The organism is Streptomyces sp. NPDC001222, from assembly GCF_042896945.1.
Lineage (GTDB): Bacteria > Actinomycetota > Actinomycetes > Streptomycetales > Streptomycetaceae > Streptomyces > Streptomyces gibsoniae.
On sequence record NZ_JBIAXT010000013.1, the window covers coordinates 1 to 54,509 of the forward strand.

At 72.0% G+C, this 54,509-nt stretch carries 55 protein-coding genes (1 of these 55 running past the window's edge); 28 read left to right on the forward strand and 27 right to left on the reverse strand.

The window, feature by feature from the left end:
- Window positions 1-326: 326 nt before the first annotated feature.
- From ACFY2Z_RS19095 to ACFY2Z_RS19115, 5 genes are read right to left on the reverse strand one after another with little or no spacing between them, the layout of a single operon-like run.
- The gene (locus ACFY2Z_RS19095; protein ID WP_390745282.1) at window positions 327-731 is read right to left on the reverse strand and encodes a hypothetical protein; all 405 of its coding nucleotides are present in this window, start codon (window positions 729-731) and stop codon (window positions 327-329) included.
- Window positions 728-2,104: an FAD-binding oxidoreductase gene (locus tag ACFY2Z_RS19100; RefSeq protein WP_390745283.1), complete on the reverse strand. Its 1,377-nt coding sequence runs from the start codon at window positions 2,102-2,104 to the stop codon at window positions 728-730. The genes ACFY2Z_RS19095 and ACFY2Z_RS19100 overlap by 4 nt, the downstream gene beginning before the upstream one ends.
- A 9-nt stretch (window positions 2,105-2,113) precedes the next feature.
- Complete coding sequence (locus ACFY2Z_RS19105; protein ID WP_390745284.1) at window positions 2,114-3,208, reverse strand: NAD(P)/FAD-dependent oxidoreductase; 1,095 nt, start codon at window positions 3,206-3,208, stop codon at window positions 2,114-2,116.
- A 10-nt stretch (window positions 3,209-3,218) separates the two neighbouring features.
- A complete protein-coding gene (locus ACFY2Z_RS19110; protein WP_390745285.1) occupies window positions 3,219-4,601 on the reverse strand; it encodes a class I tRNA ligase family protein in 1,383 nt (460 codons plus the stop codon).
- Window positions 4,588-4,974 (reverse strand): cupin domain-containing protein, encoded by a 387-nt coding sequence (locus ACFY2Z_RS19115; protein ID WP_390745286.1) that lies wholly within the window; start codon window positions 4,972-4,974, stop codon window positions 4,588-4,590. The genes ACFY2Z_RS19110 and ACFY2Z_RS19115 overlap by 14 nt, the downstream gene beginning before the upstream one ends.
- A 161-nt stretch (window positions 4,975-5,135) precedes the next feature.
- Between ACFY2Z_RS19115 and ACFY2Z_RS19120 the strand changes: the two genes are divergently transcribed.
- Entirely contained in the window at window positions 5,136-5,603 is a 468-nt protein-coding gene (locus ACFY2Z_RS19120; RefSeq protein WP_390745287.1) for a hypothetical protein, read from the forward strand.
- Window positions 5,604-5,701: 98 nt separating this feature from the next.
- The gene (locus tag ACFY2Z_RS19125) at window positions 5,702-5,848 is read left to right on the forward strand and encodes a hypothetical protein (RefSeq protein WP_390745288.1); all 147 of its coding nucleotides are present in this window, start codon (window positions 5,702-5,704) and stop codon (window positions 5,846-5,848) included.
- Between the two features lie 84 nt (window positions 5,849-5,932).
- On the opposite strand, the gene ACFY2Z_RS19130 is transcribed toward ACFY2Z_RS19125, so the two are convergent.
- The 5 genes from ACFY2Z_RS19130 to ACFY2Z_RS19150 form a co-directional block, all read right to left on the reverse strand.
- Window positions 5,933-6,913, reverse strand: a complete 981-nt coding sequence (locus tag ACFY2Z_RS19130) for an LLM class F420-dependent oxidoreductase (RefSeq protein WP_390745289.1) — start codon at window positions 6,911-6,913, stop codon at window positions 5,933-5,935.
- Between the two features lie 44 nt (window positions 6,914-6,957).
- Window positions 6,958-7,641, reverse strand: coding sequence for a TenA family protein (locus ACFY2Z_RS19135; protein WP_390745290.1), 684 nt, complete (start codon window positions 7,639-7,641; stop codon window positions 6,958-6,960).
- The gene (locus ACFY2Z_RS19140) at window positions 7,629-8,051 is read right to left on the reverse strand and encodes an SCP2 sterol-binding domain-containing protein (RefSeq protein WP_390745291.1); all 423 of its coding nucleotides are present in this window, start codon (window positions 8,049-8,051) and stop codon (window positions 7,629-7,631) included. Before ACFY2Z_RS19140 ends, ACFY2Z_RS19135 begins: the two co-directional genes overlap by 13 nt.
- A 70-nt stretch (window positions 8,052-8,121) precedes the next feature.
- Entirely contained in the window at window positions 8,122-9,750 is a 1,629-nt protein-coding gene (locus tag ACFY2Z_RS19145) for an FAD-dependent oxidoreductase (protein WP_390745292.1), read from the reverse strand.
- 67 nt (window positions 9,751-9,817) lie between these two features.
- A complete protein-coding gene (locus ACFY2Z_RS19150; protein WP_390745293.1) occupies window positions 9,818-11,122 on the reverse strand; it encodes a lysine N(6)-hydroxylase/L-ornithine N(5)-oxygenase family protein in 1,305 nt (434 codons plus the stop codon).
- Window positions 11,123-11,444: 322 nt separating this feature from the next.
- Between ACFY2Z_RS19150 and asnB (ACFY2Z_RS19155) the strand changes: the two genes are divergently transcribed.
- The gene (asnB, locus tag ACFY2Z_RS19155; protein ID WP_390745294.1) at window positions 11,445-13,283 is read left to right on the forward strand and encodes an asparagine synthase (glutamine-hydrolyzing); all 1,839 of its coding nucleotides are present in this window, start codon (window positions 11,445-11,447) and stop codon (window positions 13,281-13,283) included.
- A 94-nt stretch (window positions 13,284-13,377) separates the two neighbouring features.
- Here the strand turns inward: asnB (ACFY2Z_RS19155) and ACFY2Z_RS19160 are convergent, their stop codons facing one another.
- A complete protein-coding gene (locus tag ACFY2Z_RS19160) occupies window positions 13,378-14,088 on the reverse strand; it encodes a SchA/CurD-like domain-containing protein (RefSeq protein WP_390745295.1) in 711 nt (236 codons plus the stop codon).
- A gap of 1,516 nt (window positions 14,089-15,604) precedes the next feature.
- Here ACFY2Z_RS19160 and ACFY2Z_RS19165 point away from each other — a divergent pair.
- The 7 genes from ACFY2Z_RS19165 to ACFY2Z_RS19195 all read left to right on the forward strand — a co-directional run bounded on the left by ACFY2Z_RS19165 (window position 15,605) and on the right by ACFY2Z_RS19195 (window position 19,305).
- Entirely contained in the window at window positions 15,605-15,934 is a 330-nt protein-coding gene (locus ACFY2Z_RS19165; RefSeq protein ID WP_390745296.1) for a TcmI family type II polyketide cyclase, read from the forward strand.
- Window positions 15,919-16,404 (forward strand): anthrone oxygenase family protein, encoded by a 486-nt coding sequence (locus tag ACFY2Z_RS19170; RefSeq protein WP_390745297.1) that lies wholly within the window; start codon window positions 15,919-15,921, stop codon window positions 16,402-16,404. The genes ACFY2Z_RS19165 and ACFY2Z_RS19170 overlap by 16 nt, the downstream gene beginning before the upstream one ends.
- 76 nt (window positions 16,405-16,480) lie before the next feature.
- Window positions 16,481-17,518 carry a methyltransferase gene (locus tag ACFY2Z_RS19175; protein WP_390745298.1) on the forward strand — a complete coding sequence of 346 codons (1,038 nt, stop codon included), beginning with the start codon at window positions 16,481-16,483 and terminating at the stop codon, window positions 17,516-17,518.
- 58 nt (window positions 17,519-17,576) lie between these two features.
- A complete protein-coding gene (locus tag ACFY2Z_RS19180) occupies window positions 17,577-18,326 on the forward strand; it encodes an SDR family NAD(P)-dependent oxidoreductase (protein WP_390745299.1) in 750 nt (249 codons plus the stop codon).
- A 3-nt stretch (window positions 18,327-18,329) separates the two neighbouring features.
- Window positions 18,330-18,656, forward strand: coding sequence for an antibiotic biosynthesis monooxygenase family protein (locus ACFY2Z_RS19185; RefSeq protein WP_390745300.1), 327 nt, complete (start codon window positions 18,330-18,332; stop codon window positions 18,654-18,656).
- Window positions 18,653-18,958, forward strand: a complete 306-nt coding sequence (locus tag ACFY2Z_RS19190; protein ID WP_311691502.1) for an antibiotic biosynthesis monooxygenase — start codon at window positions 18,653-18,655, stop codon at window positions 18,956-18,958. Before ACFY2Z_RS19185 ends, ACFY2Z_RS19190 begins: the two co-directional genes overlap by 4 nt.
- Before the next feature lie 77 nt (window positions 18,959-19,035).
- Window positions 19,036-19,305 carry a hypothetical protein gene (locus ACFY2Z_RS19195; protein ID WP_390745301.1) on the forward strand — a complete coding sequence of 90 codons (270 nt, stop codon included), beginning with the start codon at window positions 19,036-19,038 and terminating at the stop codon, window positions 19,303-19,305.
- Between the two features lie 146 nt (window positions 19,306-19,451).
- Here ACFY2Z_RS19195 and ACFY2Z_RS19200 read toward each other — a convergent pair whose 3' ends face one another.
- From ACFY2Z_RS19200 to ACFY2Z_RS19220, 5 genes are all read right to left on the reverse strand, one after another.
- Window positions 19,452-20,249, reverse strand: coding sequence for a BTAD domain-containing putative transcriptional regulator (locus tag ACFY2Z_RS19200; RefSeq protein ID WP_390745302.1), 798 nt, complete (start codon window positions 20,247-20,249; stop codon window positions 19,452-19,454).
- Between the two features lie 238 nt (window positions 20,250-20,487).
- Entirely contained in the window at window positions 20,488-21,831 is a 1,344-nt protein-coding gene (locus ACFY2Z_RS19205) for an acyltransferase domain-containing protein (RefSeq protein ID WP_390745303.1), read from the reverse strand.
- 135 nt (window positions 21,832-21,966) lie between these two features.
- Window positions 21,967-22,404 carry a cobalamin B12-binding domain-containing protein gene (locus ACFY2Z_RS19210; RefSeq protein ID WP_390745304.1) on the reverse strand — a complete coding sequence of 146 codons (438 nt, stop codon included), beginning with the start codon at window positions 22,402-22,404 and terminating at the stop codon, window positions 21,967-21,969.
- Window positions 22,405-22,509: 105 nt separating this feature from the next.
- Window positions 22,510-24,114 carry a methylmalonyl-CoA mutase gene (locus tag ACFY2Z_RS19215; RefSeq protein ID WP_390745305.1) on the reverse strand — a complete coding sequence of 535 codons (1,605 nt, stop codon included), beginning with the start codon at window positions 24,112-24,114 and terminating at the stop codon, window positions 22,510-22,512.
- Entirely contained in the window at window positions 24,111-25,112 is a 1,002-nt protein-coding gene (locus ACFY2Z_RS19220; RefSeq protein WP_390745306.1) for a beta-ketoacyl-ACP synthase III, read from the reverse strand. Before ACFY2Z_RS19220 ends, ACFY2Z_RS19215 begins: the two co-directional genes overlap by 4 nt.
- A 295-nt stretch (window positions 25,113-25,407) precedes the next feature.
- Here ACFY2Z_RS19220 and ACFY2Z_RS19225 point away from each other — a divergent pair, with 295 nt between their 5' ends.
- The 4 genes from ACFY2Z_RS19225 to ACFY2Z_RS19240 are packed head-to-tail and all read left to right on the forward strand — an operon-like array spanning window position 25,408 to window position 29,748.
- On the forward strand, window positions 25,408-25,878 hold the full coding sequence (locus ACFY2Z_RS19225; protein ID WP_390745307.1) for an anthrone oxygenase family protein: 471 nt from the start codon (window positions 25,408-25,410) through the stop codon (window positions 25,876-25,878).
- Between the two features lie 18 nt (window positions 25,879-25,896).
- Window positions 25,897-27,615, forward strand: coding sequence for a 2-isopropylmalate synthase (gene leuA / locus ACFY2Z_RS19230; protein ID WP_390745308.1), 1,719 nt, complete (start codon window positions 25,897-25,899; stop codon window positions 27,613-27,615).
- 40 nt (window positions 27,616-27,655) lie between these two features.
- Window positions 27,656-28,753, forward strand: coding sequence for a pyruvate dehydrogenase (acetyl-transferring) E1 component subunit alpha (gene pdhA, locus ACFY2Z_RS19235; RefSeq protein WP_390745309.1), 1,098 nt, complete (start codon window positions 27,656-27,658; stop codon window positions 28,751-28,753).
- A gap of 17 nt (window positions 28,754-28,770) precedes the next feature.
- On the forward strand, window positions 28,771-29,748 hold the full coding sequence (locus ACFY2Z_RS19240) for an alpha-ketoacid dehydrogenase subunit beta (RefSeq protein ID WP_390745310.1): 978 nt from the start codon (window positions 28,771-28,773) through the stop codon (window positions 29,746-29,748).
- Window positions 29,749-29,828: 80 nt separating this feature from the next.
- Here ACFY2Z_RS19240 and ACFY2Z_RS19245 read toward each other — a convergent pair whose 3' ends face one another.
- The 3 genes from ACFY2Z_RS19245 to asnB (ACFY2Z_RS19255) all read right to left on the reverse strand — a co-directional run bounded on the left by ACFY2Z_RS19245 (window position 29,829) and on the right by asnB (ACFY2Z_RS19255) (window position 34,066).
- Entirely contained in the window at window positions 29,829-30,638 is an 810-nt protein-coding gene (locus tag ACFY2Z_RS19245; RefSeq protein ID WP_390745311.1) for a hemerythrin domain-containing protein, read from the reverse strand.
- 156 nt (window positions 30,639-30,794) lie between these two features.
- Window positions 30,795-32,195: a type III glutamate--ammonia ligase gene (glnT, locus tag ACFY2Z_RS19250; protein ID WP_390745312.1), complete on the reverse strand. Its 1,401-nt coding sequence runs from the start codon at window positions 32,193-32,195 to the stop codon at window positions 30,795-30,797.
- The gene (gene asnB, locus ACFY2Z_RS19255) at window positions 32,195-34,066 is read right to left on the reverse strand and encodes an asparagine synthase (glutamine-hydrolyzing) (RefSeq protein ID WP_390745313.1); all 1,872 of its coding nucleotides are present in this window, start codon (window positions 34,064-34,066) and stop codon (window positions 32,195-32,197) included. The genes glnT and asnB (ACFY2Z_RS19255) overlap by 1 nt, the downstream gene beginning before the upstream one ends.
- Window positions 34,067-34,304: 238 nt before the next feature.
- Here asnB (ACFY2Z_RS19255) and ACFY2Z_RS19260 point away from each other — a divergent pair, with 238 nt between their 5' ends.
- The gene (locus ACFY2Z_RS19260) at window positions 34,305-34,661 is read left to right on the forward strand and encodes a DUF779 domain-containing protein (RefSeq protein WP_390745459.1); all 357 of its coding nucleotides are present in this window, start codon (window positions 34,305-34,307) and stop codon (window positions 34,659-34,661) included.
- Between the two features lie 76 nt (window positions 34,662-34,737).
- Window positions 34,738-35,967, forward strand: a complete 1,230-nt coding sequence (locus tag ACFY2Z_RS19265; protein WP_390745314.1) for a phosphodiester glycosidase family protein — start codon at window positions 34,738-34,740, stop codon at window positions 35,965-35,967.
- A gap of 44 nt (window positions 35,968-36,011) precedes the next feature.
- Here the strand turns inward: ACFY2Z_RS19265 and ACFY2Z_RS19270 are convergent, their stop codons facing one another.
- The 5 genes from ACFY2Z_RS19270 to ACFY2Z_RS19290 all read right to left on the reverse strand — a co-directional run bounded on the left by ACFY2Z_RS19270 (window position 36,012) and on the right by ACFY2Z_RS19290 (window position 40,331).
- A complete protein-coding gene (locus ACFY2Z_RS19270) occupies window positions 36,012-36,206 on the reverse strand; it encodes a hypothetical protein (protein ID WP_390745315.1) in 195 nt (64 codons plus the stop codon).
- Window positions 36,207-36,405: 199 nt separating this feature from the next.
- Window positions 36,406-37,515, reverse strand: a complete 1,110-nt coding sequence (locus ACFY2Z_RS19275; protein ID WP_390745316.1) for an acyl-CoA dehydrogenase family protein — start codon at window positions 37,513-37,515, stop codon at window positions 36,406-36,408.
- On the reverse strand, window positions 37,512-38,696 hold the full coding sequence (locus ACFY2Z_RS19280) for an acyl-CoA dehydrogenase family protein (protein WP_390745317.1): 1,185 nt from the start codon (window positions 38,694-38,696) through the stop codon (window positions 37,512-37,514). Before ACFY2Z_RS19280 ends, ACFY2Z_RS19275 begins: the two co-directional genes overlap by 4 nt.
- Window positions 38,693-39,664, reverse strand: coding sequence for an NADPH:quinone oxidoreductase family protein (locus ACFY2Z_RS19285; protein WP_390745318.1), 972 nt, complete (start codon window positions 39,662-39,664; stop codon window positions 38,693-38,695). Before ACFY2Z_RS19285 ends, ACFY2Z_RS19280 begins: the two co-directional genes overlap by 4 nt.
- Window positions 39,665-39,758: 94 nt before the next feature.
- Window positions 39,759-40,331 (reverse strand): helix-turn-helix domain-containing protein, encoded by a 573-nt coding sequence (locus tag ACFY2Z_RS19290; RefSeq protein WP_390745319.1) that lies wholly within the window; start codon window positions 40,329-40,331, stop codon window positions 39,759-39,761.
- A 78-nt stretch (window positions 40,332-40,409) separates the two neighbouring features.
- Here ACFY2Z_RS19290 and ACFY2Z_RS19295 point away from each other — a divergent pair, with 78 nt between their 5' ends.
- The 5 genes from ACFY2Z_RS19295 to ACFY2Z_RS19315 all read left to right on the forward strand — a co-directional run bounded on the left by ACFY2Z_RS19295 (window position 40,410) and on the right by ACFY2Z_RS19315 (window position 45,124).
- Entirely contained in the window at window positions 40,410-41,369 is a 960-nt protein-coding gene (locus tag ACFY2Z_RS19295) for an NAD(P)/FAD-dependent oxidoreductase (RefSeq protein ID WP_390745320.1), read from the forward strand.
- Window positions 41,370-41,398: 29 nt separating this feature from the next.
- Window positions 41,399-42,937, forward strand: coding sequence for an ATP-dependent DNA ligase (locus ACFY2Z_RS19300; RefSeq protein WP_390745321.1), 1,539 nt, complete (start codon window positions 41,399-41,401; stop codon window positions 42,935-42,937).
- Complete coding sequence (locus ACFY2Z_RS19305; protein WP_390745322.1) at window positions 42,934-43,404, forward strand: NUDIX domain-containing protein; 471 nt, start codon at window positions 42,934-42,936, stop codon at window positions 43,402-43,404. Before ACFY2Z_RS19300 ends, ACFY2Z_RS19305 begins: the two co-directional genes overlap by 4 nt.
- Before the next feature lie 72 nt (window positions 43,405-43,476).
- Window positions 43,477-44,862, forward strand: a complete 1,386-nt coding sequence (locus tag ACFY2Z_RS19310) for an NADP-dependent succinic semialdehyde dehydrogenase (RefSeq protein ID WP_390745323.1) — start codon at window positions 43,477-43,479, stop codon at window positions 44,860-44,862.
- 25 nt (window positions 44,863-44,887) lie between these two features.
- Window positions 44,888-45,124, forward strand: a complete 237-nt coding sequence (locus tag ACFY2Z_RS19315; protein ID WP_311691456.1) for a DUF6213 family protein — start codon at window positions 44,888-44,890, stop codon at window positions 45,122-45,124.
- Between the two features lie 269 nt (window positions 45,125-45,393).
- Here ACFY2Z_RS19315 and ACFY2Z_RS19320 read toward each other — a convergent pair whose 3' ends face one another.
- Window positions 45,394-46,062 (reverse strand): transcriptional regulator, encoded by a 669-nt coding sequence (locus tag ACFY2Z_RS19320; protein ID WP_390745324.1) that lies wholly within the window; start codon window positions 46,060-46,062, stop codon window positions 45,394-45,396.
- A gap of 133 nt (window positions 46,063-46,195) precedes the next feature.
- Here ACFY2Z_RS19320 and ACFY2Z_RS19325 point away from each other — a divergent pair, with 133 nt between their 5' ends.
- On the forward strand, window positions 46,196-47,326 hold the full coding sequence (locus ACFY2Z_RS19325; RefSeq protein WP_390745325.1) for a type III polyketide synthase: 1,131 nt from the start codon (window positions 46,196-46,198) through the stop codon (window positions 47,324-47,326).
- 14 nt (window positions 47,327-47,340) lie between these two features.
- Window positions 47,341-47,862, forward strand: a complete 522-nt coding sequence (locus ACFY2Z_RS19330; RefSeq protein ID WP_390745460.1) for a cupin domain-containing protein — start codon at window positions 47,341-47,343, stop codon at window positions 47,860-47,862.
- A 52-nt stretch (window positions 47,863-47,914) separates the two neighbouring features.
- Here the strand turns inward: ACFY2Z_RS19330 and ACFY2Z_RS19335 are convergent, their stop codons facing one another.
- Window positions 47,915-49,144, reverse strand: coding sequence for an acyl-CoA dehydrogenase family protein (locus ACFY2Z_RS19335; protein WP_355908073.1), 1,230 nt, complete (start codon window positions 49,142-49,144; stop codon window positions 47,915-47,917).
- A 189-nt stretch (window positions 49,145-49,333) separates the two neighbouring features.
- Here ACFY2Z_RS19335 and ACFY2Z_RS19340 point away from each other — a divergent pair, with 189 nt between their 5' ends.
- The gene (locus tag ACFY2Z_RS19340) at window positions 49,334-49,978 is read left to right on the forward strand and encodes a TetR family transcriptional regulator (protein ID WP_311691450.1); all 645 of its coding nucleotides are present in this window, start codon (window positions 49,334-49,336) and stop codon (window positions 49,976-49,978) included.
- A 55-nt stretch (window positions 49,979-50,033) separates the two neighbouring features.
- On the opposite strand, the gene def is transcribed toward ACFY2Z_RS19340, so the two are convergent.
- Window positions 50,034-50,570 (reverse strand): peptide deformylase, encoded by a 537-nt coding sequence (gene def / locus ACFY2Z_RS19345; RefSeq protein ID WP_390745326.1) that lies wholly within the window; start codon window positions 50,568-50,570, stop codon window positions 50,034-50,036.
- Between the two features lie 142 nt (window positions 50,571-50,712).
- Here def and ACFY2Z_RS19350 point away from each other — a divergent pair, with 142 nt between their 5' ends.
- The 4 genes from ACFY2Z_RS19350 to ACFY2Z_RS19365 all read left to right on the forward strand — a co-directional run.
- Window positions 50,713-51,951: a MurT ligase domain-containing protein gene (locus ACFY2Z_RS19350; RefSeq protein WP_390745327.1), complete on the forward strand. Its 1,239-nt coding sequence runs from the start codon at window positions 50,713-50,715 to the stop codon at window positions 51,949-51,951.
- 19 nt (window positions 51,952-51,970) lie between these two features.
- A complete protein-coding gene (locus tag ACFY2Z_RS19355; protein WP_311691444.1) occupies window positions 51,971-52,699 on the forward strand; it encodes a glutamine amidotransferase in 729 nt (242 codons plus the stop codon).
- Between the two features lie 234 nt (window positions 52,700-52,933).
- Window positions 52,934-53,959: a 6-phosphofructokinase gene (locus tag ACFY2Z_RS19360; protein ID WP_390745328.1), complete on the forward strand. Its 1,026-nt coding sequence runs from the start codon at window positions 52,934-52,936 to the stop codon at window positions 53,957-53,959.
- Between the two features lie 139 nt (window positions 53,960-54,098).
- Window positions 54,099-54,509, forward strand: the 5' end (the start) of a protein-coding gene (locus tag ACFY2Z_RS19365) for a cytochrome c oxidase assembly protein (protein WP_390745329.1). It continues 540 nt past the right edge of the window; 411 of the gene's 951 nt are visible here — the first part of the coding sequence; the start codon lies at window positions 54,099-54,101; its stop codon lies beyond the right edge, outside the window.

Here is a 54,509-nt window from a genome sequence, read left to right on the forward strand (position 1 = left end):
CCCCGGCCCATTCCCCCATCACCACGAAAACGAGTCTGGCCCCGCCGCTCCCACGACGGGGCCAGAACCCCAAGATCTTCATGAGCCTTCTAGGGTCTGTCGTCAGACTCCCGCCTGCCCCGCGACGTCATGCACGCTCTCCCACGCTCGCTTCGCTCGCGCGGGCGGTGCCCCCACCGCCGCGCCGGGCGAAACCCCCCGTACATCCAGTACGAGGGCTTCCGCCCGGCACTCGCCCAAGCTCTTCGAGCAGGGGGTACCACAGAGCACGCACCTGACGCCGCAGGGCCGCCCTCCGGGCGACGACGCGAGTTTGACGACAGGCCCTAGGGGGACAGGGCCGTCTCCGCCATGGCGGAGCCCTGCGCTGCGGTCACTTCCTCGATGTACGAGACGCCCGACGAACCCGCCGCATCGAGGCGCCGCCACTCCTCCCGCAGCCGGATCCGGCCGTCCGGGAGGTACTCGGGTGTGCTGGTGCACTCCCCCGCCACCACCGTGCCGCCGTCCAGCGCCTGGCAGTACGCCAGATGGAGCGTGCCGTCCGGGTCGCAGGTGCCGACGAGCCGGCCGATGAGCACCTTCCCGCCGCGGAACTCGGCCCACACGATCGGCCCCGCCTGGTGGTAGTGCCCCACCGGCACCTCGTGGTCGGGGCCCGCGGTCTCGGCCGCGCTGGAGACGAAGAACCGGTTGTTGTAGTCCGGGGCTCCCCCGGCCGGCGCGGTCATCGGGCGGGCTCGATGTTGTAGTTGGACCGGAAGAAATTGTCCGGGTCCAGCCGCCGCTTCAGCTCCGTCAGCCGCCGGTGGCCCTCGACGCCGAACGTCCGCACCGCCCGGTCCCCGGCCCCGCCCGCCCCGCCGTCCGTCACGTAGTTGATGTAGCCGTCGCCCGACACCGCCCACGGCTCGGCCGCCGCCGACACCGACTTCGCCCAGGCGATCTGCTCCTCGTCGGCCCAGTCCGGCTCCCAGATCGCCATGCCGGTCACATTGAAGCGGGCGGTGCGGAACGGGACCGCCGAGGGCCGCTCGGGCTCCCGGCGCACGGCACCGTGGAACGCCTCCAGATAGACGGTGTCATTGAAGTCGCCGCGCCACTTGCCCGCCTTGAACCGCTGGACGAGCGTCTCCACCAGCTCGTCCGGCAGCTCGTCGGTGCAGCGCGCGCTCCAGTAGTGGCGCAGCCCGTACCGCAGCCGGCCCAGGATCTGCTGCATCGCGATGTACGGCCGTTCCTGGATCTGCCAGTCCAGCACCTCGGGGCCGCGCAGTCGCTTCTCCAGCGAGGCGATGTACTCGGGGTCCGTGCCGCAGTAGCTGACGCTCATCACCGCGGCCGGGATCTGCGCCGGTCCGTACCGCTCCAGCAGCAGGATGCACACCAGTTCGTCGGGCGCCTCGGTCATCAGCTCCCGGAACAGCCGCACCGCGGCGGTCATCTCGTGCTGCGGGTAGGCGACGGTGCCGCCGTGCACCCGCTCCAGGGGGTGCAGTCGGAAGGTGAACTCGTCGACGACACCGAAGTTGTGCCCGGCGCCGCGCAGCGCCCAGTCCAGTTCGGGGTCGGACTCGGTGTCCACGGTCAGCCGCCTGCCCTCGGCCGTCGTCAGGGCGTACGACAGCACGTTGTCGCAGGACAGGCCGTACTTGCCCATCAGATGCCCGATCCCGCCGCCGAGGGTCAGCCCGCCCACGCCGGTGGTGTCGAACGTGCCCCCGGTGACCGCGAGGCCGTGCCGGGCGGCCGTGGCGTCGAACTGCGCCCAGGTGGCGCCGCCCTGGACCCTCGCGGTCCGGGTGCCGAGGTCGAGCTCGACCCGGTCCAGCAGCCTGAGGTCGATCACCAGACCGTCCTCCACCCCGCCGGAACCGGCGATGTTGTGGCCGGCGCCGCGCACCGCCACGGGCAGCCCCGTGTCGCGTGCGGCACGCACCACGTCCTGGAGCTCACCGGAGGTGCGGGGCAGCACGATCAGCGCGGGACGGCGGTCGTACATGCCGTTGAAGAGCAGACGCGTGGCGTCGTATCGGGGATGGTCCGGGTTGATCACCCGGTCCGGGCAGATGCCGGCCAGGGTACGGCGCGCGGCGCGGGCCATGGCGACTCCTCACTGGGGTTGGCGTCCTGACGGGGCGGGCGGGCAGTCGTGAAGCGGGCCGTCGAGCAGCGCTACGGCCGCCCGCCTGGCCGCGGCGAGCGCGGACTTGGCGGCGCCGCCGCTGCCGCCGGTGAAGGTGAACAGCGACGGCAGGGCGGTGGGCCGCAGCCCCAGCAGCCCCGAGGCGGAGTAGGCGTCGGCGGCCACGACGCCGCGCCGGTGGGCGACCAGCCCGAGGCCCGGGAGCCGCGTCGCGGCGTGCCCCTCGGCCCGGGCGCGCTGTGCGGGCGAGTCGCGCAGCCGCTCCGCCTCCTCGTCCCAGCTGTCGCTCGGCACGCCGAGCAGCATGCCGTCGGCGCCCTCCGGCCGCCCGTACAGGCCGCTCGTCTCGTCGACGAAGCCCGGCGGCCGACGGCCCGCGACGGTGTACAGGTCGTACTGGATGAGCTTGACACGCAGCTCGTCGGCGGGCAGCGCGCTGCGGTGCAGCAGGGCGCCGGTGCGCCAGCCCGTCGCCAGGACCACCCTGTCGAAGCGGCGCTCGGCGTCGGGGCAGTCGACCGCCACTCCTCCGTCGGGGGACGGCACGACACGGTGGACCAGCCCGGTGACGAGGGTGCCGCCGCGGTCGAGCACATCGCGGCCGACCGCCTCCCGCAGCCGGGCCGGGCGGATGTGACCTGCGGACCGCTCGACGACCGCGTAGGCGTACTCCGGGACGACGATGCCGTGGTCACGGTCCAGGGCCGCAGCGTCGGCGAGTTCCGCGGAGCCCGGCACATACTTGTCGATCAGGGCCAGTTGCTCGACCGGCTGCGGGACCTCCCGCCCGTCATGCGCGTACACCGAGGCCCCCTCGCGGTACTCCGCCCACCGGGCGAGCCGGGGGTCGGAGCGCAGCTCGGCCAGACTCTCGCAGGCGAGCAGGCAGGCGGCGGGGTCGGGTTCGTAGCCGCGCACCAGGCCACCGGAGGCCGCGGTGGCCTCGCCGGGCAGCTCACCGGGCGCGGCCAGCAGCTCCACCTCGCTCTTCGGGTCGGCCCGCAGCAGATGCCAGGCCAGCAGGGTGCCCGCGATGCCCGTACCGACGACACAGATCCGCATCGGCTCTCCCTCAGCGCCCGGGGCCGCCGCAGCGGCCGGTGAGAAGACCCAGCAGCTGCTGCGCCCGTGCGTGCCCGGTGTCCAGCGCCGCGGGCAGCAGACAGCGGGCGGCGAGAGCCGGGTCGAAGGACTCCCAGCACAGGGCCTGTTCGGCCCGGTCCAGCTCGGCGCGTACGAGCGCGAGGTCCTGGCGGGGACCGCCGGTACCGGCCCCGGTCGCGCCCAGCGGCCAGCGTCGTACGTTCGCCTCGAAGGCGTCGGCGGTGAAGTTGCTGGCATGCGGGGCCGGGCGGTCCCAGGACAGGAAGAGCCGGACGGCGCGCGGATCCCGCTCGGCGAGCGTCTCGTGCGCCCAGACGGCGTGGCCGCGGCTGGTGGAGAACTTCCGCCCGTCCAGCCGGTAGAACTCGTTGACCACGAGCCCGGTGAGCGCCTTGTCGCGGGGCACGCCGACAGCCGAGGCCAGCGCCGGGAACAGCACCGCGTAGTAGAAGGCGTTGTCGAGGCCCAGGAAGGACCACAGGGCGCCGAGTCCGGCGAAGGCCCGGGCGTGGTCCGCCAGGCTCACGGCATGCGGATCGAGGTGACGGCCGATCACATACAGGTAGGCCAGTCCCATTTCGAACCAGACGTCGAGCCGTTCGGTGCCGTCGGAAGTCTCGATGCCCCAGTCCGTGGGGTAGCTGACCGGCACGTCCGGCAGTCCCTGCTCCAGCAGCCGGGCCAGCAGGGCGCGCACCCGGGGCGGGATGTGCGCCCGGGACCAGATCTCGGTCAGCGCCTCCCGGTACGGGGCCAGCGCGAACACGGGCCCGTGGTGGCGCACCCGGCGCGGGACGCTCCCGCAGCCGGCGCAACGCAGGTCGGCGAGTCCGGCGGCGGTCGTGAAGCACCCGCAGCCCTCGCAGGTGCCGCCGCCCATCGCCGCGCCGCAGGACGGGCAGCCGCCGGTCGCATAGGCGTGGTGCAGGGTGCGCCGGCAGGCGTCGCACACCGCCATGGTCCAGGCGCCGTCCCGGACGAGACCGCTCTCGCGCAACTCCTCCAAGAACCGCAGGACCGCTGCCCGGTACCCGGCGTCGGCGCGCGGCGCGGTGAACACGTCGTGGCCTATGCCGGCCAGGGAGAACGCCTTCCGGATCAACTCCCGGTATTCGTCGACCACTTCGTCGGGCTTGCGGCCCAGCTGCTCGGCCTTGGTGACGACGTAGTTCTGGTGGTCGTCGGTCCCGCACACGGCCAGCACCCGTTCGCCCCGGGCGCGGGCCGCCCGGGTGGCGATGTCGGCGGCGAGGTAGGGCCCGGAGAGATGGCCGAGGTGCAGCGGGCCGTTCGGAGTGGGCGGCGGGCTCAGCACGGCGACCGGTCCCCGCGCGTCGTCAGCGGGCCTCACGGGCCACCTCGGCATCCCCGGCGGTCGCGGCTTCCGGGTCCTCGGGAAGCCAGTAGATGCTCAGCAGCGTCACCGGCTCGGTGTCGGACAGATTGTGGATGACGTGCCGCTCCTCGGGGTCGAGCAGGACGGCCGTGCCCACCGGGGTGGGCTCCGGCTCCCCGCCCTCGACGGCGAAGGCCGCCCGTCCGCCGACGACGACGGCGAGTTCGACCTCCGGGTGGTGGTCCGGGGCGCTGCTGCCGCCGGGCGGTACGACGCACCACATCGCGCCGAAGGGCAGCGCCTCGCTGCCCGCGTACTGGCTCCACCGTCCGATCCGTATCGCGTACTCGTCGGTGAGAACCGCGGATTCGCTGCTCAGCCTGCGCACTTCGCACCATCCCTTTGTCGGTGGACGCGCTCTTTGTCGGTGGACGCGCTCATCGTGGCCCAGCGCGCTGGTGTGCATCTCGAAGGCGGCTCATGGTCGGCGCGGCCGGACTTGTGGCCGTCACCAGCGGGTCCTGAGAAGCGCCGCCTACCCTGCGGGCCATGGCTGTGGGAGAAGTTCCGCTGGTGTACGCGCCCCGCCGCACGGTGGCCTACGCGCCCGACCGTGTACGGGGCTGGACGGTCAAGCGATACGGGATCTCGGCCACCCGGCCGGCCCCGCCCGAGGAGGTGGTTCAGGCGGCGCGCGCCGCGGTGGAGCGGACGCTGCCCGAGGCGTACGGCGACGCGCTCGCGTACGGCTACAGCGTGCTGCACGAGGATCCCGACGGCTGCTATGCGGTCGTCGGCTGGTGGAGCCGCAACAAGGTCATCCTGCACACCCGGACCTGGCTGTCGACCTGGGACGACCCGGCCGACTGGCAGCCGGCGCCCCACGGCGCCACCGCGTGCATCTGGGAGATGGTCGCGATGGCGCACGAGCGGGACGCCTGGGTACGGCATGTGGTGCAGCCGGGGACACCGGACCTGGACGGCTATCTGGCCTCGACGATCAGCGGCGAGTTCTGACGGCTTCCGGCAGTTCCCGTCAGTTCCCGGCAGCTTCATGTGACTTCCGAAGACTTTCGACGACTTTCGACGACGCAGATACCGAGGGAGGCTCTGCCGTGACACTCGCTCTGCTGCTCCTGCTGCTGGGAGTACTGCGCTACCTGGGTGTGGGCCGGGAGAGGATGGACCGGTGGGGCGCGGCGCTCCGCCGCCGGATCGGCCGGCGCCGTCCCGACGCCGAGGGCGAGATGCCCGGGTCCTGACACCGAGGGTGGTTCCCGAGTCCTGACACGACCGGGGCCGGAGCGTGCGGCGCACGCTCCGGCCCCGGTTCCCGTCGGGTGCCGCTACCGCCCCGCCGGGACGATCTTCGCGATCTCGGGCACCACCTCGGCCCACAGGTCGAGCGCGCCCTCCTCCGCCGGGTTCGGCGGTTCCACGATCGCGTGGTCGACCCCCAGCTCCGCGAGCTGGTGGAACCGTTCGATCGCACCCTTGACGGTGTACGAGCCGTCGGCGCCGTCGTTGGTCAGCGCGCCCGTACCCAGCGTGGTCTTCTCGATCTCGCCGTACGGCCGGCCCACCTCCTCGCACCGCTCGCGCAGCACCGCGAACTGCTTGCGGATCACCTCGGTCGGCTTGATGTGCGCGTTGCGGCGCATCGGGTGCTGCGGCGGCAGCTTGGCCAGCTTCTCGCGGATCATGTCCGGGTCGGGAAGCTCGTAGACGTTGCAGGCGTCGGCGTACCGCGCCACCAGCCCGAAGGTCTTCTTCGGGCCCTGCCCGCCGATCAGGATCGGCGGGTGCGGGCGCTGCGGGGAGTTCGGCTCGTTCAGGGGCCGCTCCAGACGGTAGTGCCGGCCCTCGTAAGGCTCGGTGGTGCCCGCCCACATGCGCTTCGCGATCAGAACGGCCTCCTCCAGGCGTTCGAAACGCTCCGCCTTCGGCACGACGGGGATGCCGAGGCCGCGCTGCTCCTCCTCGAACCAGGCGGCCCCGATGCCGAAGTACATCCGGCCGCCGGACAGCGCGTCGAGGGTGCTGACGGTCTTCACGAGCACCCCGGGGTGCCGGTTGACGACGCCCGTCACCAGGGTGCCGAGGCGGATGCGGGAGGTCTGCCCGGCGACGAAGCCGAGGGTCGCGTACGCCTCCGGGCAGGCGCCCTGGGGCCCGCGGTTGAGCGGGGTCTGGAAGAAGTGGTCCATCACCCAGAAGCTGTCGAACCCGACCTCCTCGGCGGTGCGGGCGATCCGCCCGAGCACCGGTCCGAGGTTCTCCGGGGAGCCGGGCCAGCTGAAGTTGGTGAGATTGAGTCCTAGGCGCATGCGCCCCTCCGATCTGCGAGTAGGGCGGCCCGGGAGCCGGACGGTCAGACGGGCCAGTCGAGTCGGTGCAGTGCCGCGTCGAGGAAGGACCACTCGTAGCGCGCGGCGGTGAGGAAGGTCCCTGTCAGACGGTCCCGGTCGTCCGCCGAGATCCGCTCGCCCACCTCGTCGACGACGGTCAGGAACTCCTCCAGCACATCGCGGTAGTCGTCGCCGGGGTGCAGGGCCTTGACCCAGTCCGCGTAGCGGGCGGTGGGGTCGTACCGTTCCTTCAGGTCGTCGGCGATGCTCAGATAGAACCAGGAGCAGGGCAGCAGGGCCCCGATCGCCTCGGCGAGCGAGCTCGCGGCGGCCGACGAGAAGAACGAGGTGTAGGCGTGGGTGACCGGGTCGGCCGGTGCCGTGCGCCAGGAGTCGTCCCCGGCACCGAGCTGGGCCGCCATGATGTCGTAGCCCATCGCCATGGCCTGGCGGGCCTCCAGGGTGCCCACCGCCATCCGGGCCAGCACCATCGCATGCGCGTTGTCATGGGCGAGGGCGGCGGTGCGGGCGAGGGCGCGGCCGTAGGCCGGCAGCAGGAAGTCGGCGTCCTGGCGCGCGAAGTGGAGCAGCGCGGCCCCGTCCAGCGTGCCGTCCCGGAGCCCGGCGAAGAACGGGTGGTCCTTGACCTTCTCCAGCAACGGGGCGGCTGCGGACTCGAGTTCGGTGCGCAGCATCAGTCGAACCACTCGCCCTGCTTCATACCGAAGAACGCGTTGCCGCGCAGCTTCAGCTTGCCGGTGATGAACGCCTTCTGGCCGCTGAGCTTCCCGGTGGCCAGGTACAGCATGTCGACCAGCTTGATGCCGATGACGACGTCGGCGCCCTCCCGGACCCCGTGCCCGACGGCGCAGGTGTCGTTCTCGACGTGCAGGTAGTACTCCTTGGTCCCCTCGGCGGTGGCCACCTCGTACTGGAAGGTGCCCTTCTCGCCGCCCGCCTTGGCGGGGTTGAAGGTGGAGGCCAGCTTCTCGTAGACGGTGTCGAGGGCCGCGGCGACGCCGCCGGGCCGCTCGGCGAGCAGCTTCTCCAGGTCGTCCTTGGGGGTGGTGTCGACGAACGTGACGAGTGCCGCGAACCGTGTGGCCAGGTCGGACATGGCGAATCTCCTTGGGAGTCGGGGGGAGGGGTGACGGGTGTGCCGGGTGTGCTCTTCGGTGGGGCGCCGGCTATCGGTTGACGGCCAGCACCCGGGACAGTGCGTCGGTGAGCCGGTCGTCCGCGTCGGTGGCGTCCGTGCCGCGCCAGGCGACGAATCCGTCGGGGCGCACCAGTACGGCGCCGTCCTCCTTGACGCCGTGCCGGCCGGCCCAGTGACCGACGGGGTCCTGGACGTCCGTGCCCACCCGGTACAGATCGAGGTCGACGCCGAGGGTCTCGCGGGCCCGGGCCGCCGCGGCTTCCCAGGCCTCGCCCGCCGCTCCGGCGACCAGGGTGAAGCGCGGGCCGTACAGATCGAGGGTGGAGACGGTCTCGCCGGCGCGCTCCAGCGCCAGATGCGGGGCCCGGGTGCCGGGCAGTGCGGTGAGCAGATGCGGCGGGTAGGCGGGGCGGTCGTCGTCGTCCTCGGGGAGGACGGCTGCCGAGCGGTACCGGTAGCCGAGGATCACCGACCACCAGTCGTGGACCTGGACGCCGCCGATGTCGGCCGCCTTGTTGCCGGTGCGGCCCACCATCTGCGCCATGGCCTGTTCCATGGTGAACTCCGAGACCGGCCGGCGCTCGGCGTCGTAGGAGGCGAGGAGGTCCTCGCCCGCGTCGCCGCGCAGCACGGCGGCCAGCTTCCAGGCGAGGTTGTGGGCGTCCTGGATGCCGGTGCTGCCGCCGAACGCGCCGGTCGGGGGCACGATCCGGGCGGCGTCGCCGGCCAGGAAGACCCGCCCCTCGGCGAAGCGCTCGGCACAGTGCGCGCCGATGACGAAGGGCAGCACCGTGGTTCCGTCGCTGGGCAGTTGGGGGATGAGCCGGCCGGTCAGGTCCGGAAGACCCACGGCCTGGCGGAACAGTTCCAGACAGCGCTCCTCGGGGTAGTCCTCGACGGTCTCCCCCCGGTCGGGGTGGTAGGGCACGCCGAAGCACCAGCGCCTGACGCCGTCGTGCGGGAAGACGACCGAGCCCTTTTCGGGCTTGTCGAGGTAGGCGAAGCCGAAGCGCCGGCCGCCCAGGACCGCGTCGATGTCGGCCTCGACGACCATGGACAGGGTGTGCAGCAGGATGCCCGGGCCTTCGACGGGGATGCCGAGCGCGTGCCGCATCGGGCTGCGCTGGCCGTCGGCGGCGATCGCGTACGCGGCGCGTACGGTACGGCGCTCGCCGGTGCCGCGGTCGTGCAGCACGGCCGTGACGCCGTCGGCGTCCTGGATCAGCTCCTCGCACTCGGTGTTGAAGCGGATCACGGCGCCCAGTTCGGCGGCCCGGCCGTGCAGCGCGACTTCCAGCCGGTCCTGGTCGATGGGGCACCACTCGCAGGGGCTCGCGCCCTCCGCCTCGCCGGTCGCCAGGTCCACGAAGTCGTGGTCGTGGCTGGCGAGGGACTCGGCGACGAGCATCCGGGAGGAGTCCTCGTCGGATGCGACGATGCCCTCGCCGCGCTGGGCGAACAGAGCCTTTTCCAGGCCGACTTGGCGGAACAGCTCGACGGATCGGGCGTTGATCCCGCGGGCCCGGGGGTGGATCAGGGTCTCGGCGTGCCGTTCCACGAGCAGGGGCCGCACCCCGTGCCAGGCCAGGAACACCGCGGCCGACAGGCCGACCATGCCCCCGCCGACGACGAGGACCTGAGTCCGTTCGTCCTGCATCTGCTGTTCCTCCAAGGGGTGTTGAGGGCTCGGGAGGGTCGTGCGTGGGCGTCGGGGCGTGCGGCCTTCACGCCCAGAGCGTCTGCACCTGCTCGTCGCGGATGGGGAACGCCTCGCGTTCCAGCAGGGAGTTGAGGATGGCCGCGCTGCGCACCGACAGCAGGCTGAGGTTCGGGTCGGCCACTCCATGGCTGGACTGGGCGCGGTTCTGCACGAAGACCTTGTGGCGGTCGGCGTGCTTCCAGCGCAGCGAGTAGTCGGCCTCGACGTACGGCTCCTCGCCGGGCTCCAGGTCGAGGACGTCCGGTGCGAGGGGCAGCGGTGCGGGGCGGCGCCCGGTGGCGAGGACGACATGGCGGGCGGTGTGCCGCTCGTGCCCGCCGGCCGCCCGGCGGCAGCGCAGCACGACCAGGTCGTCCTGGTGCCCGGCCTCCACGACGTCCCGCCCGGGCAGCATCATCACCGGGGACCGGCCCTCGCTCAGCCAGGTCTCGTAGTTGGCCTGGTAGAGCTCCTGCAGGGTGGACATCGACACACCGTCGCTGGTGAGGATCTGCTCGGCGACGTACCGCTCGCGGACCTGGCCGGGGAGGGCCTGGAAGTGGCGCAGATAGGCCGGCCGGAAGAAGTCGTTGGCGGGCGGCGAGTCGTCGAGCGGCGCGAACCAGGGGCGGCGGCCGATCCAGCGGATCTCCCGCAGTCCGTAGCTGAGCAGCGCGAGGACCGCCTCGGCACCGGTCTGGCCCCCGCCGACGACGACGGCGGGCTCGTACGGGGCGCAGCGGCAGGTCTCGAAGTGCTCGCCGATCTCCTCCGCGAGCAGCACCCCGGGGATGGGACGGTCCCGGAAGCAGTCGGGGACATGGGGCCGGGTGCCGGTGCCGACGACGAGGTGGTCGCTCGTGGCGACCGGGCCGTCGGCGTCGTACAGCACGAATCCCTCGCCCGCCCCGGCGAACCGGACGTCCCTGATGTCCACGCCGTAGCGGATGTTCGTCAACTGCTCGGCGGCCCAGGACAGATAGCGGTCGTACTCCAGCCGCGGGATGGCGTCGAACTGCGCGTTCAGGAAGGCGTAGACGCGGCCGGTGGTGACCAGGTAGTTCAGGAAGGACAGACGGTTGCGGGGGTCGACCAGGGTGGTCAGGTCCTTGATCCACGAGGTCTGGAGACGGACCCCCGGGTGCATCAGACCGGGGTGCCAGGCATGGGCCGGGCGCCGGTCGAAGAGCACCACGTCGTCCGGCAGGACGTCCTCGGCCAGGGCCGCGAGGCTCAGGTTGGCCGGGCCGGCGCCGATCGCGGCGACCCGGTGGTGCGGGATGCCGTGCGGTGCGGGGCGGTTCGGCGCGTGAGCGGAAGTCGACACCATGGACGGACACCTCTCCGTACGGACCGATGTGCCCACAGCGTGGCCGGGGCCGGTGGTGCAGGAATCGAGAACGTCTGAGAGCCGGGCGAGTGCGCGGCCCGCGGCCCGTCGCCCGCGGGGGACGTCGTGAACCGGAACCCGCCGCACGCGTGCCGGCCGCAGCCCCACGCCCCACGTCTCGTTCAGACGTGCTCGACCCGCCTCCCAGGGGCCGAATCCACACTGTGCGGGTATCGCCCGCCTCGGGTCGCAGGACCGGCCGTCCGCCGGGCCCTCCCCGGGGCGGGCATCCCACCAGGCCTCTCGCGACAAGGAGTTCCGCATGAGCGGTATCGCCGGCTGGATCGGCTTCGGCTCCGGCCCCGGACACACCCGGTCGGTGCTGGACGCGATGGCCGACACCACGAGCCGGGACGTCCCCGCCGAGCTCCACACCTGGCGCGGGACGCGCGCGGCGTCCGCCGCCGCGCCCGGCGGCACGGCCGAACAGCGGGCGGCCGCGGCCGTCGAGGGCGACGGCCCGGACGTGGCCGTCGTCTTCGACGGGGTTCTCCACGACATCGCCCCGCTGCGTGCCACGCTCGCCTCGCACGGCCACCGCCCGCGCCACGGCACCGACGCGGAGGCCGCGCTGCACGCCTATCTGGTCTGGGGCGACGACTGTGCCGCGCACCTCGACGGCGCGTTCGCGTTCGCCGTGTTCGACTTCCGGCGCGACCGCCTGCTGCTGGTCCGCGACCGGCTCGGCGTACGCCCGCTGCACTACGCCCGGCTGAACGGCACGGTGTACTTCGCCTCGGAGCCCAAGGCGCTCCTCGCGGGCTCCCTGCTGGAGCCGGTCCTCGACGCCGACGGGCTGCGCGAGCTGTTCTCCCAGGCCAAGACGCCGGGCGCGAGCGTCTTCCGGGGCATCGCCGAGGTGCGGCCGGGCCATCTGCTCGACGCGACCGGAGGAGGGGTCGTCGAGCGGCCGTACTGGGCGCTCCGGGCCCGCCCTCACACCGACGACCCGGAGACCACGGTCGCCACGGTCCGCTCCCTGCTCGCCGACAACGTCGGCCGGGCCGTCTCGGGCGACATCCTCCCGGTCTCGCTGCTCTCCGGCGGACTGGACTCCGGTGCGATCACCGCACTCGCCGCCCGTGCCCTGGGGGACCGGGGCCGGCTGCGCACCGCGACCGCGACGTTCATCGGCTATGCGGAGAACTTCCGCCCGGACAACGTTCGCACCACCCCGGACGCCCCGTACGCGGCCGAGGTCGCCCGCCATATCGGCTCCGACCACACCGATGTCGTGCTCGGCACGGCGGACCTGCTCGATCCGCGGCTGCGCAGGGCGGTGCTGCTGGCCCAGGACCGGCCGACCCCGTTCGCCGAGATGGACGTGGCCGGGCTGCTCATCTTCCGCGCGGCCCGGGAGCACTCCCCCGTCGCGCTCTCGGGCGAGGGCGCCGACGAGATCTTCGGCGGCTTCACCGGGATGAGCGAGCCGGAGGCGGCGGGCCCCGAGCAGTTCCCGTGGGTGGCGTACGAGCGCTCCCACGAGGCGTCCCGGCACGGGCTCGGCCTCGGCCTCTTCGACCGGGGACTGCTGGGGAAACTGGACCTGCCCGCCTACGGGGCCGACCGCTACCGCCAGGCCGTGGCCGAAGTGCCCCGGCTGGACGGCGAGAACGACCGCGACCGGCGGCTGCGGGAGGTCTGCCATCTGTACCTCGTACGGTGGCTGCCCCGGCTCCTGGACCGCGACGACCGGCTCGGCCGGGCCGCCGGTCTTCAGGTGCGGATGCCGTTCTGCGATCACCGGCTGGCGGAGTATCTCTTCAACGTGCCGTGGGAGCTGAAGACCTGCGACGGGCGGGAGAAGAGCCTGCTGCGGTCCGCGGTGGGCGAGTTGCTGCCCAGGTCGGTGGTGGAGCGCCGGAAGAGCCCGTTCCCGGTGAACCAGGACCCCGCGTACACCCATGTGCTGCGGCGCGAGCTGACCCGGGTGCTGGACGATCCGGGCTCGCCCGTGGCGCCGCTGCTGGACCCGGTGGCCGCCCGGGCGGCGGCGGCCGAGGCGCGCGGCGGGGCGCACTGGCTGACCCGCACGAACATCGAGATGGCCCTGCAACTGCACCTGTGGCTCACCGAGTACGGGGTCAGGCTCGCTCTGTGACACCGTGAGGCCCCCCGGCCGCGCACAGCACAGCCCACCGCCCGTCGCCGTGGTTCCCTGCGACGGGCGGTCGGGACGCTCGGGCCGCGGGTCCTTATGAGACGTCCGCGGAGAGCATCTGCAGGCGCCGCATGGTTGCGGCGCCGAACTCCTCGGGCCCCGTCGCGTCCCGCCGGTCGGCGAGGTACGGCAGCAGGCCCTCCTGGGTCTGTGCGGCGATGCCGCTCTTGGTCAACTGCTCCACCACGGGGCCGAGTTCGCCCTCGTACTGCACCGCCCACACCAGGTAGTCGTCCTTGACGAAGGCGGCCGACGCGAGCAGCGGACCGGCGGTTCCGTCGAAGAGCGTGCCCTGGGCCTTCTCGAAGACCTCACCGAGCGCGTCGTCCCGGCCGGGGGTGACGCGGTAGGTCCACGCGGCCAGCTGCGCCGAGCGCTCGGCCCGGGCCTCCTGGAAGACGCACTGCATCAGGGCGTTCTGGAAGTACTCCCGGAACCCCTCCACGGTCTGTGTGTCGCGCGGCTCCTGGAGATACGGCGAGAGCCGGCGCTCCGCCTCCTTCACGCCCTCCTGGGCACCCATGTGCGGACCGATCTGCCGCAGGTCGCCCTCGAACTGCACCACCCGGGTCATGAACTCGCCCCGGATGAACAGCCCGGTGGAGACGTTGCGGCCGGCCGCCCGGCCCTGTTCGTCGCGGTACTCGGCGGAGTCGGCCCGCTTGAAGTTCCGCTCGGAGAAGATGTCGGCGATCTCCTCCTCGTGGCCCGTCCGGACCTTGTAGCTGATCGCGATGAAAGCCATGACGCTCCCTGTCCGCCGGTGGGCTTGTCTGTGACGGATCGTGCAGCCGCCCGGTCCACGCCCGATCGGAAACGTCTGAAGCCGAGCCACTCCGCTCCGGAACACCGGGGCCCCGCGGGGCCTTGCCGAGCGGCGAGGGCACCTTGCCGGCTGGGGAGACCGAAGGACGACGAGACGGTCGGGGACGCAGGCGGGTGGCTGGGAGACGGCTTGGACGGTTGAGGACCGGCTGCGCCGGTGGGAAGACGTGAATGCGGCAGCTGAGTCGCCATTGCCATGGCAGTTACGGCAAAAGCGATCCGCGGGCGGCGAAGACGGCGAGTGCACGGCCGAAGGCGCTCGGGAGCCGCCAGGGACTGCCGGCCCCGGCCGCGAGGCCGGAGGACGGCGGGACGGTTACGGGATGCGCCATGGACGGTATGCGGATGGCTTAGACGGCCATTGGTTGCCGATGGCGGTTCGACGACGGCAATCCCGATCGACGCGTGGCCAAGACAGCCGCGCCACGGCGAAGGCGGGGGCGAGACAGCGGGACTCGGCCCGGGGACGCGAAGCGGTCAGACGGCTGGGGGCCAGACGGCTGGGAGATGGGCCAGACGGCTGGGCGATGCGTCAGACGGCTGGGGCATGGGCCAGACGGCTGAGGCATGGGCCAGACGGCTCGGGGTTGTGTCAGACGGTTGAGGGATGGCCAGGACGATCGAGCGACGCCTTTGCCGGGTGGCGCACGGCAAAGACGCCTTATGGCCGGCCAAAGCGATCGACGAACCGCCACGACGGCCGGGGAACGGCCCACGCGGCCGGAAGGGATGGGACGTCCGCGAGGGCAGCCGAGGGCAGTCGAGAGGCGGCGACAGGGACAGCCGTTGCGTCTGGTCGGACGGCTGGGAGACGACGTGGACGGTTACGGGATGACTCACCCCGCCTGAAGGACGGTATCGACGATCGAGGGGTGTCGACGACGGCCGCAGGACGGCCTAGGGGCGGTCGGACAGCCGGGCTGAGGTCGTCGGCCACTCGCCGCCCCGACGCGGCAGCGGCCTGGCGTCCGGGGCAACCAGAACGGTCGAGGGATGGCCCGGACGGTCGGAGGACGGCTTGGGCGGTGGGATGACGGCTTGGGCGGCGTGCTGTCGGCATTGACGCCGAACGACGGCAAAGCCGATCGGCTGACGGCGAAGACGGCTGGGGCGCAGCATGGGCGCAGCCCGGCCGTGCGCACACCCAGAGGCGGTCCGGGGGGCGGTCAGGAGCCTGTGGGTCGGGCGCGGGGGCGCCATCAACACACCGCCTGGCACCCGAGCCACACCCCCCACCCCCCCAGGCCCCCACCCCCACAGCCGTCAAGCCCTGCGAGTCGCTTCAGACGGTCTTGAGAACCCTTGGACTTCGCGTTGTCACGATGGCGCCCGACCACAGCCGGGGCCTCGCGCCTTGACCGCGCGGCCCGCCGGCCACGGCGCTCCGGGGGACCGGTCGCCGACCGACGCCGCGGGCCTGGAGAGGGAGACCGCCCATGGAACACATCGACCGGACGCTCATCGTCGCCCGTATGGACCCGGCCGACGCCCCCGCGGTGGCGAAGATATTCGCCGAGTCGGACGCGTCGGATCTGCCGCGCCTCATCGGCGCCAGGCGGCGCACCCTGTTCCGTTTCCACGATCTGTACTTCCACCTCGTGGAGTCGGACCAGGACATCCAGCCGGACCTCTACAAGGCCCGCAGCCACCCGCTCTACCAGGACATCCACGAGAAGCTGGCGCAGTACATGCACCCCTACGACCCGGCCTGGGCGGAGCCCAAGGACGCGATGGCGCAGCCGTTCTACACGTGGCGGCGGGACTGATCGTGGGCGTCGTACGCGTGCTGCTCCCCTTCGCCCTGATGGGCAACGGCCTCGCGGCGGGCGGGATGATGATCGCGGTCCTGGGCGGGGCACCACTGCTGCTGTCCCTGCCGACGGAACGGTACGTGCCCACGCACCAGTTCATGGTGACCCGGTTCGACCCGTTCATGCCCGCGTGCATGCTCACCGCGCTGCTGTGCGACGTGGCGCTGGCCTTCGCGGCGCCCACGGCGCGCGCGAGCACCCTGTTCACTCTCTCCGCGCTGCTGCTGGTCGGCGCGATCGTCGTCTCGCTGACCAAGAACGTGCCGATCAACCGCTGGATCGCCACGGTGGACCCCGGCCGGCTGCCCGCGAACTGGGAGCAGCTCGACCCGCGGGTGCGGTGGAGCAACTGGAACCGGGTGCGGACCGCGCTGGTCGTGTGCTCCCTCGCGGTGCTCGTCGCCGTCACCGGCACCCTCCTCTGACATCCCTCCCGAAGGACCTCCCGGGGTCCGTCAACGGCCTCTCAGAAAGGGCTGATCGCCCATGAGCGTGGCACCCATGACCGGTGGCCCTCCCGATCCGGAGTCGCTTCCCGCCCCGGTACGGCTCGTCCTGCTGACCAACGGGCGGCGGGTCTCCGAGGTGCTGTACGTACTGGCGGAACTGCGGATCGCCGACCATCTCGCCGACGGGCCGCTGGAGGTGGAGCGGCTCGCCGAGAAGACCGGCTCCCATGCCGACTCCCTGTACCGGGTGCTGCGCTGTGCCGCGGCGTTCGGGGTGGTCGCCGAGGAGCCCGGCAGGCGCTTCGCCGAGACGGACCTCACGGTGGGCCTGCGCAGCGACATCCCGTTCAGCGTGCGCGACCTGGTCCTGTACAACAGCTCCGAGTCGGTGCGCCTGCCGTACGGCGAGATCCTGCACACGGTCCGCACCGGGGAACCGTCGTTCGAGCATGTCTTCGGGCAGGGCTTCTTCGCGTACCTCGGGGGCCATCCGGAGGCGGGCGGTCTGTTCGACCGGGCGATGACCCAGATGAGCCGCTCGACCACGCATCTGTTCCTGTCGCAGTACGACTTCACGCGCTTCGCCAGCATCGCGGACATCGGGGGCGGTCGCGGGTACTTCCTCGGTGCCGTTCTGCAGAACGTGCCGGGGGCCCGCGGTCTGCTGTTCGACCAGCCCTCCGTGGTCGCCGGGGCGCCCGAGCACCTCGCCGAGGCGGGCGTCGCCGACCGGGTCGAGGTGGTGCCCGGTGACTTCTTCGGGCCGCTGCCCGCCGGCTGCGACGCCTATCTGCTCAAGCAGGTCCTGCACGACTGGGGTGCCGAGGACGCCGTACGCATCCTGCGAGGCGTCCGTACCGCGATCGGGGACCGGCCCGAGGCACGGCTGATCGTCCTCGACCATGTGCTGGCCCCGCCGAGCCAGTGGGACCAGGGCAAGTTCCTCGATCTCGACATGATGCTCCGCTTCGGCGGGCGTGAGCGGACCCTGCCCGAGTGGCGGGAGCTGCTCACCGCCGCCGGCTTCGACCTGGTCAACGAGCCCGTCCAGGGCCGGTGGACGGTCCTGGAGTGCCGTCCCGTCCCGTGACCGGGCGCCGTACGGCGTCCGACGACCCCGCACCGACCATCACGAGAAAGGCATCACCATGGACGTCGATCTGACCGGAAAGAGGGTGCTCGTCACCGGCGGCACCCGCGGGATCGGCCGCGGCATCGTCCTGGCGTTCGCGCGGGCCGGCGCCAAGGTCGTCACCTGCTACCGCAGCGACGGGGAGGCGGTCGAGGCCCTGGTCAAGGAACTCGCCGCCATCGGCGGCGACCACCACGTCCTCAAGGCGGACGTCAGCGACCCGGAGGCCGTGGCGCGGCTCGTCGACGAGACGGAGGCGCGGCTCGGCGCGCTGGACGTGCTGGTCAACAACGCCGGGGTGATCAGTCATGTGCCGTTCGCGGAGCTTCCGCTGGAGGAGTGGCGGCGGGTGATCGACACCAATCTGACCGCGCCCTTCCTGGTGATCCAGAAGGCGCTGCCGCTGCTGAAGGAGGGTTCCTCGATCATCACCGTCGGCTCTCGCGCCGCCGTCGTCGGCATCCCGCTGCGCGCCCACTACACGGCGGCGAAGGCCGGGCTGATCGGGCTGACCCGCTCGCTGATGAAGGAGCTGGGCCCGAAGGGCATCCGGGTCAATCTGGTCGCCCCCGGTGTCATCGAGACCGAGGAGTTCGAGAAGGCGTCCCCGGAGGAGCTGGAACGCGTCCAGACCCGTTACCGGGGCCTGACCGGCATGGGCCGGCTGGGCCGCCCCGACGAGATCGCCGGTGCCGTGCTGTTCCTGGCGAGCGATCTGTCGGCGTACGTCACCGGCGAGACGCTGCACGTCGACGGGGGGATCTGAGCCATGGCGACCGGAAGCTTCCGGGTCCTGCTGCGGGCCGAGATCAAGCCCGGTATGGCGGAGGACTTCGAGCGCACCTGGCTGGAGGTGGGGACCGGGGTCACCGGGCACCCCGCCAACCTGGGCCAGTGGCTGATGCGGAGCGACGAGGACGAGCACGTCTACTACATCCTCAGCGAGTGGGTGGACGAGCCGAGCTTCCGCGAGTTCGAGCAGAGCGACCAGCACCTGGAGCACCGCACCAGGCTGCACCCGTACCGCTTAGGCGGTGCCATGTGGACCATGACGGTGGTGCACGCGCTGGACAAGCCGCGGGCGGTGACCGGGTGAGCGACCGGATCCGCATCCTGCTGTTCTGCCGGGCACCCGCGGAGGGACCGGAGGTCATCGAGCGGGCGTACCACGAGATCAGCAAGACCCTCGCGGACACCCCGGGGCTGCTCGGCAACGAGTTGCTGCACTCGCTGATCGAGGACGACGCGTTCGCGGTGATGAGCGAGTGGGAGAGCTTCGAGGCCTTCCACGCCTGGGACGAGGGCCCCGAACACAAGGGCCAGACGGCTGGACTGCGGCCCTATCAGGACCGTACCCGCCGTCCCTGGGACATGTACGCGGTCCGCGCGACCTACTGAGAACTCCCCGCTCCCGGGGCGGAGGTGATGATCCGTCACCCCGCCCCGGCTTCCGCACGTCCATCGGAGGACCTGCCATGCTGCCGATTCCCGGCCCTCGCCGGCTGGTGCGCGCCCTGCGGAGCGTGGGGCGGGCCGCCGTCGACGGGCTGATCATGCTCGGGGCGTACCACGGCGCGGTGCCGCCCGCCCATCTCGCGGCTCTGATCAGCAAGGCTTCCCGCGCACGACGCGGCCACCGGGCCCCGCTGCGGCCGGCGCCCGCACCCCTGTCGGCGCCGCCGCCGGACACCCTGCTCACCGAGGCCGAACGCCGGGCCTGGGAGCTGCTGGTGGAACGGTTCTGACGGGGGTGCAGGCACGCCAGAAGGCCCGCGCCTGGGGCGGCTGCGGGCCTTCGCGTCTGCAGGGGTGTCCCGTGCGAGGCACGGGCGGCGTGGGGACGTTGCCGTGCTGCGGCGGATCGTGAGTGAGCGAGTGAGCGATCTGCGGTTCAGCGTACGGAGGGGTAGACGCGGTCTATCCCGTACCAGCTCGTCGGCTCGCAGTTGAGTATGTCCCTCTGGACCTGCTGTATCTCGTGGTTGGGCTCGAGGCCGAGCTCCTCCTGAAGGACGTGACGGTAGCGGTGGAAGGTCTCCAGGGCCTCGCCCCGCCGGGACGACAGGTGCAGAGCGATCATTAATCGGCTCTGGAACCACTCGTGGAGGGGATGGGTGACCGTGAGCGACTTCAGCTCGGAGACGAGTTCCCGGTGCCGGCCGATCCGCAGGTCGGCGTCGATCCGCAGCTCCAGGGCGTTCATCCGCTCCTCCTCCAGGTACGCCGCGTGCCCTTCGAGCACGGGGCCGCTGCGGACGCCTCCGAATACCGGCCCCTGCCACAGGGACAGTGCCCGGTGGAGAAGATCGGAGGCCCTTTCCGGACGATGTTCCTCCAGGGCGCGTCGGCCTTGACCCAGCAGGGTGCGGAAGCGTACTAGGTCGACTTTTTCGGGGTCGACGTTCAGCACATATCCGGAAGGGTCGGTTCGGGTTCGAATCATTCCTTCCCGATCACGACCGTCGGCCCCCAGGGATTTGCGCAACTGATAGACATACGTCTGAAGGGTCGCCATCGCGGTGGGCGGCGGGTTGTGCTGCCAGAGCTCCTCGGCCAGCGTCTCCGTGAGGACCAGCTTGTTGGCGCGCAGCAGCAGAGTCGCCAGCACTCTGCGCAGTTTGGGTGCACTGGGAGTGCAGTCGACGTCCCCTTCTCTGGCCATCAACGTGCCCAGCACCGCGAACTCCATGTTTCCCCCATCCGGATTGGATGATCCATTCCCGACACTGAGCCGCACTCAACTTCCGCGGGACGTGCCGTGTTCACAGCAGCGGTAACGGGATTCATGAACGTTGAACCACATTTCCTGACGAAAAAGCAGACACAGAAGAGCGCTACCGTCCGGTAACCACGGAGATTCGACTCCGCAGGCTATCCATACGGAAAACAACCGCTCAAGAGGGCCTGAGTAAAGGGAGGAAGTACTTTCAAACCGGCAGTCGGAATTTTGCCATGGCATTAACCGCCCGCCAGTCGAGGGAGTGGCCCTCCGTCCACAGCCGGGCCGCGACCCAGAGGGCCTCCTCGCGATCCGCGCTCCCGGTGGCGTCTCCTCTCGCGGGCAGCAGGGCGACCGCGTCGCTGTCGCCCCGCGCGACCGCGGGATGGCGCAGGGCCAGGGTGGTCAGGGCCCGGCCGGGACCGGCCTCGACCAGCAGGACCTCGTCGTCGGAGAGCAGGGTGTCGAGGGCCGGACCGAAGAACACCGGGTCGGACATCTGGCGCGCCCAGAACCGCGGCCGGGTCGCCTCCTCCTCGCTCACCCGGGCCCCGGTGGCCGACGAGTAGAGCGGTACCACGGGCGGCGTCAACCGCACGTCCGAGAAGGCCGGTTCGAACAGCTCGGCCGCGACGAGGGCGTGCGGGGTGTGGAAGGGCTGGGGGATGCGGGCGCGCCGGGCGAGGAAGCCGTCCGTGCGCAGCCTCCGCTCCACCTCCGCCAGTTGGCCCTCGGGTGCGCCCAGCACCGTCTGCCGGGGCCCGTTGACGACCGCCACGCTCACCTCGCCCACCGCGTAGGGGGCGAGTTCCTCGACGGATGCGGCGACGGCGAGCAGTCCGCCGGCCGGAACCGGCGCATAGGTGTGGGACCGCGCGGCCATCAGCCGCGCCCCGTCGTCCGCCCCGAGCACACCCGAGACGGTGGCCGCCGCCAGCTCACCGATGCTGTGCCCGAGCAGGGCCGTCGGCCTCGGGCCCCAGCTCTCCAGCATCCGGGCCAGCGCCAGGCCGACCGCGTACAGCAGCGGCTGGCCCAGCTCGCCGGAGTCGATGGAGACACTCGGGTCCTCGGCGAGCCACTCCTCGGTCAGCGGCTTGCCCCCGGCGGCCTCGTAGCCGGCGAAGAACTCGTCCATGGCCGCGGTGAACGCGGGGTCCCGGCGGTACAACCCGGCCCCCATCCGGGGCTGCTGGGAGCCGTGTCCCGGGAAGAGCAGGGCGACCGGGCGCGGCCCGGCGCCCCTGCGGGTGCGGGCTTGTGAACGGGCCGAGCGCAGCAGGGCGACCGCGCGCTCGGCGTCCCGCGCCACCACCGCGCCGCGCACGGTGTGGTGCGAGGTGCGGGCTCCGCCGAAGCGGCGGACCGTGGCGTCGGCGGTGTCGCCGAACTTCTCGGGCGCCGTCTTCTGCAGCCAGGCGGCGAGCTCCTCCCGAAGGACCGTTTCTCCCTTCTCGTCCGGCGCCGACCAGATGAACAGCCGTGGCTCGGCGGCGCCCGAGGACTCCGCCGCGCCACCGCCACGCTCCGCCCGACCCCCGAGGTGCTTCATGTGGCCCGTGCCTCCCGTCGGTGTACGTCTCGCTCCCGGTGCCCGGATGGATGCGGATGCGGACGCGGATCCGGTCCGGACCGGCCAGGCAGCTCGATCGAAACACCGTTGTCTGGAAGCGTTCTAAAGGCCATCTCAGGCCATCGCGATACCTTCGGTAACGGCGGGAGCCTCCTGGGCCGCGCGTCGCGCGACCCCGTCCCTGATCGTCCGCGCGATGGTGACCAGCTCACTTCCCGGTCCGAAGATCTCGTGCACCCCGGCCGCGCGCAACACCTCCGCATCGGCGGACGGTACAATTCCGCCAAGGACGACCAGCACGTCGTGCAGTCCGGAGGAACGCAGTCCGGCCAGAATGGGCGGCACGGTCGCCAGATGGTTGCCCGAGAGGCTCGACAGCCCGAGCACGTGGGCGTCCTCGGTCAGTACGGTGCGTACGATCTGCTCGGCCGTCTGGTTGCCGACGTAGACGACCTCCATGCCCTGCTGCACCAGATAGCGGCTGACGACCATGGTCCCCCGGTAGTGGGAGTCGAGGCCGGGCTTGGCCATCACGACGCGAATGCGGTCCACTTGGCTCTCCTCATATCGCTGCGGAACGCCGGTGCGAAGACAACGGCGGTTCGGGACGGGGGTGTTCGAAGACTGCGATCGGCGGACGGCCGCCGCCCGGTACGGTCAGATGAGCGGCTGCCGCCAGCCGCCGTGGAGGACGCGGAAGACCTCCGAGCACTCCCCGAGCGTCGCCCCGGCCCGCACGGCGTCCAGCAGGGGCGGCATGGTGTTGCGGTCCGAGGCGGCCGCGGCGCGGAGCTCGTCCAGCGCCGCCCTGACCCGCGCCCCGTCCCGGCCGGCGCGCAGCCGGCGCAGCTTGTCCTGCTGCGGCTCCAGGGTCGCTGGTACCCGGAACGGGTCGATGTGCAGCGGCTCGTCGGAGCGGAAGCGGTTGACGCCGACCACGGTGCGGGTGCCGTCGTCGATCGCGAGCTGGCGGTCGTAGGCGTTGGCGAGCAGGTGCTTGTGCACCCAGCCCTGTTCCACGGCGGCCACCAGACCGCCCAACGCGTCGATCCGCGCGAGCAGTTCGCACACCCGTTCCTCGACCGCGTCCGTGAGGCTCTCCACGTAGTGGCTGCCCGCGAGCGGGTCCGCCGTGCGGTCGACCCCGGTCTCGTGGCGCAGGATGTGCTGAGTGTGCAGGGCGGTCAGCGCCGCGCTCTCCGAGGGAATGGACAGGGCCTCGTCGTAGGCGCTGACGTGCAGCGACTGGGCGCCGCCGAGCACGGCCGCGAGCGCGTGGTACGCGGCCCGGGTCACGTTGTTCAGGGGCTGCTGCGCGGTGAGCGCGGAGCCTGCGGTCTGCACGTGGTAGCGCAGCATCCGGCTGCGGGGCTCCCGGGCGCCGAGGCGTTCGGCGAACACCCTGGCGTAGACGCGCCGCGCCGCACGGTACTTGGCGATCTCCTCGAAGAAGTCGTTGTCCGCGCTGAAGAACGCGGTCAGCCGGCTCGCGAAGGAGTCCACGGGATGGCCTCGCCGGACCATCTCCTCCGCGGTGGCGACCGCGTGCGCCACGACCAGCGCGGCCTCCTGCACGGCGTCGGCGCCGGCCTCGCGGTAGTTGTAGCCGGTGTAGCTGATCGCGTTCCAGCGGGGCACATGCTCCAGGCAGTACTCGACGACGTCGGTGGACAGCCGGAAGGCGAAGGCGGGCTCCAGCACGCTCGGCGCGGTCAGGACCACCGTCTCCATCATGAAGTCGTTCTGCAGGGTGCCGGCGAGGGACTCCGGCCGGTAGCCGCGGCGTTCGGCGGCCACCAGGTACATGGCCAGGGCCACACCGGCGGCGACCGGGTGGGAGACCACGATCGACACGCTCACCTGGTCCAGCGGGATCCCGGCGTAGAGCGCGAGCATGTCCTCCACGCTGTCGACGGCGACCCCGCCCTGGCCCGCGTCCGCCCGGGCCAGGGGCGCGTCGCTGTCGTAGCCGCGGTTGGTGGGGAAGTCGAAGACGGTGTTGACGGCCGTGGCCCCGTGTTCCAGGAGCAGCCGCAGCCGCCGGTTGGTGTCCTCCGGTGTGCCGAACCCGGCCAGCTGGCGCACGGCCCACGGCCGCTCGCGGTACATCAGCGGGCGTACCCCGCGGGTGAACGGCGGCTCGCCCGGTGGCTCGGGGGTACGCACCGGATGACGCTCGGGGGTGTACACGGCATCCACGGGGATCCCCGCGTCGGTGGTGGCACCGGCCACGGCATCCGGGTGTTGCGGGCGTCCGCTCATGGCAGCCGCACCACCTGGGCCGCGTAGGTGAGGCCCGCTCCGAAGCCGATGAGCAGCGCGAGGTCCCCGCTCGCGGCCTGACCGCCGGTGAGCATGTGCTCCATGGCGAGCGGAATGGACGCCGAACTGGTGTTGCCGGTGGTGACGATGTCGTCCGCCACCACGACATGGGCGGGCAGCGCCAGTTCCTTGGCGAGGACCTCGGTGATGCGCATGTTGGCCTGGTGCGGGATGAAGGCGGCGAGGTCGTCGGCCGTCACCCCGGCCGCGCTCATCGCCTCGCGGGCGGTGTTCACCATCTCGTCGACCGCCCAGCGGAAGACGCGCCGTCCGTCCATCCTCATCACCGGCGGCGGGCCCGCGACGTCATGCCGGTAGTCGCCCCAGGAACGGGTCATGACCACGGCCTCCAGCTGGTCGCCGTCCGCTCCCCAGACCACTGGCCCGATCCCGGGCTCCTCGGACGGTCCGATGACCGCGGCTCCGGCCCCGTCGGCGAGCAGAAAGGCGATCTGCCGGTCCGTCGGGTCCACCAGGTCCGTCAGCCGCTCGGCCCCGACCACGAGGACATGGTCGGCCTCCCCGCCGCGGATCATCGCCGAGGCGGTGCCGACCGCGTAACAGAACCCGGCGCAGGCCGCGTTCAGGTCGAACGCGCCCGCCCGGCGCGCACCCACCCGGTGGGCGACGTCCACCGCGACGGAGGGCAGCGAGACCAGATTGGTCGTGGTGGCCACGATGACGCAGCCGATGTCCAGCGGATCGAGTCCCGCCGCGGCGATGGCCTTCTCGGCCGCCGCTGCGCCCATCACGGCGTGGGTCTCCTCGCGCGTGGCGAAGTGGCGGCGCCGTATCCCCGACCTGGTCTCGATCCACTCCTCGCTGGAGTCGATGGACCGGCAGATCTCACCGTTGTCCACGACCCGCTGCGGTCGGTAGCCCCCGACCCCGATGATGCGGCCGAAGCGTGGCTCCTGGCGGCAACTGGCTCGCAACACGCTCTTTCCTCTCCCTCGGGTACGTCGGCCCCGCCCGGCGCGGACCCGGCCCGGGCCTGCCGCGGTCCGGGCCGCCCGCGGACGGCGACCGTGCGGCGATGGTCTCCAAAGCGGCTCTACGGGACATCGAGCACGACTGAAGGAAGCGCAGGTACGGCCCCCGGACGCGGAGGTGGCCGGACGGCGGGCCGGCCTGGCGTTCAGGCGGGTCCTAGAGGCCCACCAGCGGGCGTTGCCAGGGTGGCTGGCGCTTGCCGCACCCAGGAGGCGAAAGACGCGTAGGAGGCGAAAGACGTTGAGCACCTTCTTCACCCATGGACTGAGCGTGCTGGTGCTGCTGGGAAGCGGCATCGTCTCCGGGGTCTTCTTCGCCGTGGCCGTCAGCGTCATCCCGATGGCCATGGACCTGCCCGTCGACCGCTATGTGGAGGTGCACAAACTGCTCGGCCGCAACTACGACCCGATGATGCCGATCATCGTGATCACCTCGATCCTCGGGGACTGGGTGCTGGCCGTGCTGGTGGACCGGGCCTGGATCCAGGTGCTGTTCGCGCTGTCCGGGGTGCTGCTGCTCGGGGTCTCCGTGATCTCCCGGGCGTGCAACGTCCCCATCAACCGCCAGGTCGCCCTCGTCGACGCCGGAACCATCCCGGCGGGCTGGCAGGACCCCCGGCCGCTGTGGCGCGGCTGGCACCACCTGCGGACGGTGCTGGCGCTCCTGGGGCTGGCCCTGAACGCGATCGCGGTGGCCTGGGTGGCCGTGTGACCTCGAAGGAGCACTGACATGACCGACCGACAGCGGCCCGGTCCCCTGCCGGCCCACCGCTACCGGCCGCCCACGACGGTGGAGCTGCCGGACCGCAGCTGGCCGTCGCGCACGGCCCGCACCGCACCGCGCTGGCTCTCCACGGACCTGCGCGACGGCAACCAGGCACTGATCGACCCGATGGGCCTGACCCGCAAGCGCCGGATGTTCGACCTGCTGGTGGCGATGGGCTACAAGGAGATCGAGGTCGGCTTCCCGGCCGCGAGTCGCGCCGACTTCGACTTCGTGCGCTCCCTCGTGAAGGACGCGGCCATCCCCGAGGACGTGACCGTCTCCGTCCTCACCCAGGCCCGCGAGGAGCTGATCGCCCGCACGCTGGAGTCGGTGGCCGGGGCGCACCGGGCGACCGTGCACCTGTACAACGCGACCTCCCCGTTGTTCCGGCAGGTCGTCTTCGGCACCGACCGGGCCGGCTGCACCGGGATCGCCGTGGAGGGCACCCGGCAGGTGATGGCGTACGCGGACAAGGTCCTCGGCCCCGAGACCGAGTTGGGCTTCGAGTACTCGCCGGAGCTGTTCACCGACACCGAACCCGACTTCGCGCTGGAGATCTGCGAGGCGGTGATGGACGTCTGGCAGCCGGGCCCCGGCCGGGAGATCATCCTCAATCTGCCCGCGACCGTCGAGCGCGCCACCCCGAACCTCTACGCCGACCAGGTCGAGTGGATGAGCCGTCATCTCTCCCGGCGCGCGTGGGTATGCCTGTCGGTGCACCCGCACAACGACCGGGGCACCGCGGTCGCCGCGGCTGAGCTGGCGGTGCTGGCCGGCGCGGACCGGGTGGAGGGCTGTCTGTTCGGACAGGGCGAACGCACCGGGAACGTGGACCTGGTGACCCTGGGGCTGAACCTCTTCAGCCATGGGATCGACCCGCGGATCGACTTCTCCCGGATCGACGAGATCCGCCGGGTCGCCGAGGAGTGCACCCAGCTGCCGGTGCCGCCGCGCCATCCGTACGCGGGCGACCTCGTCTACACGTCGTTCTCCGGCTCGCACCAGGACGCCATCGCCAAGGGGTTCGCGGCGATGGAGCGCACGGCCGCGACGACCGGCACACCGGTGGAGCGACTGGCGTGGGCGGTGCCCTATCTGCCGATCGACCCGCGTGACGTGGGCCGCAGCTACGAGGCGGTCATCCGGGTCAACAGCCAGTCCGGCAAGGGCGGGGTGGCGCATGTGCTGCGCACCGAGCACCGCCTCAGGCTGCCGCGGCGGATGCAGATCGAGTTCTCCCGGGTGATCCAGTCGCACACCGACACGGCGGGTGGCGAGGTCACCCCGGCCGAGATCTGGGCGGCCTTCACCGCCGAGTATCTGCCGGGGCGCGATCCGGGCGCCTCGGGGCTGGAACTGCTCGCCCACCATCTGCTCACCGAACCGGACGGAGGGGTGACGCTCACCGTCCGGGTACGTCTCGCCGGTGCCGTACGGGAGTTGACGGGCACGGGCACCGGTCCCGTCGACGCCTGCGCCCGGGCTCTGGCCGGGGCCGGGCTGCCGCTGCGGGTCCTGGACTACGCCGAGCACGCGCTGGCGCCCGGCGGTGACGCGCGTGCCGCCGCGTATGTGGAGTGCGCGGCGGACGGGCGCACGGCGTGGGGGGTGGGGATCGACGCCGACCTGGTGCGTGCCTCGCTCGCCGCCATGGTCAGCGCGGCCCGCCGCATCCACCGGTGAGCGCCCCGACCGGACCCGCTCCCAGCCGAAAGGACGGAACATGATCACAACGGGCTTGCCCGGACCGGCGGACGAGCCGCCTCCGGTACAGCTCCTGGACCCCGAGGGCCGCAGGGACGAGGACCCCCGGTGGCCCCTCGAACTGTCCGCCGAGGAGGAGCGGTCGCTGTACCGGGACATGGTGCTTCTGCGGCGGTTCGACGCGGAGGCGACCACTCTGCAACGACAGGGCGAACTCGGCCTGTGGGCCTCCCTGCTCGGCCAGGAGGCGGCCCAGATCGGCGCGGGCCGGGCCCTGGACCTGCGGGACTTCGTCTTCTCCAGTTACCGGGAGCACGGCATCGCCTGGTGCCGGGGGGTGGACCCGGTGGGGATGCTCGGCTTCTGGCGGGGCACCGCCCACGGCTGCTGGGACCCGTACCGGGCGGGCATGGCCAACTACCAGGTGGTGGTGGGCGGACACGCCCCGCACGGCGTCGGCTACGCGATGGGCATGCAGCGGGACGGGGCGGACGGCGCGGTCCTGGTGTGCTTCGGCGACGGCGCGACCAGTCAGGGCGACGTGAACGAGGCCTTCACCTTCGCCTCGGTCTACGGCGCCCCCGTGGTCTTCTACTGCCAGAACAACCAGTGGGCGATCTCCGAACCCCTGGAGCGGCAGACCCGGGTGCCCCTGTACCGGCGGGCCCTTGGCTTCGGCTTCCCCGGGATCCGGGTCGACGGCAACGACGTCCTGGCCTGTCTGGCGGTGGCCCGGGGCGCGCTGGAGCACGCCCGCTCCGGGGCGGGACCGGTGCTGGTCGAGGCGGTCACCTACCGGATGGCCCCGCACACCACGTCCGACGACGCGACACGCTATCGCTCGGGCGAGGAGGTGGAGGACTGGGCGGCCCAGGACCCCCTGGTCCGGCTGCGGGCGTATCTGGAGACCACCGGGCGGGCCGACGCCGGTTTCTTCAAGGAGATCGACGAGGAGGCAGGGGCACTGGCGGTTCGGGTGCGCGGCGGCTGCCGGGCGATGCCGGACCCGCCCGCGACGGCTATCTTCGACCATGTCTACGCCGGCCCGCACGCGCTCCTCGACGCCCAGCGCGAGGAGTTCACCGCCTTCCAGGCCCAGTTCGAGGACGCATCCTGACCGAGCGGAGGACCGGCATGACAGCGACGACCCTGGCCCAGGCGCTCAACCTGGGGCTGCGCAAGGCACTCGAGGGCGACCGGAAGGTCCTCGTGATGGGTGAGGACGTGGGACGGCTCGGCGGTGTCTTCCGGATCACCGACGGGCTGCACAAGGACTTCGGGGAGGACCGCGTCGTCGACACCCCGCTCGCCGAGTCGGGCATCGTCGGCACCGCGGTGGGTCTGGCCTTCCGGGGGTACCGGCCGGTCTGCGAGATCCAGTTCGACGGGTTCGCCTACCCCGCGTTCGACCAGATCGTCTCCCAGCTCGCCAAGATCCGCACCCGGACGCGCGGACGGGTCTCGATGCCGGTCGTCGTGCGGATCCCCTACGGCGGGGGCATCGGCGCGGTGGAGCACCACAGCGAGTCCCCCGAGGCGTACTTCGCGCACACCGCGGGCCTGAGGGTGGTCTCACCGGCGAGTCCGGCCGACGCGTACTGGATGATCCAGCAGTCCGTCGCCTGCGACGACCCGGTGATCTTCCTGGAGCCCAAGCGCCGCTACTGGGACCGGGAGGAGTTCGACCCCGGGGCCGGCGCCCCCCTGCCGCTGCACACGGCACGGGTGGCCCGGCCGGGCCGTGACGTCACCCTCGTCGGCTACGGCCCCACCGTGCGCGTCTGTCTGGACGCGGCGACGGCCGCCGCCCAGGAGGGGCGCAGTGCGGAGGTGATCGATCTGCGCTCGCTCTCCCCGCTGGACACGGACACGGTCGCCGCGTCGGTGGCACGGACAGGCCGGCTGGTCGTGGTGCACGAGGCGCCGGGCTTCCTCGGCCCGGGCGCGGAGCTCGCCGCGTCGATCGGCGAGCGCTGCTTCTACGCCCTCCAGGCACCGACGCTCCGGGTGACGGGGTACGACACCCCGTACCCGCCGTCGCGTCTGGAGGAGGCCTACCTTCCGGAGCTGGAACGGGTGGTGGACGCGGTCCACCGCTCCCTGGCGTACTGAGCCACGGGCGCCGCCGTCATCCACGACGCGGGCCGGACCGTCCTCCCGTGACGGCCCGGCCCGCGTTCTCGTGCCCAGGGTCAGGGTGCCTCGGGTGCCAGGTCGGCGGGGACGTCGCGCCAGACCTCGGCGACGAGCCGGTGGTAGTCGGTGCGCCAGCCGACGAGGGCTGCGCCCATCTGCTGCTGGAACTTCGGGGGAAGCGCGGCGAGCACCGCCTCGGTCACGGCCCGGTCCAGGCCCTCGTCCGTCCAGGCCGAGACCAGCCAGGTCGGCGGCCGGTACGCGCCGCCGTCACCGTCCTGCGCGCCGCCCGGGCCCTGGGGCCCACCGCCCGGGCCCTGGGGTCCGCCGCCCGGGCCCTGGGGTCCGCCGCCGGGGCCGCCGCTCTGGCCGCGGCCCCCGCCGCCCTGGCCGCCGGCGATCTCCTCGGGCCGGACCCGGTCCACCAGGACCGGCACGATGTGCTTCTCCTCCAGCGCGAGATGCCGCTCGAGATGCGTGTGCAGACGCTCGGTCGCGGCCCGGGCCGCCTCGATCGCATCGGCCTCCGGCAGCCGCTCCATCTGCCGGGTGATCTCCTCGAGTTCGCGGTCGAGGTCCGCGTGGTCCTTCTCCAACTCGACCATGACCGGCGCGAGTTCCCCGGCGCGCGAGGTGACCAGCGGGAAGAGGCTGTCGTCCTCGTTCTCGCTGTGGTCGGCGAGCGCCCAGTGGTAGAGCTTCCAGTGTCCGGCAAGCCGCTGCGCCTGCTCGGCGTCGTGCGGGTTCAGGGCGGCCAGGGCGTGGGGGAAGCGGACGGCGTCGCGCCGTAACGCGTGGTGGATCATGAGGAAGGAGGTCGCCGCGGTGATCTTCCCCTCGGCGTCCAGCTGGAATCCTTCGGACATGCGTGACTCCTTGCGGTGGTCGGGGCCGTTCAGGGGCCGGCGCGGGCAGGCGGCCGGCTTCACGCGTCGTGGCCCCGGCCCCGCGCGGGAGGCGCGGGACCGGGGCGCACGGGACGGTTCGGATGACGGGAAGGCGTACGGACGACCGGTGTGCCGTCAGAACGCGGTGAGGTACTGCTCGATCTCCCAGTCCCCGACCCGCCGGTGGTACGTGTCGAACTCGCTCTGCTTCAACTGGGCGTAGTAGTCGACGAATTCGCCGCCCGACACCTTACCGAAGGCCTCCCTGAGAACAGGGTCGGCGCTGACGGCGGCAGCCGCGTCGGCCAGGGTCGCGGGGAGCGCGGAGTGCGCGGGAGCGCCGCCCCGGCCTCCGTCGCGCTCCAGGTTCGCCTCGTTGGGCGCCCCCGGGTCCATCCCATGGTCGATACCGTCGAGACCGGCCGCGAGCAGCGCGGTCATGGCCAGATAGGGGTTGGCGGAGGAGTCGACGCACCGCGCCTCCACCCGGCCCGGCGCGGGCACCCGGAGCATCTGGGTGCGGTTGTTCCCGCCGTACGTCGCCCAGGTCGGCGCCCAGCTGGAGCCGGAGGCGGTCGCGTCCCGCGCCGCGAGCCGCTTGTAGGAGTTGACCGTGGGGCAGCCGAAGCCGACGACCCCGGGCGCGTGCGCGAGCACCCCGCCGATGAACGAGTACCCGAGGTCGGACATCCCGAGGCCCCGGGCGTCGTTGGCACCGCGGAAGAGCTCGGTGCCGGAGGCGCGGTCCCACAGGCTCATGTGCAGATGCAGTCCGCTGCCGGTGAGACGGCCGAAGGGCTTCGGCATGAAGGTCGCGAGCAGTCCCGCCTCGCGGGCCAGCATCTGCACCAGATAGCGGAAGAGGATCACACGGTCGGCGGTGACGAGCGCGTCCGCGTACGCGAAGTCGTGCTCGAACTGCCCGTTCGCGTCCTCGTGGTCGTTGGAGTAGTTGCCCCAGCCGAGCGCGGTCAGGGCCCGGCTGACGGCCGCGACATGGTCGAGGGAGCGGCCGAGTCCGCGGGCGTCGTAGCACGGCAGTTCCGCGGTGTCCTCGTCGTCGGCGACCGCGATGCCCCCGTCGGGGGTGCGCCGGACGAGGAAGTACTCCGGTTCGGCGCCGACCTTGAACTGCATGCCCCGGTCCGCGAGCGCGGCGAGCCGGCGCCGCAGGATCACCCGTGGGGCGTACGGCCAGGGGGCGCCGCCGACGTGCGGGTCGCACATGACCGCGGCCAGGCCGGTGCGCCAGGGCAGCACGGTGTACGTGGACACGTCCGGTACGGCCACCAGGTCGGGGTCGGCCGGGGACTGGCCGATGGCGCCGACGGCGTGGCCCGCGAAGCCGAGGCCCTCCTCGAGCAGCTCGGGGACGGCCGCGGCGGGGACGAGTTTGCAGCAGGGCTTGCCGTCGATGTTGACGAACATGGCGAGGACGAACTCGATGTCGTCGCGGACGACGGCGTGGAGGAAGTCCTCGGCGCTCTCGGGCGGTTCGGGCAGCCGGGGCACGAGGGGGTGTCCGTATCCGAACATCAGAGGTTCACCTGCACCCGGTAGTGCGCCAGCCACATGTTGAGGCTGAGGAGCATCTCGATGTCCAGCCGGCAGATCCACGCCCAGACCCCGGGGCGGCCCGCGACCTGCTGGGGGTCGGCGGCGACGGCGCGCGCGGCCGGGAGGTTGACGAACGGCCGCACGGGGGCGTTCGGGTCGGCGAGCACATCGCGCAGCTGACGGCAGAGTTCGGTGAGGTAGCCGAGGTCCTGGGTGACCGGGTAGGGGCTCTTCTGCCGGTCGAGGACGGACGCCGGGACCAGGTCCTCGGCGATCGAGCGCAGCAGGCTCTTCTCACGGCCGTCGTGGTTCTTCATCGCCCAGGGGGTGTTGAAGACGTAGTCGACGAACTCGTGGTCGCAGTACGGCACCCGCATCTCCAGGGCCGGGCCCATGCCGAGCCGGTCGCTGCGGTCCAGGAGCACGCCCAGCCAGCGCGTCAGATGCAGATGGATGACCTCCCGCATCCGCCGCTCATGGGCGCCCTCGCCGGGCAGCACGGGGACGTCCGCGAGGGCCTCGCGATAGCGCTGGGCCACATAGCCGCGCAGGTCGAGCTTCTGCAGCAGGCCCGGATCGAGCAGCCCGAGGCCGAGGCCGGGGTGGGTGGGCTCGAAGACGTGCATGATGGCCATCCACGGGAATGTCTCGGCCGAGACGACCTGCTCGTTGTGCACCCACGAGAAGCCGCCGAACACCTCGTCCGCCGTCTCGCCGGACAGGACCATGGTGGCCTTCTCGCGCACGGCCTTCGACAGCAGATAGGCGGAGGCGTCCATGTCGCCGAACATCGTCGGCATGTCCTGGGTGACGATGGTGGCGAGCCGGACCTCGGGGGCGGCGAGTTCGGCGGCGGGCAGCGCGATCTCCTCGTGCAGGGCGCCGACATGCCGGGCCATCTCGGCCGCGTACGGGGCGTCCGAGGTGCCGCGCATCTCGTCGGCGCGGAAGCCGTCCGCACCGGTCAGGGTGAGGGAGAAGGTCCGCAGCCGCGGCTCGTCGTGCGCGGCGACCCAGCGGGCGGCGAGCGCGGTCAGCACGCTGGAGTCGAGTCCGCCGGAGAGCAGGATGCCGCGCGGTACGTCGGCGACGAGTTGCCGGGCGACGACGGCCTCCAGCCGCTCGCGGATCTGCGCGACGGTGGTGGGCAGGTCGTCGGTGTGTGGGCGGGCGGTCAGCTCCCAGTAGCGGTGCTCGCTGACTCCCCTGCGGCTGAAGCGGAGCACGCTGCCGGGCAGCACCTCGCGGATGTCGGCGTAGATCGAGGTGCCCGGGGACTTGGTCTGGGCGAGCAGCTCGCGCAGCCCGTCGCCGTCCACCACGGTGGCGATGTCGGGGTGGGCGAGCAGCGCCTTGGCCTCGGAACCGAAGACGATGCCGGTGGGCGTCAGCTTGTACAGCAGCGGCTTGATGCCCATCTGGTCGCGGATCAGCACGAGTTCCTCGCTCCGGGCGTCCCAGACGCCGAAGGCGAACATGCCGTTGAAGTGCTCCCCGCACCTCTCGCCCCACTCCAGGTACCCGCGGATCACCACCTCGGTGTCACAGCGGGTACGGAACCGGTGGCCGCGTGCCTCCAGTTCGGTGCGCAGCTCACGGAAGTTGTAGATCTCCCCGTTGTAGGTGACGGCGGCGAGCAGCCGTCCGTCCTCCTCCACGACCATGGGCTGGCCGCCGCCGGGGATGTCGATGACCGCGTTGCGGGTGTGCCCGAAGCCCGCGTGGGCGCTCACCCAGACGCCGTCCCCGTCGGGCCCTCGGCAGGCCAGGGTGTCCGTCATGGCTCGTACGACCGGCCGCTCGGCGGAAATATCGCGCTCGAAGTCGGCCCATCCGGCGATTCCGCACATGCCTTCTGGCTCCTTCCGACGGCGCCCGCCCCAGTGGCGGGCGTGACCATCACCGCAACCCGCCCCATGGTGGTGGCGACCGTTCGAGGCGATCTGGTGTCCCGGTAGGCGTCGCGGCAGGGGCGCGTCACGGCCCCGGTGGGCGCGCTCCCCCGAGCTCGCCACCTCGTACGCGACGGGCGTCTCCATGTGCGCAACGTCGTTGCAACGTGCCCTGCGCTGGACTGTGCGGGTGACCATGGACATGATCCCGCGCGTGGAGCTGACCCCCGCGGCCGCCGAACTGGTGCGCCGGCTGCGGGAGACCCACGGCCCGCTGATGTTCCACCAGTCCGGCGGGTGCTGCGACGGCAGCGCCCCGATGTGCTACCCCGAGGGCGAGTTCCGCACCGGCGACTCGGACGTCCTGCTCGCGGAGCTGGAGGTCGCCGGGTTCGACGAGCCGGTCGGTTTCTGGATGTCGAGGAAGCAGTACGAGGTGTGGAGCCACACCCGGCTGATCGTCGACGTCGTGGCCGGCCGGGGCAGCGGCTTCTCCCTGGAGGCACCCGAAGGAGTGCGTTTTCTCATCCGTTCTCGCGTCGTAGACGCCTGATACACCCCACGGGACACCGCCGTCTGCTGCACTTCCCCTGAGTCCTGCGCACGTTGACGAGACATCAGGGGGAACAATGAGGCCTCGCGACAGACGGCTCAGAACGGTACTGACAACTCTCTTGGCATGGAGCGCACTGGCCGGTGCGGCCCTCGTGGGGGCGGCGCCGGCCACTGGTGTGCAGAGCGCCCGGACGGTCGCTCCCGGCGTCCGGTACAGCCAGTTCGACATCCCCGCGGCCCACGGGACGGCCCACGCACATCTGATCACCGTCGACCTGCGGGATCCCCATGTGCGGGTCGATCTGCTCTATCCGGGCGCCGTCGCCGCCCGGGCCACCGTCTCGCGGCTCGCCGGCCCGCACGGGGCGGTCGCGGGGATCAACGGCGACTTCTTCGACATCACCGAGACCCAGCACCCGGGGGTGGAGGCGACCGGCGCCAGCGACGGCCCGGCGATCGCGGGCGGGCACGAGCTCAAGGCCGCCGTCCCGAACGGGCAGCGCTTCGGGCCCGCCCTGCCGCCGGGTGCCGACACCCAGGACGTGCTCGGGGTGGGCACCGACCGCAGAGCCCGGCTGGACCGGCTGTCCCTGAGCGGCTCGGTGCGCACGCCCTACGGACGGCTGGCCCTGCGCGGGCTGAATCAGTACGCGCTGCCGGTGGGATCCATCGGGGCGTACACCTCGGACTGGGGCACGGCCTCACGGATGCGGGCGGTCTGCGGCACCGACACCGACCGGGCCGCACCGTGCAGCACCGACACCTACGAGGTGACGGTCAGAAAGGGCCGGGTCGTCGCGACCGCCGCCCGGCCCGGTGGCGGTCCCGTCGCCGCCGGCACCACCGTGCTGGTCGGCCGCGAGGCGGGCGCCCGGCACTTGCGCACCCTGTACAGGGGCGAGGCGATCCAGGTGCGGCAGCGGCTGGTGGCGGCCTCGTCCGGCATCCCGTACCGCTTCGCCGTCGGCGGTTTCCCCCTCCTGCGGGGCGGTGTGCCCTCGGCCGGCCTCGACGACAGGACGTCCGCCGTGCGGACGGCGGTGGGCATCGAGGACGGCGGCCGGCGCCTGCTGCTTCTCGCACTGGACGGCGCGGCCGCCTACCGCCACGGTCTCACCCTCGCCGAACTCGCCGCCACGCTACGGCGGCTGGGCGCCACCGACGGCTTCAACCTGGACGGCGGCGGCTCCACGACGCTGGTCACCCGGCTGGAGGGCGAGAGCGCGGTGACCGTGCGCAACCACCCCAGCGGAGGCGTCGAGCGCGCGGTGGCCAACGGAATCGGGGTCTTCTCCGCCTCCTGACGTCCGGCTCGGAACAGTCGCCCCTGACGGTCGCTCTCCGACGGTCAGGGGCGCAGACCGCTGACGATCTGCGCCGTCGCCGCGAGGCCCTGGTGAAGCGTCGGAGCCATGCTGGAACTCGCCAGGAAGAAGCCGAGCAGTATGCAGATCAGCGCATGGGAGATCTTCAGCGCGCCGTTGCGGATGTAGATCACCGCAATGATCAGGAGCAACAGCACCACAGAGATGGAAACGGCCATCGTCACCCTCCTTCGCCACGCCCATGACGCGGCTTTCGGCCGCAAGTGTGGCGTAGCGAAGGGTTGGTCCGGGCGGCTGACGTGTCCCCCGAACGTGTGGTTCTCCCATGGCTTTTGGGAATCGGGGGTTCATCTTCGCCGGGCGGCGGGCGCACGACCGGCCCGCCGCCACGGGGCGACGGGCCCGTTGCGCGGCCGGCTACAACGCGGGCCGCAGGTCAACCAGTTCGGCCAGTGCCGCACGGTGGCGTCCGGCACTCCCGTAGGCGGTCACATCCGCCTTCGCCCGCTTGAGATACAGATGGACCGGGTGCTCCCAGGTCATTCCGATCCCGCCGTGCAACTGGACGGCCTCCTCGGCGGCGTGCACGGCGACGGGGGCCGCGTAGGCCGCGGCGACGGCGACCGCGACGTCGGCGTCCGCGCTGTCCGTGGCGAGCGCGTCGGCGGCGTTGCGCGCGGCGGCCCGCACACCCACGACCTCCAGCCACAGCTGTGCGAGCCGGTGCTTGAGCGCCTGGAACCCGCCGACGGGCCGGTTGAACTGCTTGCGCTCCTTGAGATAGCGCACGGTCTCGGTCAGGCACCAGTCGGCGAGGCCGAGTTGTTCGGAGGCGAGCAGTCCGGCCCCGGCGCGCAGGGCGCGTCGCACGGCCGTCCCGGCGTCCTCCGTGAGCCGGCGTCCCGGCGCCCCGTCGAAGGTGACGGCCGCGAGCGGCCGGGTGAGGTCGAAGGACACATGCGGGGTGACGGTCACGTCGGCCGCGTCCACCGCGTAGAGGGCACCGTCCCCGGCGGGGACGAGCAGCACATCGGCGACGGCCGCGTCCGCGACGGCGGTCACCTCCCCGTGCAGCAGCCCGCCGTCCGGCCGTACGGCGACGGGGGCGCCCGTGGGACCGGCGGAGAGCCCGACCGCGAGCGCGCCCACCTTGCGGCCGGACGCGAGCTCCGCCAGCAGACCGGCGGCCTCGTCGCCGTCGCAGGCGAGCAGGGCCTCGGTCGCCACGACGGCGCTCGTCAGATACGGCACCGGGGCGACCGCGCGCCCCAACTCCTCGAGGACGACCGCCGTCTCGCGGTGCGAGGCGCCCTGTCCGCCCAGGGACTCCGGCACCAGCAGCCCCGCGAGACCCATGCCCTCCGTGAGCGCCTTCCACAGAGCGCGGTCGTGGGGGGTGTCCGACTCGGCGCGGGCGAGGACGCCCGCGGGGTCGCAGTGGTCGGTCAGGAGGTCCCGGACGGCGGCGCGCAGCGCCTCTTCCTCCTCCGAGTACAGCAGATCGGGCTGCGTCGGCTGCGAGTTCATCGGGACAGGTCCTTCCACGCGACGTCCTTGTCGGTGCGCGGCTCGGCGGGCAGGCCCAGGACACGCTCGGCGACGATGTTCAGCAGGACCTCGCTGGTCCCGCCCTCGATGCTGTTGCCCTTGGCGCGCAGATAGCGATAACCCGCGTCACGGCCGGTGAAGTCGACGAGTTCGGGCCGGCGCAGTGTCCAGTCGTCGTAGAACAGGCCCTCCTCGCCGCGGAGTTCCACCTCCAGACCGCTGATCTCCTGGTTGAGGCGGGCGAAGGCGAGCTTCATGCCGGAGCCCTCGGGGCCGGGCTGGCCCGCGGCGAGCTGCTGGCGCAGCCGTTCGCCGGTGAGCCGGACGACCTCGGCCTCGACCCACAGCGTCAGCAGCCGCTGATGCAGGTCGGGGGTGCGCAGTTCGGGCCGCTCGCGCCAGGTCCGCACGACCGGGTTGATCATGCCGCCCTCACGCGGGATCCGCATGCCGCCGATGGAGACGCGCTCGTTCATCAGGGTGGTCTGTGCGACACGCCAGCCGTCGCCGATCTCGCCGAGGCGGCGGTCGTCGGGGATGCGGACGTCGGTGAGGAACACCTCGTTGAACTCGGCCTCACCGGTGATCTGCCGCAGCGGCCGGACCTCGACGCCGGGGTCGGTCATGTCGCAGATGAAGTAGGTGATGCCCTGGTGCTTGGGCAGGTCCGGGTCCGTGCGGGCGATGAGGATGGCCCAGCGGGCGAGATGGGCGCCGGAGGTCCACACCTTCTGCCCGTTGACGATCCAGTCCCCCGACTCGCCGCGAACGGCACGCGTGCCGAGCGCCGCGAGGTCGGAGCCCGCGCCGGGCTCGCTGAACAGCTGGCACCACACCTCCTCGCCCGTCCACAGGGGCCGGAGGTAGCGGCGCTGCTGTTCCTCGGTGCCGTAGCGCAGGATCGTCGGCGCGGCCATGCCGAGGCCGATGCCGTTGCGCCGCGGGTCGTTGTCGGGCGCGCCCGCGGCCTGGAGTTCGGCGTCGACGACCGGCTGGAGCGAACGCGAGGCGCCGAGGCCGCCGAGGCCCTCCGGGTAGTGCACCCAGGCGAGTCCGGCGTCGAACTGAGCCCGCAGGAAGTCGAGTCGGTCGGTGCCGGCGGGCGGGTGGGCGGCCAGCAACGAGCGGGTGCGCTCGCGCAGTTCGGCTGCGTCGGTCATACGGCGGCTCCGTTCTCCGGTACGACGGCGATCCGGCCGGTGGTGACGCCGTCGGCGACGCGCTGCACGGCGTCCGCGGCCTCGCCCAGCGGCACCCGCTCGCTCACCAGCGGCTTGATCGCACCCTGTGCGGCCAGCTCGGTGAGCTGCTCGTGGCAGTGCTGGATCAGCTTCGGGTTCTTGGTGTTGTACAGGCCCCAGTGCAGCCCGACGATGGAGTAGTTCTTGACGAGGGCGTGGTTGAGCGCGGGGCTCGGGATCTGGCCGCTGGCGAAGCCCACGACGACGATGCGTCCCTCGAAGGCGACGACCTTCGCGGACTGCGCGTAGGCCTGACCGCCCACCGGGTCGTAGATCACATCGGCGCCCCGGCCGCCGGTGGCCTCCTTCACGGCGGCGATGACGTCCTCGGCGCGGCGGTCGATCACGGCGTCGCAGCCCAGTTCGCGGGCCACGGCGGCCTTGTCGGCGCCGCCGACGACGCCGATGACGGTGGCGCCGGCGGCCTTGCCCAACTGCACGGCCGCGCTGCCGACCCCTCCGGCGGCAGCGTGGACGAGCAGTGTCTCGCCGGCCTGCAGACCGGCCCGGCGGTGCAGACCGAACCAGCCCGTCTGGTAGCCGATGTGCAGGGCCGCGGCCTCGGCGTCGTCGAGGGCCTCGGGGGCGGGCAGCAGGGCCGCTGCATCGGCGACGGCGTACTCGGCGAAGCCTCCGTGGGGCAGCACCGGGTTGGCGATCACCCGCCGTCCGTCCTCGGTCTGCGCGCAGATCTCGACGCCCGGTGTGAACGGCAGCGGCGGCGTGATCTGGTACTGGCCGCGGCACAGCAGGGCGTCCGGGAAGTTGACGTTCGCGGCCCGCACCTTCAGCAGGACCTGGCCGTCGCCGGGCGTGGGCGGCTCCACCTCCGCGAGTCGCATCACCTCGCTCGGCTCACCGTTCTCGTGCACTTGCCATGCCTGCATGCGCGGCCTCCAGAGGGCTGTGCTGGTCGTGTTCGCTGACCGGGTCGACCGCATACTAAGCGGTCGCTTGCCGATCAGGGAACAGTCGCCCGCGTCACGGCCGGCGGGGCCGCGCCCGTACGTGCATCCGCTCGCCCTGGGGCCCGAACAGGCTGAGGAACTCGACCGGACCCTCCCCGGTCGAGCCGAACCAGTGCGGCACCCGGGTGTCGAACTCGGCGGCCTCGCCGGCCACCAGCACCACATCGTGCTCGCCCAGTACGAGCCGGAGCCGGCCGGAGAGCACATACAGCCACTCGTAGCCCTCGTGCGTCCGCGGGTCCGGATCGAGCCTGCGCTGCGGCTCGACCACCTTGAAGGCCTGAAGACCCCCGGGCTGGCGGGTGAGCGGCAAGTGGGTGCGGCCGTAGCGGACGATCGGCTCGCCGCGCACCCGGGGGTCCCGCACCGGCGGGGCGCCGACCAGTTCGTCGAGCGGCACCTCGTGGGCCTGCGCGATCGGCAGCAGCAGTTCGAGGCTGGGCTTGCGCAGGCCCGACTCCAGGCGCGAGAGCGTGCTGACGGAGATGCCGGTCGCCTCCGACAGCCCCGCGAGCGTCACCTCCCGCTCCTTGCGCAGCCGTCGCAGCCTCGGGCCCACACCCGCGAGAACCTCGTCCGTACCCATGGACCTCATTGCAGTTCCGGCAAATAGGTTTGTCAATGCCGTGGCGGCCGGGCGACGGTTCCGGCGGAGGTGGTCACCATGACGGTCGCGATGACCGAGAAGAACAGCCGGACGTACGAGGTGGTCGTCGTCGGAGGCGGGCCGGCCGGGCTGTCGGCGGCGCTGGTCCTGGGCCGGGCCCGGCGCCGCACGCTCGTCGTCGACGCGGGCGAACCGCGCAACGCGCCCGCCGCGCATCTGCAGGGCTATCTGTCCCGGGACGGCATGCCACCCGCCGATCTCCTCGCGGTGGGCCGCGAGGAGATCGCGCGCTACGGCGTGGAGCTGGTCCGGGACCGGGCGGCGGACGTCGTCCGGGACCCCGGCGGCGAGTTCGACGTGACGCTCGCGGGAGGGGGGTCCGTGCACGCCCGCATGCTGGTGCTCGCCACCGGTCTGCGGGACGAGCTGCCCCCGGTGCCCGGGGTCGCCGAGCGGTTCGGTCGGGATGTGCTGCACTGCCCGTACTGCCACGGCTGGGAGGTGCGCGACCGGCCTTTCGGGGTGCTCGCGACGAGCCCGCTGAGCGTACATCAGGCTCTGATGGTCTCCCAGTGGTCGCAGGACGTGACCCTGTTCCTCCACACGGTGGCCGAGGAGGAGCTGTCCGACCTCGATCTGCGCAGGCTCGCGGCGGCCGGGGTCGGTGTGGTGTCCGGCGAGGTCGCGGGGCTGGTGGCCGAGGAGGACCGGCTCACCGGGGTCCGGCTCGCGGACGGCACGGTCCACGACCGCTCCGTGCTGTTCGTCGCGCCCCGCGCCGTCCCGCGCACCGGGCTGTTCGAGCGGCTGGGCGCCGAGCTGAGCGAGACCCCGTTCGGCAGCTACCCGGTGGTCGACGAGCGGGGACTGACGACCGTGCCCGGTCTGTGGGCGGCGGGCAACGCCACCGGTTTCGCGGAGCAGATCGTGAACGCGGCCAGCCGCGGGTACCGGGCCGGGGCCGCGATCAACGGGGAGCTGCTCATGTCCGATCTGGATGCGGTCGCCCGGGTGTAGAGCTGCCGCCCCCGGTGCACCATGACTGCATGCTTCTCGCCCAGCTGGCCCGTGTGTCCCGGGAGGTGGCCGCCACCTCGGCGCGGTCCCGGAAGATCACTCTGCTCGGCGGGCTGTTCCGGGACGCCGACGCGGACGACGTTCCGATCGTCATCCCGTATCTGGCCGGGCGGCTGCCGCAGGGGCGGCTCGGCATCGGCTGGAAGCTCCTCGGGCAGCGGATCGAGCCCGCCGCCGAGCCCACGCTCACCGTGCGGGACGTGGACGCCCGGCTGAGCCGGATCGGCGGGGTCACCGGCAGCGGCTCCCAGGCGGAGCGCAAGCGGCTGGTCGGCGAGTTGCTGGCGGCGGCCACCGCGGACGAGCAGCGGTATCTGACCGGGCTGCTGACCGGTGAGGTGCGGCAGGGGGCGCTGGACGCCCTCGCCGTGGAGGGGCTGGCCGAGGCGACGGGGGCCCCTCCCGTGGACGTCCGGCGGGCCGTCATGCTCGCCGGATCGCTCCAGGTCGTGGCGCGGGCCCTGCTCGCCGAGGGCCCGAAGGCCCTCGGCGCCTTCCGGCTCACCGTCGGCCGCCCGGTGCTGCCGATGCTCGCGCACACCGCGCCGTCCGTCGCCGAGGCCATCGGGAAGCTCGGCGCGTGCGCTGTGGAGGAGAAGCTCGACGGCATCCGCGTCCAGGTCCACCGCGACGGCGACGACGTACGCATCCACACCCGCACCCTCGACGACATCACCGCCCGGCTGCCGGAGATCACGACGGCGGCCCTGGGGCTGCCGGGCGACCGGTTCATCCTGGACGGCGAGGTCATCGCGCTCGACGAGAACGGACGGCCGCGGTCCTTCCAGGAGACCGCCGGACGGGTCGGCTCCCGGGTGGACGTGACGACCGCCGCCGCGGCCGTTCCCGTCTCCCCCGTCTTCTTCGACGCGCTGTCGGTTCAGGGCCGGGACCTGCTGGACCTGCCCTTCGCCGACCGCCACGCGGAGCTGGCCCGGCTCGTACCGAAGCCGATGCGGGTGCGGCGCACGGTGGTGGAGGGGCTCGCGGACACGGCCGCCGCGGAGGCCTTCCTCGCCGAGACCCTGGCGCGCGGTCATGAAGGCGTGGTGGTCAAGGCCCTCGACGCCCCCTACAGCGCGGGGCGGCGCGGCGCCTCCTGGCTCAAGGTCAAGCCCGTGCACACCCTCGACCTCGTGGTGCTGGCCGCCGAGCGGGGCCACGGCCGCCGCACCGGCAGGCTGTCCAATCTGCATCTGGGAGCCCGCGCCCCGGACGGCTCCTTCGTGATGCTCGGCAAGACGTTCAAGGGCATGACGGACGCGATGCTCGCGTGGCAGACCGAGCGGCTCGGGGAACTGGCGGTGGAGGACGACGGCTGGGTGGTGACCGTACGGCCCGAGCTCGTCGTCGAGATCGCCTACGACGGGCTCCAGCGGTCCACCCGCTACCCGGCCGGTGTCACCCTGCGCTTCGCCCGGGTGGTGCGCTACCGCGAGGACAAGCGGCCCGAGGAGGCCGACACGTTGGAGACCCTGCTGGCCGCGCACCCCGGGGTGGTGCCATGAGCGGGCGGCCGGGGCGCAGCGCCGGACTGCTGCTCTTCCGGCGCACCGATCACGGCCCGGAGGTCCTGCTCGGCCATATGGGCGGCCCGTTCTTCGCCCGCCGCGAGGAGGGGGCGTGGACCGTGCCCAAGGGCGAGTACGAGTCCGGGGAGCCCTCCTGGGAGGCCGCCCGCCGCGAGTTCCGGGAGGAGCTGGGGCTGCCGCCGCCGGACGGCGAGGCCGTGCCGCTGGGCGAGGTGCGGCAGCGGGGCGGCAAGGTGGTCACGGCATGGGCCCTGGAGGCCGACCTCGACCCGGCGTCGATCGTCCCGGGCACCTTCACGATGGAGTGGCCGCCGCGCTCGGGGCGCCTTCAGGAGTTCCCCGAGCTGGACCGGGTGGAGTGGTTCGGCCTCGACCGGGCCCGTGAGCTGATCGTGACGGCACAGGCCGCGTTTCTCGACCGGCTTGCGGAGCACTCGGGCTGACACAGCAGCCGCGTTGCGGTGGTGGCCGCCGCGCGGGAAGGTCGTAGCACAGCCTGTTCTCAGGAGGTCAGCATGCCCATCGCCACCGTCAATCCGGCGACCGGCGAGACGCTCGAGACGTACGACGCCCTGGCCGAGGAGGAGATCGAGCGCAGGCTCGCCACCGCCGAGGCCGCGTTCCGCACCCATCGCACCACCACGTTCGCCGAACGGGCCCTGCGGATGAACAGGGCGGCCGGCCTGCTGGAGGAGGACGAGCAGGAGATCGCCCGGGTGATGACCACCGAGATGGGCAAGCCGGTCAGGCAGGCTCGCGCGGAGGCCGCGAAGTGCGCCAAGGCGATGCGCTGGTACGCGCAGCACGCCGAGGAGCTGCTCGCCGACGAGGAGCCCGCCGAGTACGACGTGAAGGACTCGGGCGCCGCCTGGGTGATCGTGCGCTACCGGCCGCTCGGCCCGGTCCTCGCCGTGATGCCGTGGAACTTCCCGCTGTGGCAGGTGGTCCGCTTCGCCGCGCCCGCGCTGATGGCGGGCAACGTGGGGCTGCTCAAGCACGCCTCGAACGTGCCGCGGACCGCGCTCTATCTGGAGGACCTGTTCCGTCGGGCGGGCTTCGCCGAGGGCTGTTTCCAGACGCTGCTCGTCGGCTCCGGCGCGGTTGAGGGCATTCTGCGCGACCCGAGGATCAAGGCCGCGACCCTCACCGGCAGCGAACCGGCCGGCCGGTCCGTGGCCTCGGTCGCCGGGGACGAGATCAAGAAGACGGTCATGGAGCTGGGTGGCAGCGACCCGTTCATCGTGATGCCGTCCGCGGACGTGGAGCGGGCAGCGGAGGTGGCGGTGACGGCCCGGGTGCAGAACAACGGGCAGTCGTGCATCGCCGCCAAGCGGTTCATCGTGCACACCGATGTGTTCGACGCGTTCGCCGAGCGGTTCACCGCCCGGATGGAGGCGCTGCGGGTCGGCGACCCGATGGAGGAGGAGACCGAGGTGGGGCCGCTGGCCAGTCAGCAGGGCCGCGCCGACGTGGAGGAGCTGGTCGAGGACGCGGCCGCCCGGGGCGCGGCGGTGCTGTGCGGCGGTGCACGCCCGGACGGTCCCGGCTGGTACTACCCGCCGACCGTCCTCGCCGATGTCACCCCGCAGATGCGCATCCACCATGAGGAGGCGTTCGGCCCGGTCGCCACGCTCTACCGGGCGGCCGGCATCGACGAGGCGGTGGCGATCGCGAACGACTCGCCGTTCGGACTGAGTTCGAACGTGTGGACGCACAACGGCACCGAGGTGGACCGTTTCGTCCAGGACCTTGAGGCTGGTGGTGTGTACATCAACGGGATGACGGCGTCTCATCCGGCGTTCCCGTTCGGCGGGGTCAAGCGGTCCGGCTACGGCCGGGAGCTGTCGGGGCACGGAATCCGCGAGTTCTGCAACATCACCACCGTGTGGCACGGGGCGTGAGCGTTCCGCGGTTACGATCCCTGCTGTGAACCGCGAAGTGACCCTGCCTCTGATCGTCGACGACCACGGCACGTTGCAGGTGGCGGCCGCGGACGTCAGCAAGCTGCTGCGCACGGTGGGCGGCCGGTGGGTACGCCTGGTGGAGGCCGGCGAGGACGGACTCGACGAGGACACGGTGGCCGCGCTGACCATCGAGCTGGCGAAGCTGGCGGACCGGATCGACGTGGCGTGCATCGCGCACAGCAGCGGGTCCTTGCCCTAGGGGGTGTCTGACGATTCCCGCCGGGCGCGCGACTCCGCCGGCCCGGCGGCTGGAAGGTGCCCCCAGGCACGGCACCTCGCCGCGTTGCCGGATCACCCGCGTACGTCCGGTACGCGGAGGATCCACCGCCTTGCGATGCTCCCCCGGCTACCGCCGGGAGGTGCCCCCCTGCGCGTGACGCCGCGCGCTGATCCGGCGCGAATCGCCAGACACCCAGGGACGCCCGGGCCCGGCCCCCGGCTCGGGCCGCCGAGGGCGCCGGGGACCGGTCAGGTGCGCGCGTCCAGTTCCCACAGGGCGTGCCAGAACCGGGTCTCGTACCCTTGGAGCAGCCGGCCGTAGCGATGGGCGCACTCCTCGTCCAGACGACCCGTGTCCAGGCCCTCCCGCACGGCCTCCTCGGCCTTGCGGTGCAGCCCCGGTGACGGGTCCGCGAAGAAGTCGAAGAAGCCGCAGGCCGCGTCGTCGAAGCCGTAGTGGCGGCGCAGCGCCTGCGCGATCGACGCGCAGTAGCCGCCCCAGGCCGCGAAGTTGGCGCTCAGAGCCAGGACGACGTCGGCCGGCTGCCCGTTCAAGGCGAGCCAGGCCACGTAGGCCGGATAGCCCTGGCAGTCCGCCGGCGGCTCGTAGGTGCTCGCGGTCTCGTCGGCCCGGCACACCGCGGCGAAGCCACCCAGACGATCCTGGGCCACCGCCTCACCCTCCGCAAGCGCGGTGAAGAAGGCCGCGCTCGCGGGGGCGTCCCGCGAGCGCTCGGACAGATGCACAAACGCCCTGCGGTCCGCGGCGATCACCTCCCGCTGTTCGAGCGCGAGCGCCGCGAGGGTGGTCGGCTGGGCCGCGCCCCGGGCGATCAGCGGAAGCAACCGGTTGGCGTGCGGATCCGGGGCCAGCTTCCGGGCGGCCTCCTCCAGCAGTTCCCTGGCCGTGCGCGCCATCGACGCTCCTCCTCCGACTCGTTCGACTCACCGAGCATGCCCGGAATGTCACTGTGCGTGCATCACTGAAGCGGAGTAACCCGACGAGATATCGCAGCCCCGCCGGGCGATCGTGGGTGAACACCTCAAACGGGTGAACCCCTTCCGCCGGGGGACGACGAGTCCCCCGCCAAGGCGAAAGAAGGCGCGCTCCATGGCCACTCTGTGCAGACCCGCGGTTTCCGTTCCCGAGTATGTGATCACGATGGAGGAGACACTCGAACTGGCACGCTCCCGCCACGCGGACCACCCCCAACTCCCGCTGGCGCTGCGGCTGATCGAGAACACCGGGGTCCGTACCCGGCACATCGTGCAGCCCATCGAGGAGACCCTGAAGCACCCCGGCTTCGAGGAGCGCAACAACCGCTACGAGGCCGAGGCGAAGGCCCGGGTGCCCGCGGTCGTCCAGCGGGCGCTGGACGACGCCGAGCTCCTCACCACGGACATCGACGTGATCATCTACGTGTCGTGCACGGGCTTCATGATGCCCTCGCTGACCGCGTGGCTGATCAACACGATGGACTTCGAATCCGACACGCGGCAGATACCCATCGCCCAGTTGGGCTGCGCCGCGGGCGGCGCCGCCATCAACCGGGCGCACGACTTCTGCCGGGCCTACCCGGACGGCAACGCGCTCATCGTGGCCTGCGAGTTCTGTTCGCTGTGCTACCAGCCCACCGATCTGGGCGTCGGCTCGCTGCTGTCCAACGGCCTCTTCGGCGACGGCATCGCGGCCGCCGTCGTCCGCGGCAAGGGCGGCACCGGCGTCAAGCTGGAGCGCAACGGGTCGTACCTGATCCCCAAGACCGAGGAGTGGATCGCGTACGACGTCCGGGCCACCGGATTCCACTTCCTGCTGGACAAGCGGGTGCCGACCACGATGGAACCCCTCGCCCCGGCCCTCCAGGGACTGGCGCGCCAGCACGGCTGGAACGCCTCCGACCTGGACTTCTACATCATCCACGCGGGCGGTCCGCGAATCCTGGACGACCTGAGCAAGTTCCTGCGGGTGCCGCCGGAGGCGTTCCGGTTCAGCCGGGCCACGCTGACCGAGTACGGCAACATCGCGAGCGCGGTCGTCCTGGACGCGTTGCGCCGCCTCTTCGAGGCGGGCGGTGCCGATCACACGGCGCGGGGCCTGCTGGCCGGCTTCGGGCCGGGCATCACGGCGGAGATGGCCCTGGGCCGCTGGCATGTCTCCAAGAACGGGAAGAACGGAACGTGACGACGACCGACAGGGTGGCGGCGGCGGAGGGACTGTTCGTACCGCCCGGCCATGGCCGCGTCGTACGGACGCCCGCACAGCATGTGACGTTCAAGGTGACCGGCTCCCACTCGCGCATGGCGTCCACGTTCGAGGTGATCGTGCCGCCCGGCTTCGACGTCGGCGCGCATGTCCACACCCGCAGCGAGGAGCTGTTCTACGTCCTGGAGGGCGAGCTGGACGTGCTGGCCTTCGAGCCCCGGGTACGGACCCCCGACCACTGGCAGAGGTGGGAGTCGAGCTCGGGCCGCCGGGTGGTGCGGGCGACCCCGGGCACGGTCGTCGTCGTACCGCCGGGCTGCCCCCACGCGTTCGCGAACCCGACGGAGACCCCAGCGAAGGTGTTCTTCCAGGCCTCTCCCCCGCCGGATCACGAACGCTACTTCGAGGAGCTGCTGGAGATCCTCGCGGACGGGGGTCCGCCGGACCAGGAGGCGATCGAGGCGCTGCGCAGGCGGTACGACATCGAGCAGCTCACACCGCTCAGACACCGCTGAGCCGGACGCCGGCGCGCGCCTCGTCGCGCACCTGGGACAACGGCAGGCAGCGCTACCGGATCGGCATGCCCGACAGGGTGCGCGCGATCACCAGCCGCTGGATCTCGCTCGTCCCCTCGAAGATCGTGTAGATGGCGGCGTCTCGGTGCATCCGCTCCACCGGGTACTCCCGGGTGTAGCCGTTGCCCCCGAGGATCTGGATCGCCTGCGCGGTGACCTTCTTCGCCGTCTCGCTGGCGAACAGCTTCGACATGGAGCCCTCGGCCGCCGTGAACGGCTTGCCGTTGACCGCCATCCACGAGGCCCGCCACACCAGCAGCCGGGCGGCGTCGATCTGCGTCCGCATGTCCGCGAGCTGGAAGGCGACGCCCTGGTTGTCGATGATCGGCCGCCCGAACTGCTCGCGCGTCCGCGCGTAGTCGAGTGCCACCTCGTACGCGGCCCGAGCGGTGCCCACCGCCATCGCGCCCACCGCCGGGCGGGAGGCCTCGAAGGTCGCCATGGCCGCGTTCTTCACGCGCTCACCGTCGCCCGCCTTCGCCTTCTCCCGGGCGCGGGCGAGGCGCTCGTCCAGCTTCTCCTTGCCGCCGAGCAGACAGGAGCCGGGGACGCGGACGTTGTCGAGGACGACCTCGGCGGTGTGCGAGGCGCGTATGCCGTGCTTCTTGAACTTCTGGCCCTGGGCGAGGCCCGGGGTGTTCGGCGGGACGATGAAGGAGGCGTGTCCCTTGGACCCCAGCTCGGGGTCGACGACCGCGACCACGACATGGACGTTGGCGATGCCGCCGTTGGTGGCCCAGGTCTTGGTGCCGTTGATCACCCACTCGTCCTTGGCCTCGTCGTACACCGCCCGGGTGCGCATGGAGGCGACGTCGGAGCCGGCGTCGGGCTCCGAGGAGCAGAACGCGGCCACCTTGACATCGTTGACATCGCCGTACATCTGGGGGATCCAGGTGCCGATCTGCTCCTCGGTGCCGTTGGCGAGGACGCCCACGGCCGCGAGTCCGGTGCCGACGATCGAGAGCGCGATGCCCGCGTCACCCCAGAACAACTCCTCCATCGCCATGGGGATGCCGAGGCCCGTGGCGTCGAAGTACTGCTGGGCGTAGAAGTCGAGGGAGTAGATGCCGACCTTGGCGGCCTCCTGGATGACCGGCCAGGGAGTCTCCTCACGCTCGTCCCATTGGGCGGCCGCGGGGCGGATCACATCGGCGGCGAAGCCGTGCAGCCAGTCCCGGACCTCCTTCTGTTCGTCGTTGAGCTCCATGGTGAACTCGGCCATGTCCCCTCCAGCACTGCGCTAGCCTGTTACTTGCGGTAACCTCAGTCTGTTACTCACCAGTAGGAGAAGTCAACTCCCAGGCCGAAGCGGTCCTGCACGACGGGCGGTCGGCAGCTCGTTCGATACTGACCCGCCTTTCAGTGTTAGTTTGCGCAGGCGTCACCGATACAGCACGGGTGGGGAGAGATCATGGACACCACGCAGCGGACCGAGCAACAGCGGTCCGCCGACCGCCGACGGCGAGAATTGCTGGAAGCCGCCGACCGGGTGGTGCTGCGCGACGGCCCCGGGGCCTCGATGAACGCCATCGCAGCCGAGGCCGGCATCACCAAACCGATCCTCTACCGACACTTCGGCGACAAGGGCGGGCTGTACGCCGCGCTCGCCAAGCGCCACACGGACGCGCTCCTCGAATCGCTGCGGGCGGCGCTGGACGCCCCGGCCGAACGGCGGGAGCGGGTGGAGGCCACCCTGGACACCTATCTCGCGGCCATCGAGGCACGACCGCAGGTCTACCGCTTCCTGATGCATCCGGCGGAGGGCGGCTCACAGAACGACCAGGGCTTCGACACCGGCCGGCACTCCATCCCGGTGCTGCGCCGTATGGGCGAGGAGCTGGCCGTCTTCATCGAGGAGCGCCTGGACCTCGGCCCCGGCAGCCACCAGCTCGCCCGGGTGTGGGGACACGGCATCGTCGGCATGATGCACGCGGCGGGCGACTGGTGGCTCGGTGAGCGGCCCTGCACCCGGGCCGAGTTGGTGCGGAGTCTGGCGGACCTGCTGTGGGGGCGGCTCGCAGCCGCCGGGGACCGCGTCGGAGGGCCCGGGTTCTGAGGTCCCCGCCGCGCGACGGCCCTTCACGACGTCGCAGGACGGCGCGGGCGCGTCCCTACCGGGGCGCCCTGCGCCGCCACTGCCACATCACCTTGCGCTGCCGCCAGCCGTCGAGCCGGTCCACGTAGAGACTGCCGTCGAGATGGTCGCACTCGTGCTGCAGGCACCGGGCGAACCACCCCGTCCCCTCCACCCGCACCGGCTCGCCGTCCACCGTGCGGCCCTCGATGACGGCACGGTCGTAGCGCTCCGTGCCCGCCTCCAGGCCCGGCACGGACAGGCACCCCTCCGGTCCGCGCAGCACCACACCGTCCGCCTCGACGAGCCGTGGGTTCACCACATGTCCCAAATGGCGCACTTCGTCGTCGTCCGGGCAGTCGTACACGAACACGCGCAGCGGCTCGCCGATCTGGTGCGCCGCCAGCCCCACGCCCCGCGCGGCGTACATGGTGGCGAACATGTCCTCGACGAGTCGGGCCAGTTCGGGGCCGAAGTCGGTGACCTCCGCGCCCGGGGTGCGCAGCACCGGGTCGCCGAGCAGGGTGAGGGGCCGGACGTGCCCTCGGGCGCCCGGGATGAAACGGTGTCGCATGGCGGCAAGGGTACGGTCGTCAGCGTCGCGTGGGCGCCGGGGTGGTGCCGCGGTTCGGGCGCGTGAACGGATCTCGATAGGCTGAGGTCCACACGTTGCCGGGACTGGGCGCGGCGCCGTATGCAAGGAGGATCGAGAACTGATGGCAGGCAACTCGGACCCGCTGACGCCGCGGGCCAAGCTGGCCGTGACCGCGGGCAAGGCGGTCGCTGCGGCATCGCGCGCCGCGGGGCGCGGCAGCGGATCGGTGATCGGCGGCCGAGTGGCACTCAAACTCGACCCCGATCTGCTCGCTCGGCTCGCCCAGAACCTGGACGTCGTCCTGGTCTCGGCGACCAACGGCAAGACGACGACCACCCGACTGATCGCGGAGGCACTGCGCGCCGCGGGCCCGGTCGTCTCCAACGCGCTCGGCGCCAACATGCCCGCCGGCATCACCTCGGCGCTGGCCGGCGGCTCGGACGCCAAGTTCGGTGTCATCGAGGTCGACGAGAAGTACCTCGCCGGCGTCGCCCGGGACACCGACCCGAAGTGCATCGCGCTGCTCAACCTCTCGCGCGACCAGCTCGACCGCGCCGCCGAGACCCGGATGCTCGCCGAGAACTGGCGTGAGGGCCTGGCCGGCTCCAAGGCCGTGGTCGTCGCCAACGCCGACGACCCGCTGGTCGTGTGGGCCGCCTCGTCGTCGCCGAATGTGATCTGGGTCGCGGCCGGCCAGATGTGGAAGGACGACGCCTGGTCCTGCCCGTCCTGCGGCGGTGTGATGCAGCGCCCCGGCGACGACTGGTTCTGCGGCGAGTGCGGCTTCCGCCGGCCGACCCCGTCCTGGGTGCTCTCGGGTGACCACGTCCTCGATCCGCACGGCTCCGCCTGGCCGATCCACCTCCAGCTGCCGGGCCGCGCCAACAAGGCCAACGCCACCAGCTCGGCCGCCGTGGCCGCCGTCTTCGGTGTGCCCCCGCAGGTCGCGCTGGAGCGGATGTACCAGGTGCAGGCGGTGGCCGGGCGCTACGACGTCGTCCAGTTCCAGGGCCGCGACCTGCGTCTGCTGCTCGCGAAGAACCCGGCCGGCTGGCTGGAGACGTTCTCCCTGATCGACGCGCCGCCGGCCCCGGTGATCCTGTCGGTGAACGCGCGCGGCGCGGACGGCACCGACACCTCCTGGCTGTGGGACGTCGACTACACGCGGCTGACCGGCCACCCGATCTTCGTCATCGGCGACCGGAAGCTGGACCTCGCCGTGCGCCTGGAGGTCGCGAACCAGTCCTTCCAGGTCTGCGACGACCTCGACCAGGCCGTCCAGCTCGCTCCGCCGGGCCGCATCGAGGTCATCGCGAACTACACCGCGTTCCAGGACCTGCGCCGCCGCGTCGGCAACTGACCACGAAGGACGATCATCGATGAGTGACAACAGCCTGCGTCTGGTGTGGATCTACCCGGACCTGCTGAGCACCTACGGCGACCAGGGCAACGCGCTCGTGGTGGAGCGCCGGGCCCGCCAGCGCGGCCTGGACGTGGCCCGGCTCGACGTGCGCAGCGACCAGCCCATCCCGACGTCCGGCGACATCTATCTGATCGGCGGCGGTGAGGACCGTCCGCAGCGGCTCGCGGCCGAGCGGCTGCGCCGTGACGGCGGTCTGTACCGGGCCGTGGAGAACGGCGCGATCGTGTTCTCCGTCTGCGCCGGCTACCAGATCCTCGGCCACGAGTTCATCAACGACCTCGGGCAGCGCGAGCCGGGCCTCGGCCTGCTGGACGTGGTCTCGGTGCGCGGCGAGGGCGAGCGGTGCGTCGGTGACGTGCTGGGGGACATCGACCCGCGGCTGGGCCTGCCCCCGCTCACCGGCTTCGAGAACCACCAGGGCGTGACGCACGTCGGCCCGAACGCCCGCCCGCTCGCGCAGGTGCGGCTGGGCAAGGGCAACGGCACGGGTGACGGCACGGAGGGCGCGTACAACGGGACCGTCTTCGGTACGTACATGCACGGTCCCGTGCTCGCGCGCAACCCGCTGATCGCGGACCTGCTGCTCAAGCTGGCGCTCGACGTCAACGCGCTGCCGCCGGTCGACGACCGCTGGTACGAGGCGCTGCGCAACGAGCGGATCACGGCCGCGGAGCAGCCGGCCTGACTCCGGCGAAAGCGGTCCGGAAACGGTTCCGCGGAGCCCGCCCGGCGGTCCGTACACCCTTCGGTCCGCCGGGCGTGAACGGCCCGTCTGACACCTCGTCCGCACAGGTGAGCGGGTGCGTCCAGCAGGCGGACGCACGGTGCTGCCCGGCCCCCCACCGCCGGTAGGCTGGCGGGGATCGAGCCGGACAACGTGGTCCGGTCCCGGCTCACGTGGAGAAGGTTGTTTCGGGCTATGCGCATTGGTGTCCTCACGTCCGGCGGCGACTGCCCCGGCCTGAACGCCGTCATCCGGTCCGTCGTGCACCGTGCCGTCGCCGACCACGGCGACGAGGTCATCGGCTTCCGGGACGGCTGGAAGGGCCTTCTGGAGTGCGACTACCTCAAGCTCGACCTCGACGCGGTGGGCGGCATCCTGGCGCGCGGCGGCACCATCCTCGGCTCCTCCCGGGTCCGCCCGGAGCATCTGCGGGACGGCGTCGAGCGGGCCAAGGGCCATGTCGAGGAACTGGGGATCGACGCGATCATCCCGATCGGCGGTGAGGGCACGCTGAAGGCGGCCCGGCTGCTGTCCGACAACGGGCTGCCGATCGTCGGCGTACCCAAGACCATCGACAACGACATCGCCGTCACGGACGTCACCTTCGGCTTCGACACGGCCGTGGGCGTGGCGACCGAGGCCCTGGACCGGCTGAAGACCACCGCCGAGTCCCATCAGCGCGTCCTCATCGTGGAGGTCATGGGCCGCCACACCGGCTGGATCGCGCTGCACTCCGGCATGGCGGCCGGTGCCCACGCGATCGTCGTGCCGGAACGCCCCTTCGACATCGAGGAGTTGACGGCGCGGGTCGGCGAGCGGTTCGACGCCGGCAAGCGGTTCGCGATCGTGGTGGCCGCCGAGGGCGCCAAGCCGAAGCCGGGCACCATGGAGTTCGACGAGGGCGGCAAGGACATCTACGGCCATGAGCGCTTCGCCGGCATCGCCCGCCAGCTCTCCATCGAGCTGGAGCAGCGGCTCGGCAAGGAGGCCCGCCCGGTGATCCTCGGGCATGTCCAGCGCGGTGGCACGCCGACGGCGTACGACCGCGTGCTCGCCACCCGGTTCGGCTGGCACGCCGTGGAGGCGGCGCACCGCGGCGAGTTCGGCAAGATGACCGCGCTGCGCGGCACGGACATCGTGATGGTGCCGCTGGTGGAGGCCGTGGAGACGCTGAAGACGGTGCCGGAGGACAGGTACGCCGAGGCCGAGTGCGTGCTGTAGCACGGGGCCCGACTCGTGCGGTGGGGGACCGATCGCACACGGAGTCGAAGAGTCCGCCCCCGGTCGCAGCGGCGACCGGGGGCGGTTCTACTCTGGTGCGGACAGACAGCGCACAACCCCACGAATCAGGAGCCGGCGGATGGATCACAGCGGGCACGGCATGACCATGGATCTGCCGCCGTTCACGCTGGGGAGGGGCCTGGCATGGTCCGCCGACCCCTTCTTCCTCGTCGCCTGCCTGGTCGGACTGGGGCTGTACGGATGGGGCGTGGCCCGGCTCGTACGACGCGGGGACAAGTGGCCGGTGGGCCGGACCGTGTCGTACGTCATCGGTGTGCTGACGGTGATGCTGGTCATGTGCACCAAGCTCAATGACTATGGCATGGTCATGTTTAGCGTGCACATGGTGCAGCACATGGTGATCAGCATGCTCTCGCCGATCCTGCTGCTGCTCGGCGCCCCCATCACGCTGGCGCTGCGCGCGCTGCCCACGGCGGGCCGCGACCGCAAGGGACCGCGCGAACTGCTGCTGATGCTGCTGCACAGCCGC

Bases quoted from the DNA above. Each gene is read 5' to 3' on its own strand.
- ACFY2Z_RS19295 (WP_390745320.1), top strand. From the start codon at position 40,410: ATGACGGTCGCGATGACCGAGAAGAACAGCCGGACGTACGAGGTGGTC.
- ACFY2Z_RS19215 (WP_390745305.1), bottom strand. From the start codon at position 24,114: ATGAGCGGACGCCCGCAACACCCGGATGCCGTGGCCGGTGCCACCACC.
- ACFY2Z_RS19275 (WP_390745316.1), bottom strand. From the start codon at position 37,515: ATGAACTCGCAGCCGACGCAGCCCGATCTGCTGTACTCGGAGGAGGAA.
- ACFY2Z_RS19290 (WP_390745319.1), bottom strand. From the start codon at position 40,331: ATGGGTACGGACGAGGTTCTCGCGGGTGTGGGCCCGAGGCTGCGACGG.
- ACFY2Z_RS19185 (WP_390745300.1), top strand. From the start codon at position 18,330: ATGGCGACCGGAAGCTTCCGGGTCCTGCTGCGGGCCGAGATCAAGCCC.
- ACFY2Z_RS19240 (WP_390745310.1), top strand. From the start codon at position 28,771: ATGACAGCGACGACCCTGGCCCAGGCGCTCAACCTGGGGCTGCGCAAG.
- leuA (WP_390745308.1), top strand. From the start codon at position 25,897: ATGACCGACCGACAGCGGCCCGGTCCCCTGCCGGCCCACCGCTACCGG.
- ACFY2Z_RS19280 (WP_390745317.1), bottom strand. From the start codon at position 38,696: ATGACCGACGCAGCCGAACTGCGCGAGCGCACCCGCTCGTTGCTGGCC.
- ACFY2Z_RS19360 (WP_390745328.1), top strand. From the start codon at position 52,934: ATGCGCATTGGTGTCCTCACGTCCGGCGGCGACTGCCCCGGCCTGAAC.
- pdhA (WP_390745309.1), top strand. From the start codon at position 27,656: ATGATCACAACGGGCTTGCCCGGACCGGCGGACGAGCCGCCTCCGGTA.
- ACFY2Z_RS19130 (WP_390745289.1), bottom strand. From the start codon at position 6,913: ATGCGCCTAGGACTCAATCTCACCAACTTCAGCTGGCCCGGCTCCCCG.
- ACFY2Z_RS19120 (WP_390745287.1), top strand. From the start codon at position 5,136: ATGGCTGTGGGAGAAGTTCCGCTGGTGTACGCGCCCCGCCGCACGGTG.
- asnB (WP_390745313.1), bottom strand. From the start codon at position 34,066: ATGTGCGGAATCGCCGGATGGGCCGACTTCGAGCGCGATATTTCCGCC.
- ACFY2Z_RS19140 (WP_390745291.1), bottom strand. From the start codon at position 8,051: ATGTCCGACCTGGCCACACGGTTCGCGGCACTCGTCACGTTCGTCGAC.
- def (WP_390745326.1), bottom strand. From the start codon at position 50,570: ATGCGACACCGTTTCATCCCGGGCGCCCGAGGGCACGTCCGGCCCCTC.
- ACFY2Z_RS19260 (WP_390745459.1), top strand. From the start codon at position 34,305: ATGGACATGATCCCGCGCGTGGAGCTGACCCCCGCGGCCGCCGAACTG.
- ACFY2Z_RS19320 (WP_390745324.1), bottom strand. From the start codon at position 46,062: ATGGCGCGCACGGCCAGGGAACTGCTGGAGGAGGCCGCCCGGAAGCTG.
- ACFY2Z_RS19350 (WP_390745327.1), top strand. From the start codon at position 50,713: ATGGCAGGCAACTCGGACCCGCTGACGCCGCGGGCCAAGCTGGCCGTG.
- ACFY2Z_RS19095 (WP_390745282.1), bottom strand. From the start codon at position 731: ATGACCGCGCCGGCCGGGGGAGCCCCGGACTACAACAACCGGTTCTTC.
- ACFY2Z_RS19200 (WP_390745302.1), bottom strand. From the start codon at position 20,249: ATGGAGTTCGCGGTGCTGGGCACGTTGATGGCCAGAGAAGGGGACGTC.
- glnT (WP_390745312.1), bottom strand. From the start codon at position 32,195: ATGTTCGGATACGGACACCCCCTCGTGCCCCGGCTGCCCGAACCGCCC.
- ACFY2Z_RS19300 (WP_390745321.1), top strand. From the start codon at position 41,399: ATGCTTCTCGCCCAGCTGGCCCGTGTGTCCCGGGAGGTGGCCGCCACC.
- ACFY2Z_RS19100 (WP_390745283.1), bottom strand. From the start codon at position 2,104: ATGGCCCGCGCCGCGCGCCGTACCCTGGCCGGCATCTGCCCGGACCGG.
- ACFY2Z_RS19285 (WP_390745318.1), bottom strand. From the start codon at position 39,664: ATGCAGGCATGGCAAGTGCACGAGAACGGTGAGCCGAGCGAGGTGATG.
- ACFY2Z_RS19265 (WP_390745314.1), top strand. From the start codon at position 34,738: ATGAGGCCTCGCGACAGACGGCTCAGAACGGTACTGACAACTCTCTTG.
- ACFY2Z_RS19270 (WP_390745315.1), bottom strand. From the start codon at position 36,206: ATGGCCGTTTCCATCTCTGTGGTGCTGTTGCTCCTGATCATTGCGGTG.
- ACFY2Z_RS19195 (WP_390745301.1), top strand. From the start codon at position 19,036: ATGCTGCCGATTCCCGGCCCTCGCCGGCTGGTGCGCGCCCTGCGGAGC.
- ACFY2Z_RS19305 (WP_390745322.1), top strand. From the start codon at position 42,934: ATGAGCGGGCGGCCGGGGCGCAGCGCCGGACTGCTGCTCTTCCGGCGC.
- ACFY2Z_RS19205 (WP_390745303.1), bottom strand. From the start codon at position 21,831: ATGAAGCACCTCGGGGGTCGGGCGGAGCGTGGCGGTGGCGCGGCGGAG.
- ACFY2Z_RS19165 (WP_390745296.1), top strand. From the start codon at position 15,605: ATGGAACACATCGACCGGACGCTCATCGTCGCCCGTATGGACCCGGCC.
- ACFY2Z_RS19355 (WP_311691444.1), top strand. From the start codon at position 51,971: ATGAGTGACAACAGCCTGCGTCTGGTGTGGATCTACCCGGACCTGCTG.
- ACFY2Z_RS19105 (WP_390745284.1), bottom strand. From the start codon at position 3,208: ATGCGGATCTGTGTCGTCGGTACGGGCATCGCGGGCACCCTGCTGGCC.
- ACFY2Z_RS19145 (WP_390745292.1), bottom strand. From the start codon at position 9,750: ATGCAGGACGAACGGACTCAGGTCCTCGTCGTCGGCGGGGGCATGGTC.
- ACFY2Z_RS19340 (WP_311691450.1), top strand. From the start codon at position 49,334: ATGGACACCACGCAGCGGACCGAGCAACAGCGGTCCGCCGACCGCCGA.
- ACFY2Z_RS19160 (WP_390745295.1), bottom strand. From the start codon at position 14,088: ATGGCTTTCATCGCGATCAGCTACAAGGTCCGGACGGGCCACGAGGAG.
- ACFY2Z_RS19180 (WP_390745299.1), top strand. From the start codon at position 17,577: ATGGACGTCGATCTGACCGGAAAGAGGGTGCTCGTCACCGGCGGCACC.
- asnB (WP_390745294.1), top strand. From the start codon at position 11,445: ATGAGCGGTATCGCCGGCTGGATCGGCTTCGGCTCCGGCCCCGGACAC.
- ACFY2Z_RS19310 (WP_390745323.1), top strand. From the start codon at position 43,477: ATGCCCATCGCCACCGTCAATCCGGCGACCGGCGAGACGCTCGAGACG.
- ACFY2Z_RS19150 (WP_390745293.1), bottom strand. From the start codon at position 11,122: ATGGTGTCGACTTCCGCTCACGCGCCGAACCGCCCCGCACCGCACGGC.
- ACFY2Z_RS19245 (WP_390745311.1), bottom strand. From the start codon at position 30,638: ATGTCCGAAGGATTCCAGCTGGACGCCGAGGGGAAGATCACCGCGGCG.
- ACFY2Z_RS19335 (WP_355908073.1), bottom strand. From the start codon at position 49,144: ATGGCCGAGTTCACCATGGAGCTCAACGACGAACAGAAGGAGGTCCGG.
- ACFY2Z_RS19175 (WP_390745298.1), top strand. From the start codon at position 16,481: ATGACCGGTGGCCCTCCCGATCCGGAGTCGCTTCCCGCCCCGGTACGG.